General features: G+C 63.4%; 39 protein-coding genes. 21 read left to right on the forward strand and 18 right to left on the reverse strand.

Annotation, left to right across the window (positions count from 1 at the left end; all coding sequences use genetic code 11):
* Positions 1-933: glutamine synthetase family protein (locus tag EN990_RS22740; RefSeq protein WP_206526353.1), on the reverse strand; the 933-nt coding region annotated here is incomplete at its 3' end.
* An 11-nt stretch (positions 934-944) separates the two neighbouring features.
* Positions 945-2,324, reverse strand: coding sequence for an aspartate aminotransferase family protein (locus tag EN990_RS22745; protein ID WP_127369174.1), 1,380 nt, complete (start codon positions 2,322-2,324; stop codon positions 945-947).
* Between the two features lie 155 nt (positions 2,325-2,479).
* Here EN990_RS22745 and EN990_RS22750 point away from each other — a divergent pair, with 155 nt between their 5' ends.
* The gene (locus EN990_RS22750) at positions 2,480-2,932 is read left to right on the forward strand and encodes a hypothetical protein (RefSeq protein WP_127369175.1); all 453 of its coding nucleotides are present in this window, start codon (positions 2,480-2,482) and stop codon (positions 2,930-2,932) included.
* Between the two features lie 6 nt (positions 2,933-2,938).
* Here the strand turns inward: EN990_RS22750 and EN990_RS22755 are convergent, their stop codons facing one another.
* Together EN990_RS22755 and EN990_RS22760 are read right to left on the reverse strand one after the other, a co-directional pair.
* Entirely contained in the window at positions 2,939-3,913 is a 975-nt protein-coding gene (locus tag EN990_RS22755) for a WD40 repeat domain-containing protein (RefSeq protein WP_127369176.1), read from the reverse strand.
* A gap of 253 nt (positions 3,914-4,166) precedes the next feature.
* Positions 4,167-5,222 (reverse strand): GTP-binding protein, encoded by a 1,056-nt coding sequence (locus EN990_RS22760; RefSeq protein ID WP_127369177.1) that lies wholly within the window; start codon positions 5,220-5,222, stop codon positions 4,167-4,169.
* Between the two features lie 199 nt (positions 5,223-5,421).
* Between EN990_RS22760 and EN990_RS22765 the strand changes: the two genes are divergently transcribed.
* Positions 5,422-6,168: an intradiol ring-cleavage dioxygenase gene (locus EN990_RS22765; protein ID WP_127369178.1), complete on the forward strand. Its 747-nt coding sequence runs from the start codon at positions 5,422-5,424 to the stop codon at positions 6,166-6,168.
* A 211-nt stretch (positions 6,169-6,379) separates the two neighbouring features.
* The gene (locus tag EN990_RS22770; protein WP_127369179.1) at positions 6,380-6,850 is read left to right on the forward strand and encodes a MarR family winged helix-turn-helix transcriptional regulator; all 471 of its coding nucleotides are present in this window, start codon (positions 6,380-6,382) and stop codon (positions 6,848-6,850) included.
* A 24-nt stretch (positions 6,851-6,874) separates the two neighbouring features.
* On the opposite strand, the gene EN990_RS22775 is transcribed toward EN990_RS22770, so the two are convergent.
* Complete coding sequence (locus EN990_RS22775; RefSeq protein WP_127365919.1) at positions 6,875-7,744, reverse strand: AraC family transcriptional regulator; 870 nt, start codon at positions 7,742-7,744, stop codon at positions 6,875-6,877.
* 49 nt (positions 7,745-7,793) lie between these two features.
* Between EN990_RS22775 and EN990_RS22780 the strand changes: the two genes are divergently transcribed.
* The 5 genes from EN990_RS22780 (at position 7,794) to EN990_RS22800 (ending at position 11,851) form a co-directional block, all read left to right on the forward strand.
* Positions 7,794-8,201 carry a DUF2000 family protein gene (locus tag EN990_RS22780; RefSeq protein ID WP_024501919.1) on the forward strand — a complete coding sequence of 136 codons (408 nt, stop codon included), beginning with the start codon at positions 7,794-7,796 and terminating at the stop codon, positions 8,199-8,201.
* A 198-nt stretch (positions 8,202-8,399) separates the two neighbouring features.
* The gene (locus EN990_RS22785; RefSeq protein WP_063173523.1) at positions 8,400-9,284 is read left to right on the forward strand and encodes a DMT family transporter; all 885 of its coding nucleotides are present in this window, start codon (positions 8,400-8,402) and stop codon (positions 9,282-9,284) included.
* 77 nt (positions 9,285-9,361) lie between these two features.
* Positions 9,362-10,384, forward strand: coding sequence for a LacI family DNA-binding transcriptional regulator (locus tag EN990_RS22790; RefSeq protein WP_127259551.1), 1,023 nt, complete (start codon positions 9,362-9,364; stop codon positions 10,382-10,384).
* Positions 10,381-11,364, forward strand: a complete 984-nt coding sequence (locus tag EN990_RS22795) for a 2-hydroxyacid dehydrogenase (RefSeq protein WP_127369338.1) — start codon at positions 10,381-10,383, stop codon at positions 11,362-11,364. Before EN990_RS22790 ends, EN990_RS22795 begins: the two co-directional genes overlap by 4 nt.
* 82 nt (positions 11,365-11,446) lie before the next feature.
* Positions 11,447-11,851, forward strand: a complete 405-nt coding sequence (locus tag EN990_RS22800; protein ID WP_164766146.1) for a hypothetical protein — start codon at positions 11,447-11,449, stop codon at positions 11,849-11,851.
* On the opposite strand, the gene EN990_RS22805 is transcribed toward EN990_RS22800, so the two are convergent.
* Positions 11,852-12,625 carry a gamma-glutamyl-gamma-aminobutyrate hydrolase family protein gene (locus tag EN990_RS22805; RefSeq protein WP_027164201.1) on the reverse strand — a complete coding sequence of 258 codons (774 nt, stop codon included), beginning with the start codon at positions 12,623-12,625 and terminating at the stop codon, positions 11,852-11,854.
* A gap of 263 nt (positions 12,626-12,888) precedes the next feature.
* Here EN990_RS22805 and EN990_RS22810 point away from each other — a divergent pair, with 263 nt between their 5' ends.
* Positions 12,889-13,998, forward strand: coding sequence for a TRAP transporter substrate-binding protein (locus EN990_RS22810; protein ID WP_013528215.1), 1,110 nt, complete (start codon positions 12,889-12,891; stop codon positions 13,996-13,998).
* Between the two features lie 85 nt (positions 13,999-14,083).
* Here the strand turns inward: EN990_RS22810 and EN990_RS22815 are convergent, their stop codons facing one another.
* The 4 genes from EN990_RS22815 to EN990_RS22830 form a co-directional block, all read right to left on the reverse strand.
* The gene (locus EN990_RS22815) at positions 14,084-15,112 is read right to left on the reverse strand and encodes a zinc-dependent alcohol dehydrogenase family protein (protein ID WP_164753632.1); all 1,029 of its coding nucleotides are present in this window, start codon (positions 15,110-15,112) and stop codon (positions 14,084-14,086) included.
* Between the two features lie 18 nt (positions 15,113-15,130).
* Entirely contained in the window at positions 15,131-16,915 is a 1,785-nt protein-coding gene (locus tag EN990_RS22820; RefSeq protein ID WP_174299056.1) for a TRAP transporter large permease subunit, read from the reverse strand.
* The gene (locus tag EN990_RS22825; RefSeq protein WP_013528212.1) at positions 16,912-17,496 is read right to left on the reverse strand and encodes a TRAP transporter small permease subunit; all 585 of its coding nucleotides are present in this window, start codon (positions 17,494-17,496) and stop codon (positions 16,912-16,914) included. Before EN990_RS22825 ends, EN990_RS22820 begins: the two co-directional genes overlap by 4 nt.
* Positions 17,497-17,684: 188 nt before the next feature.
* Positions 17,685-18,590 (reverse strand): branched-chain amino acid ABC transporter permease, encoded by a 906-nt coding sequence (locus EN990_RS22830; protein ID WP_064992905.1) that lies wholly within the window; start codon positions 18,588-18,590, stop codon positions 17,685-17,687.
* A gap of 147 nt (positions 18,591-18,737) precedes the next feature.
* On the opposite strand from EN990_RS22830, the gene EN990_RS22835 reads away from it, so the two are divergent.
* The 11 genes from EN990_RS22835 (at position 18,738) to EN990_RS22885 (ending at position 32,675) form a co-directional block, all read left to right on the forward strand.
* Complete coding sequence (locus EN990_RS22835) at positions 18,738-19,349, forward strand: CGNR zinc finger domain-containing protein (protein ID WP_127369206.1); 612 nt, start codon at positions 18,738-18,740, stop codon at positions 19,347-19,349.
* Positions 19,342-19,878 carry a hypothetical protein gene (locus EN990_RS22840; protein WP_127369205.1) on the forward strand — a complete coding sequence of 179 codons (537 nt, stop codon included), beginning with the start codon at positions 19,342-19,344 and terminating at the stop codon, positions 19,876-19,878. Before EN990_RS22835 ends, EN990_RS22840 begins: the two co-directional genes overlap by 8 nt.
* A gap of 219 nt (positions 19,879-20,097) precedes the next feature.
* The gene (locus EN990_RS22845) at positions 20,098-23,592 is read left to right on the forward strand and encodes an indolepyruvate ferredoxin oxidoreductase family protein (protein WP_127385458.1); all 3,495 of its coding nucleotides are present in this window, start codon (positions 20,098-20,100) and stop codon (positions 23,590-23,592) included.
* 144 nt (positions 23,593-23,736) lie between these two features.
* On the forward strand, positions 23,737-26,049 hold the full coding sequence (locus tag EN990_RS22850; protein WP_013528207.1) for an EAL domain-containing protein: 2,313 nt from the start codon (positions 23,737-23,739) through the stop codon (positions 26,047-26,049).
* A gap of 335 nt (positions 26,050-26,384) precedes the next feature.
* Positions 26,385-27,164 carry a hypothetical protein gene (locus tag EN990_RS22855; RefSeq protein WP_013528206.1) on the forward strand — a complete coding sequence of 260 codons (780 nt, stop codon included), beginning with the start codon at positions 26,385-26,387 and terminating at the stop codon, positions 27,162-27,164.
* 119 nt (positions 27,165-27,283) lie between these two features.
* Complete coding sequence (locus EN990_RS22860) at positions 27,284-27,433, forward strand: DUF3096 domain-containing protein (protein WP_013528205.1); 150 nt, start codon at positions 27,284-27,286, stop codon at positions 27,431-27,433.
* A gap of 206 nt (positions 27,434-27,639) precedes the next feature.
* The gene (locus EN990_RS22865) at positions 27,640-27,864 is read left to right on the forward strand and encodes an aa3-type cytochrome c oxidase subunit IV (RefSeq protein WP_013528204.1); all 225 of its coding nucleotides are present in this window, start codon (positions 27,640-27,642) and stop codon (positions 27,862-27,864) included.
* Positions 27,865-27,949: 85 nt separating this feature from the next.
* Positions 27,950-29,230 (forward strand): Re/Si-specific NAD(P)(+) transhydrogenase subunit alpha, encoded by a 1,281-nt coding sequence (locus tag EN990_RS22870; RefSeq protein ID WP_127368040.1) that lies wholly within the window; start codon positions 27,950-27,952, stop codon positions 29,228-29,230.
* Positions 29,227-29,655, forward strand: coding sequence for an NAD(P) transhydrogenase subunit alpha (locus EN990_RS22875; RefSeq protein WP_024501908.1), 429 nt, complete (start codon positions 29,227-29,229; stop codon positions 29,653-29,655). Before EN990_RS22870 ends, EN990_RS22875 begins: the two co-directional genes overlap by 4 nt.
* Positions 29,656-29,661: 6 nt before the next feature.
* Complete coding sequence (locus tag EN990_RS22880) at positions 29,662-31,059, forward strand: NAD(P)(+) transhydrogenase (Re/Si-specific) subunit beta (RefSeq protein ID WP_013528201.1); 1,398 nt, start codon at positions 29,662-29,664, stop codon at positions 31,057-31,059.
* Between the two features lie 134 nt (positions 31,060-31,193).
* On the forward strand, positions 31,194-32,675 hold the full coding sequence (locus tag EN990_RS22885; protein ID WP_127368039.1) for a hypothetical protein: 1,482 nt from the start codon (positions 31,194-31,196) through the stop codon (positions 32,673-32,675).
* Positions 32,676-32,773: 98 nt separating this feature from the next.
* On the opposite strand, the gene EN990_RS22890 is transcribed toward EN990_RS22885, so the two are convergent.
* The 4 genes from EN990_RS22890 to EN990_RS22900 form a co-directional block, all read right to left on the reverse strand.
* Positions 32,774-33,691, reverse strand: a complete 918-nt coding sequence (locus tag EN990_RS22890) for a hypothetical protein (RefSeq protein ID WP_013528199.1) — start codon at positions 33,689-33,691, stop codon at positions 32,774-32,776.
* 231 nt (positions 33,692-33,922) lie between these two features.
* A complete protein-coding gene (gene gyrB / locus EN990_RS22895; RefSeq protein WP_013528198.1) occupies positions 33,923-36,394 on the reverse strand; it encodes a DNA topoisomerase (ATP-hydrolyzing) subunit B in 2,472 nt (823 codons plus the stop codon).
* 70 nt (positions 36,395-36,464) lie between these two features.
* Complete coding sequence (locus EN990_RS36725) at positions 36,465-36,596, reverse strand: hypothetical protein (RefSeq protein ID WP_255337201.1); 132 nt, start codon at positions 36,594-36,596, stop codon at positions 36,465-36,467.
* 248 nt (positions 36,597-36,844) lie between these two features.
* Positions 36,845-37,414 carry an NADPH-dependent FMN reductase gene (locus EN990_RS22900; RefSeq protein WP_024501906.1) on the reverse strand — a complete coding sequence of 190 codons (570 nt, stop codon included), beginning with the start codon at positions 37,412-37,414 and terminating at the stop codon, positions 36,845-36,847.
* Between the two features lie 177 nt (positions 37,415-37,591).
* On the opposite strand from EN990_RS22900, the gene EN990_RS22905 reads away from it, so the two are divergent.
* Positions 37,592-38,959, forward strand: coding sequence for a cytochrome P450 (locus EN990_RS22905; RefSeq protein ID WP_013528196.1), 1,368 nt, complete (start codon positions 37,592-37,594; stop codon positions 38,957-38,959).
* Between the two features lie 29 nt (positions 38,960-38,988).
* On the opposite strand, the gene EN990_RS22910 is transcribed toward EN990_RS22905, so the two are convergent.
* The 4 genes from EN990_RS22910 to EN990_RS22925 all read right to left on the reverse strand — a co-directional run bounded on the left by EN990_RS22910 (position 38,989) and on the right by EN990_RS22925 (position 42,233).
* Complete coding sequence (locus tag EN990_RS22910) at positions 38,989-39,966, reverse strand: complex I NDUFA9 subunit family protein (RefSeq protein ID WP_024501904.1); 978 nt, start codon at positions 39,964-39,966, stop codon at positions 38,989-38,991.
* Between the two features lie 93 nt (positions 39,967-40,059).
* Positions 40,060-40,512, reverse strand: a complete 453-nt coding sequence (locus EN990_RS22915) for a DoxX family protein (protein WP_027164211.1) — start codon at positions 40,510-40,512, stop codon at positions 40,060-40,062.
* Between the two features lie 196 nt (positions 40,513-40,708).
* Positions 40,709-40,990, reverse strand: coding sequence for a hypothetical protein (locus tag EN990_RS22920; protein ID WP_013528193.1), 282 nt, complete (start codon positions 40,988-40,990; stop codon positions 40,709-40,711).
* 241 nt (positions 40,991-41,231) lie between these two features.
* Positions 41,232-42,233, reverse strand: a complete 1,002-nt coding sequence (locus EN990_RS22925; RefSeq protein WP_024501902.1) for an Ldh family oxidoreductase — start codon at positions 42,231-42,233, stop codon at positions 41,232-41,234.
* Between the last annotated feature and the right edge of the window lie 119 nt (positions 42,234-42,352).

Genomic DNA, 42,352 nt, shown 5'->3' on the forward strand with positions numbered 1-42,352 from the left:
GGTCTGGATGAGGCCGCCGAGCCCTTGCAGCAGCGGCAGCGACCAGCTCTCGCCGCCGGCTTCGGCAAAGACGTTTCGGCCGGCTCTGTCCTGCAGCGAAACATGGAAATGCATGCCCGAGCCGGCGTATTTCTCGATCGGCTTGGCCATGAAGCAGGCGGTGACGCCGTGGCGGCGCGCCTGCGCCCGCACCAGCCGCTTAAGCATGACCAGGTCGTCGGCCGCCCGCATCACATCCTTGCGGTAGTTCAGCGTCAATTCGTACTGGCCGGGCGCATATTCGGAAATGACCGTCTCGGCCGGAATGCCTTGCGCCTTGGCTGCGGCATAGATGTCGGAGAACAGCGGCTCCATGCCGTGCAGATGGTCGACGGAATAGACTTCCGTCTTGCCCGAGACGCGGCCGTCGAGCACGGCGCGCGCCGGCTGCACCTTGCCGTCGGCATCGCGCTCATTGGCCAGCAGGAAGAATTCAAGTTCGAAGGCGCCGGCCGGATAGAGGCCCTTGGCCGCCAGGATGTCGACTTGCCGAGCCAACGCCAGCCGCGGATCCGACGACATCGGCCGGCCGTCGAGCATGTACATCGCCATCAGCAGCTGGCCACGCGGCGGGCTCGTGCCGTAGAGCGGCACCAGCGTACCGGGGATCGGCCATGCCCTGAGATCGCCGTCGCCGGTCGTCCAAATCAACCCGGTCTCGTGCACATCCTCGCCGGTGATGTCGAGGCCCAGGATCGAGATCGGCATATGGCGGCCGCCCTCGAAGATGCTCTTCAGCTCATGCCGGCGCACGATCTTGCCGCGGCCGACGCCATTGGCGTCGGTCAGCACGATATCGAAGGCTTCGATCTCGGGATGGGCGTCGAGAAAGGCTTGCGCCTCGGCGGATGTCGAGCCCGAAGGTGAGGTCATTATGGCATTGGGATGGTCCATCGCCGCTTGTCTCATGCCGCAAGCTTTGCCGCAACCGCGCCGAAGGCGGTGATCAGCCGGTTAACCTGGGTCGCAGTGGTCGCCGGCGAGATCAGCATCATGTTGTGGAAGGGTGCGATCAGCACGCCGCGATTGACCAGCGCGACATGGATGGCGGCCTCCAGTTCCGGCGCATGCGCCACTTCCGCCTCGGCGCCATTGCGCAGCGGACCGGGCGCGCAGATGAACTCGACGCGGGCGCCGACACGGGAAACATGCCAGGGCAGGCGATAGCGATCGATCACGCCGGTCAACCCGGCATCGAGCCGCCGCGCCAGGTGATCCATGCGGTCATAATTTTCCGGCGTCATTACCTCTTCAAGCGCGGCGCGCATCGCTGCGAACTGCAGCGGGTTGGCCGAGAGCGTCGTGCCCATGCCGGAATAGCCCGGCTCCTTGGTCCTGTTGTAGTCCGCGTAGCGCGAGGCGACGTCGTCGCTCATGCCCCAGACACTGGCCGGCACGCCGCCGGCGATCGGCTTGCCCAGGACGAAGAAGTCCGGGTCGAGACCATATTTCCTCGTGTAGCCGCCGGGGCCGGTCGAGATCGTGTGCGTCTCGTCGATCAGAAGCAGTGTGCCGGCTTGGCGTGTCAGTTTGCGCAGGGCGTCATGGTAGCCCGGATCGGCAAGCACCATGCAGGAGTTGGTCAGCACCGGTTCGGCGATGACGCAGGCGACGTCCTTATCCCCAAGCGCGGCTTCGAGTGCTGAGATATCGTTGAACTCGATGACCTTGGCCGTACGGGTCAGGTCGCGGAATTCCCCCGCCAATCCCGGCCGGTTGACGGGCTTGCCGTCGATCAGCCGCACCATCGTCTCGTCGACCGAGCCATGGTAGCAGCCGTTGAAGACAAGGATCTTCTCCCGGCCGGTGACGGCTCGGGCGACGCGCAGCGCAAAGCGGTTGGCGTCGGTCGCCGTCGTCGCGATCTGCCAGAACGGCAGGCCGAAGCGCTGCTGCAGCAGCGGCCCGATGGCGAGCGCATCTTCCGAAGGCAGCATATAGGTCAGGCCACGTCCGGCCTGGCGGCGGATGGCGCGCGCCACCGGCGGCGGCGAATGGCCGAACATCGAGCCGGTGTCGCCAAGGCAGAAATCGTCGAGCTTGTTTCCGTCGATGTCGGTGATCGTGGCGCCCTTGGCGCTGTCGACCAGGATCGGGAACGGCGTCGGCCAGTCGTTCATCCAGTGCATCGGCACGCCGCCGAAGAAGCCGGGCAGGCCGTTGCCGACCTTCGCCTGAGATTGCGGCCGCGCCTTGCGGAAGGCTGCCCCCTCGGTCTCGCGCAGATCGGCAATGCGGTCGCGGCCGATGCCGCCGATGGACGTCTTGGACATATCGCTGTGCATGAAAACCCCTCTGGTCGATTCCTCTTAGCCAATCCGTGTCTGCATCCGCAATTGGCCGCGCATCTGTCCTGCGTTGGCTCAGCCTTTGGCGGCGGCGCTTGACCGTGCTGCCGAAGTCGGCGCCAATATGAGCGGAAATTGAGGGGGGAGGGGTAATGAGGACGGTCATCTGTGTGGCGATGCACCTGTCGTTGGCGAGCGCGGCCTTCGCGTCGGGCGGCATCTGGTGCTCCACCGACGACACGGCGGCGACATTCGAGGTCGAGGCCGGCGTCACCAGAGGCATGGGCGGGCCGACCTTCAACTTTCGCGGCAACCTCGAAATTCTGAGCCGGCCTGCCAGCGACAGCCTGCGCAAGACCGTGTTTGAGGATTCCAACCTGACGCAGTACTGGCTCGACGGCAAGGAATTGCGGCTGAACATCTATCGTGAGCACGAGGCCGCGCAAAAGATCAACTCGGTCGAACTGACGATCCTGACCAGGACCAGCGACGAAGGCGTCTACGACGGGAGCTATACGCTCTTCATCTACGACGCCGCGGCGGATACGGACCAGGACGGCAAACCGGTTGAAATCAGCGGCAAAGTGTCGTGCGGAGCGGAGTGAGCGGGGTCAGGCCGTGATGTCGATGACGCCGCAGTCGCCTGCCGCGCTGCCGAAGGCGACGCGGCGTTCTTCCTTGTCCCACATCATCGAGGTGATGGCGCCCTTGCCCGGCCGCCGCAACAGCACTTCCTTGGCGTCGGCAAAACGCACCGCCATCACCATGCCGTCATCATAGCCGACGGCGACGACATCCTGGCTCGGGTGACAGGCGACAGCCGTCACCATGGCGTTGCCGCGCGTGCCGAGTTCCAGCGGTGCCTTGCCCATCGGCCCGTCCTTGCCGGAAAACGGCCAGACGATCGCCGCCGGCGCGCCGGAACTCGCCAGCCACTTGCCCTTCACGCTCCACGACAGGCTTTTGACCTTGCCGGGATAGCCGGTCATGCGCATGTGCTTGCCGTCGGCGAGCTTCCAGCCGTGCAATGCGTTTTCTTGCATGGTGGTGACGAGGAAGGCGCCATCCGGCGAGAAGGTGATGCCGGTATGGGCGCCGGCCCATTCGAGTTCCACGGGCTTGCCCTCGGCGGCCGGGAAATGCAGCGTCGCGCCATTGTAGCGGGCGACGCCGAAGCGCATGCCCTTGGGCGAGAAGGCCAGCCCCTCCACCGAACGCGGATGGACGAATTCCCTGGTCTTGCCGTCGGCGAAGCGCACGAAGGCAGTCTTGCCTGAGGCATAGGCGATGGCGCCTTGCGACCCGGCGGCAACGCTGGTGATCCACTTCCTGGCCGCGCTTGCCAATTCCGTGGCCTCGCCGCCCGTTTTCACGGCAAACACCTTGCCGTCCTCGCCGCCGGTGATCAGCCGGTCATTGGCCGCATCATGGAAGGCGGCGAGCAGCCCGTCATTGGCCTGAACCGTCTTGTGGCCATGGTCGAGCCGATGGATGGCGCCGTCGGCCATCGCGAAATGCGGCACGTCGCCGAGAAAGACGGCGGCGATGCAATGGCCTTCGAGGTCTAGGGGGGCGACTGTGGGCATCAGGGAACCATTCCAATGAAGTTTGTTGCCATCCCCGGGAAGTCGCCAGCGCGGCCAGGTGTGGCGCCAACCTTCTCCCCTTGTGGGAGAAGGTGGATCGGCGCGCAGCGCCGAGACGGTTGAGGGGTGTTGGACGGATCGCCGTCGGTGCCCAGCTGGAGCACCCCTCATCCGACCGAGCTTCGCACGGCCACCTTCTCCCACAAGGGGAGAAGGACAGAAGGGGCAGCGCTAGCGTTATAAGGCTTGGAAATCAAGCCGCCTGGCAGGCGTCAAAACTCTTCTTCAGCCGCTCGGCGTCGAGTTCCCTGCCGATGAACACCAGCCGGCTCTCGTGCTTTTCGCCGTCTTTCCAGGCGCGCTGATGGTCGCCTTCGATGATCATGTGCACGCCCTGGATGACATAGCGCTCGTCGTCGCCCTTGAGCGCGATGATGCCTTTCAGCCGCAGGATGTTGGGGCCTTCCATCTGGGTGATCTTCTCGATCCAGGGGAAGAATTTCTTCGGATCCATCTCGCCGCCGCGCAGCGACACCGATTGCACCGTCACGTCATGAATGTCCGAAGCATGCGCGTGATGGTGGTGGTCGTGCCCGTCATGATCATGGTGGTGGTGATCGTGGCCGTCGTGGTCATGATGATCGTGATCGTCATGCGCCTCGAGGAAGTGCGGATCGTTTTCCAGTGCCCGGGACAGATCGAAAGCGCCGCGGTCGAGTACTTCGGTCAGGTCGACGCCGGCGCGGGTGGTACGATGGATCTTTGCCGCCGGATTGATGGCGCGGATCGTTGCCTCGACCTTGGCGACTTCTTCTGACGTGACGAGGTCGGTCTTGTTGAGCACGACGACGTCGGCGAAGGCGATCTGGTCCTCGGCTTCCCTGGAATCCTTGAGCCGCAACGGCAGGTGCTTGGCGTCGACCAGCGCCACCACCGCGTCAAGCCTGGTCTTGGAGCGCACATCGTCGTCCATGAAGAAGGTCTGCGCCACCGGCACCGGATCGGCGAGCCCGGTGGTCTCGACGACGATGGCGTCGAAGCGGCCGGGGCGGCGCATCAGGCCCTCGACGACACGGATCAGGTCGCCGCGCACCGTGCAGCAGACACAACCATTGTTCATCTCGTAGATTTCCTCGTCGGATTCCACGATCAGATCGTTGTCGATGCCGATTTCACCGAACTCGTTGACGATGACGGCGTAGCGCTTGCCGTGGTTTTCCGACAGGATGCGGTTGAGCAGCGTCGTCTTGCCGGCGCCGAGATAGCCGGTGAGAACGGTTACGGGGATTTGCGTCTGTGCGTCGCTCATGGCTTGCCTCGAAAGTGCTGGGCCGCGAAAGATCCGGCCCTCAAAAGGGATTGTCGGTTCCATATAGGATGTGTGCCGGGCTTTTGCACGGGGCAAACCGATGGGCCAAACCGGCTTGCTACAATACCGGATTTTGGCTGGCGAAAGCCGCTGTGATTGCCTAGCTCGGGATGCGGAAGATCAATTTGAGAGGCAAGATATGTCCGGCAAGCCATCCTCCTTCTCATTGAGCCGGCGCCAGGCGCTCGGGTTGATCGCGGTCACCGCCGGAGGTGGTGCCTTCCTGCCGGCCTCGGCAATGGCCGCTCAATCTTCGGCTGCCCAGGCTTCACCCTATGCCGGACTGGCCTTGTTCGAAAACGGCGCCGGTGTCTGCACCATTACGCCTGAAGTGACCGAGGGACCGTTCTATTTCGACCCGAAACTCGAACGTGCCGATGTCACCGAAGGCAAGAAAGGTATTGCCCTTGACGTCCGGCTGCAGGTTGTCGACGTGGACTGCCGCCCACTTGCCGGCGCCCGCGTCGATATCTGGCATTGCGACGCGCAGGGCGCCTATTCCGGCTATCCCGGACAGGGTGACGGCCGCGACGTCGACACATCGGGCCAGACCTTCCTGCGTGGTTGGCAGAAAACCGATGCAAGCGGCATCGTCTCCTTCGCCACGATCTATCCCGGCTGGTATCGCGGCCGCACCACCCACATCCATTTCAAGGTCTTCCCCGACGACAGGTCGGTGATGACCGGCCAGTTGTTCTTCCCCGACAGCCTCAGCGAGCAGATCTTCACCTCTGTCGCGCCCTACAATGACCGGCCCGGCAAGCGCGACACTTCAAACGCCGATGACGGCATCGCCAGGCGGGCAGGACCGCAATCGCAGGCTGCGCTGCGCGAGTTGGAGGATGCCTATCAGGCGCTGATGATCGTGGCGGTGAAGCCCGGCTGAGCGTTCCCTCACGCACCTTGTCAGCGGCGAAAACTCCGGTCACGAATTCGTTTGTCATCTAACTGAAATAAACATCTGGCATTAGCACGGCGGACACCACAATGCTTGCCGGCAAAGCTGTTTGAAGCGCCGGAATCTTTTTGATCGTCGATTGCCAACCGGCCGGCTGCCTCTATGCTGCCCGCACCGGTACGGCCGAAGAGGGAAGACCATGGCCAAGGCGGACAAGACTGCGACAATGAGCCGGCTGCATTCCGCGGCAAGGCTGGCAAGGACGGCGCTGGCTGCCCGGCTTCTGGCGCACGGCTTCTATGCCGGCCAGGACCAGATCATGCTGGCGCTCGACCGTGAGGACGGCCAGACGCCGGGCAATCTTGCCGGACGTCTCGGCGTGCGCCCGCCGACGATCACCAAGACCATCAACCGGCTGCAGGCCCAGGGTTTCCTGGAGAAGCGCACTTCTGAAGCCGATGCCCGCCAGGCCCACATCTTCCTCACCGATACAGGCCGCGACATCATCCACGCCATCGAGAAATCGGTGAAGAAGACCGAAAAGCAGGCGCTGAAGGGCCTCGACAAGAAGGACCAGAAGTCGCTGTTCAAACTGCTTGCCCGCATCGAGGCCAACCTCTCGAACGAGGAACTGGTGCTCATCGACGACGACGCCGAGTCGGACGACTGACCGGCGGATTGTCGCGGCAGGCGATCAAGCCGCCGCGGCAGAGCCCTGGATCAGCGACGACCAGCGTCCCGGTGTCATGCCGAACGCCTTCTTGAAGTGCCTGATGAAATGGCTCTGGTCGCTGAAGCCGGCTTCGACTGCGATCTGCGCCAACGGTTCGCCGGCGGCGATCATCCGCCGCGCACGCTGAAGCCGGCGCATCACCAGGAAGCGATGCGGACTGGTCGAGAACGCCGCGCGGAAATGCCGTGACAAGGCATAGCGGTCGAGCCCGGTTATCGCTTCCAGTTCGCCGGAGCGCACCGGCCGGGTCAGGTTTTCCGTGAGATAGTCGCGCGCCAGTGCAGCCGCCCGCCACGCCGTCCGGGTCATCGGCTTTGCCGGCTGGCCGCCATGCCGGGTCAGGCTTTGCATCAGTTGGACCAGGAAGTCGTCGACGAACAGGTCGTCGAGTTCCTGCTCCAGCGGCCCCAGCGCCGAAAGCAGCGTTGCGCAAAAGGCCGCGTCCGTCACCACGCCATCCCTCACAAAAGGCAGCGAAGCGCCGCCAAGGCAGTCGAGCATCAGCGACGGCTCCAAATAGAGCATTCGGTAGCGCAGGCCGTCCTCGGTGCCGGCGCCGCCGTCATGCAGTTCGTCGGGGTGTAGCACGATGATCTGGCCTGGAAGGCTGTGACGCGCAGCACCAAGATAGCGAAACGTCTGCACACCGTGCAGCGTTACCCCGATCGCATAGGTGTCGTGGCGATGCAGGTCGAACGCGCTGCCATGGAAGCGTGCCTCGATCCGCTCCATGCCTGCGGGATCGGGACCGGAGATAATACGGTTTTCCGCCGCATCGATGCACAAACGTCCAAGACCCTCGAAGGCCTGGCTGTCTAGATCGTGCGACATCGTCTCCGTAAGCCTCGCATTGGGGCACAAACCGAATGGCCAATGTCTCATGTTCGATACGAAATTTGCAATCGTGCTCAGGGAAGATCTGCCGGTCTGGCAGAAACTCAACGTCACGGCCTTCCTGACCAGCGGCATTGTCGCCCAGTTTCGCGACATCATCGGCGAACCCTATCGCGACCGCGCCGGCAATCTCTACAACCCGCTGTCGATCCAGCCGGTCATCGTTTTGTCCGCCGACCAGGCCACGCTGGGCACGATCCACCGGCGCACATTGGAGCGCGGCGTGACCACCTCGCTCTATGTCGAGGAGATGTTTTCGACCGGCTTTGACGCGGCCAACCGGGCCGTCTTCGCCGAATTTGCGCCTGAAGACGCCAAGGTGGTCGGGATCGCGCTTCGCGCCGACAAGAAGCTGGTCGATAAGATCACCAAGGGCGCCCGTATGCACCCGTAGCTTTCAAAGGCATCGACTAAGCCTGCCGCCGACACTTGTTGTGCCAGCCGGCTTTGGCGTGGCGACAGCCGACAATTGGCTTGCCGGGAGCCGGCAATTCCCGCAAAGGTGGGTCCAGCCCAGCTCCCACCCGGCCTGCAAGTGAGTGCTCCCCAAAGACATGTAGAAAGCGCGACGCCCCCGGTGGCGATCCTGTGCATGCTTTCCACTTACGTCTGCTTCACCTTCCTCGACACATCAAGCAAATACCTCGTCCTCGCCGGCATTTCCGTGCTGGTCGTTGCCTGGGTGCGCTTTGCCGTGCATGTCATCCTGGTCGGCACCCTGTTGCGCGGCTGGCGCCAACCCATGCGGTTTCGCCCGGTCAACCTGCCTGCGCATATCCTGCGCGGGGCTTTCCTGTTCGGATCGACCATATTCAATGTCCTGGCGCTCAAATCCCTGCAACTGGCCGAGACAACCTCGATCTATTTCTTTGGGCCGATGGTGATCACGGCGCTGGCCGGTCCGCTGCTTGGCGAGTGGGCGGGCTGGCGGCGCTGGCTGGCCATCCTGGCGGCCTTTGCCGGCGTCCTCATCATCACCCGACCGGGCGTCGGCGTGTTCGGCATCGGACATCTCTTCGCGCTCGGCTCGATGCTGTCGAACTGCTTCTACGTCATCATGACGCGCCGCATGTCGGCGACCGAGACATCGGAGAGCCTCATCCTGTTTTCGGCGCTGGCGCCGGCGCTGCTGCTGTTGCCCCTGCTGCCGTTTTCGTTTTCCCTGCCGCATGACGGCTGGCACTGGTTCGTGCTGCTGATGCTCGGCGTGTTCGGCGGCGTCGGTCACTGGCTGCTCGTCCAGGCCTACCGGCTGGCGACGACTACGGCTTTGGCGCCCTATCCCTATTCGCAGATGGTGTGGATGATCATTTCCGGATGGATCGTCTTCAAGCAGTTTCCCGACCGCTGGACGCTGGTCGGCGCCGCCATCATCGTCGCCAGCGGCCTCTACATCGTCCATCGCGAGCATAGGCTTCGGCTGCGGAGCCGCGCGGCCTCGGACGTCGAGGCCGAGGCGTTGGCAAAAAAACTTTGATTTGCCCCCGATCGGTGGCATAACGCCGCCTTTAAACAGTTTAGGTCTGGAAAGTCAGGTCCGGGGAGCACACGTCGCTGGCACAAAAAATCAAGCTTTCGACGATCGCGGATGCGCTCGGCGTGTCCACGGCCACGGTCTCGCTGGCGCTGCGCGACAGCCCTCTTGTTGCCGGGACCACCCGTGACCGCATCAAGGAACATGCCCGCGCCATCGGCTATATCTACAACCGACGCGCCGCCAGCCTGCGCACCTCGCGTTCCGGCATTGTCGGCGTCGTCGTGCACGACATCATGAACCCGTTCTTCGCCGAGATCCTGCGCTCGATCGAAAGCGAGCTCGACCGCAGCCGGCAAACCTTCATCCTGTCCAACCACTATGATCAGCTCGAAAAGCAGCGCACTTTCATCGATACGCTTTTGCAACTCGGCGCCGACGGCGTCATCATGTCGCCGGCGATCGGCACGCCGGCTTCCGACATCGTGATGGCCGAGGAGAACGGCCTGCCGGCTGTGCTGATCGCGCGCACCGTCGAGGGTGCCGACGTGCCGGTCTTTCGCGGCGACGACTCTTATGGAACAGGCCTCGCCACCAACCACCTGATCTCGCTCGGCCACAAGCGCATTGCCATGATCGGCGGCACCGACCAGACCTCGACCGGCCGTGACCGCTACCAAGGCTATGTCAACGCGATGGAGGCGGCCGGGCTGGAAGTCAGGCCGTCCTGGCGCATCGCCGGGCCGCGCACCAAGCAGGCCGGCTTCGAGGCCGCCGGACAGTTCCTGGCGCTGAAGGACAGACCGACGGCAGCCTGCTGCTGGAACGACCTCGTCGCCATCGGTCTGATGAACGGCATTGCCCGCGCCGGCCTGGTGCCGGGCGTCGACATCTCGGTCACCGGCTATGACGACCTCGAAGAGGCGGCGATCGCGACGCCGGCGCTGACCACAGTCTGGAACGGCCAGCGCGAGGTTGGCCGCCGCGCCGCCAGCGCGCTGCTCGACAAGCTCAACGGGCAGACGGTGCGACCCTCGCAGGAATTGATCAAGCCGGAACTGCATGTGCGTCAGTCGACCGGCAAGCCGGTGGAGCGTGCATGACCAAGGCCGAACAGTTGCAGACCGTCGCCATCCTGGTGCCGGGCGATTTCAACGACCACGCGGTCGACCGCATCAACCGCACGTTCAGGCGTGTCAGAATTGAACGCGCCGATCCGGCGCTCGTCACCGACGAGATGCGCAGTGATGTGCGCGGCGTCGCTTCGTTCGCCGGCATCAACGCGGCGATGATGGATGCATTGCCCAACCTCGAACTCATCGCTTCCTTCGGCGTCGGCTATGATTCGGTCGATGTCGGTCATGCGGCGGCGAAAAACATCATGGTCACCAACACGCCCGACGTGTTGACCGAGGAGGTCGCCGACACCACGATCGGGCTGTTGATCAACACCATCCGCGACCTGCCGCGCGCCGAGACCTGGCTGCGCGACGGCAGCTGGGTGCGCAAGGGCAACTATCCGCTGAGCCGGCTGACCTTGCGCGGGCGCAGTGTGGGTATTTTCGGCATGGGCCGCATCGGGCAGGCCATTGCCCGGCGTCTGGAAGCCTTTGGCTTGCCGGTCGCCTACCACAACCGGCGCCGTGTCGAAGGTCTTTCCTACCACTATCATGCGACCCTGAAAGGGCTTGCCGAAGCCGTGGATACGCTGATTTCGGTCGCGCCGGGGGGCGCCTCGACGGAGAAGGCGGTCAATGCCGAGATACTGTCGGCGCTTGGCGCCAACGGCGTCTTCGTCAACATCGGCCGTGGCAGCACGGTCGATGAGGCAGCGCTTGCGGCAGCCCTTGCCAACGGCACCATCGCCGCTGCCGGCCTCGATGTCTTTGCCGACGAACCGAACGTGCCCAAGGCGCTGCTCGACGCGCCCAACACCTCGCTGCTGCCGCATGTCGGCTCGGCCTCGGACCATACACGCCGCGCCATGGCGGATCTGTGCGTCGACAATCTGGTGTCCTGGTTCACCGAGCGCCGGCCGCTGACGCCGGTGCCCGAGACGGCGCATGTGAAGGCTAGAAACTGATCGGTGGCTGCCACATTTATTAACGTCAGCTTAACCCTTTGGAATCATTGTTCAACCTGTCCGTGTACGTGGATGAAGAATGATGAAAGCACTTTCCGCATTGATCGCTGCCGCAGCGCTGTTTGGTGGCATTCAGCTGTTTCATGGCGGCAGCCGGGAAAGCGTAGCCAACGAGGCCGCCCCGTCCAACAGCTACAGGCTGGTCGCCAATGGCGATGAGGCGGTCTGTGCAGTCAGCCGCGGAGCCGAAATTTCGGACGGTTTGTCGTTGCTCACCGTTGCTCCCAAATGCCGTCGGCTCTTGCCGGGCATAGAACAGGCGAAGTTCTGGCGCGAGCAAAACGATGGCACCGTTGCCTTCAGCGCCAATGGCACCGATCCAATCGTCACCTTCGTGGCTGCCGATGGCGACGGCTACGAATCCTATGCCCCGGCGCTGCCGCTGCTGTCGCTGGCGGCCACCCGTGATAAAAAATCCGGCGAGTGATTATTCCGCTGCGGCCCGCGCGCCCGCCTTCGCTGCGGCGTGCAGCCGAACCGCATCGCCGAAGGCACGGAATATTTTCACCGAATTGCTGTCCGACTTGACCCAGTATTCCGGGTGCCATTGCACGCCGACGGCGAAGGCGCGGGCGTCCCGCACCGAAACCGCCTCGACCGTGCCGTCGGTGGCGACGGCCTCGACCTGCAGCTTCGAGCCGAGCCGGTCGATCGCCTGGCGGTGCAACGAATTGACCTTGATGTCGCCGGCACCGAACACACCGGCCAGGCAACTGTCAGGTTTGATCGAAATGGTCTGGTGGATGGCGAAGCGTTCGTCCTGCTTCTCGCTCACCGGCGCGCGGTGATCGAGCGAACCCTCGCGCTCCTGGATCTCGGTGCCGAGCGTGCCGCCCAACGCCACGTTCAGTTCCTGGATGCCGCGGCAGATGGCGAGCAGTGGCACGCCGCGTTCGATCGCCCGGCGGATCAGCGGCAGCGTCGTGGCGTCGCGCGCCGGATCATAGGGGCCATTGGCTTCACTGGCGTCGCCGCCATAAAGCGAGGGATGCACATTGGATTTCGAGCCGGTGACCATGACGCCGTCGACCGACGACAGGAGTTCGTCGAAATCGAGCCGGTCGCCGAACGATGGCACCAGCACCGGGAACACGCCGGCGCCGGCGATCGCCGCTTCCAGATATTGTTGTGGGGCGGCATGCCAGGTGTAGTTGTCGAACTGACGGACGTCGGTCGATATGGCGACGAGCGGCTGATGCATTTTGGCTCTATGTTCCATCGGGGCAAGGGATACCTGCCTTCAAAATAGGCGATCCCACGTTATTTTTCCATGCCAAGTTTCGGCGTGTCGCATGGGCCACGAAACGGCCTGTTAGACTATAGTTGCAGTGCAGCCGGGCTTCGCCGTCAAATCGGGCCGGCCTGCTGGACTCGACTTCTTGCCTGTGTATTGTCTCGAACGAACCGACACGGAAACCGAGGATTTTCTGACGTCGGCCTGTTGATCCAAAAGGGAGGAACTTCATGGATCGTCGTTCATTCATTCGCAAGGCCGGTGTCACCGGCGTCGGTGCCGCGGCGGCGGCGGCCACGCTGGCGGCGCCTGCAATCGCCCAGTCCAATCCCAAGGTGACATGGCGGCTGGCGTCGTCCTTCCCGAAGTCGCTCGACACCATCTATGGCGGCGCCGAGGTGTTCTCGAAGATGCTGTCGGAAGCCACCGACGGCAATTTCCAGATCCAGGTTTTTGCTGCCGGTGAGCTGGTACCTGGCCTGCAGGCCGCCGACGCCACCACAGCCGGCACGGTCGAGGCCTGCCATACGGTGGCATATTATTACTGGGGCAAGGACCCGACATGGGCGCTCGGTGCGGCGGTTCCCTTTTCGCTCAACGCACGCGGCATGAATGCCTGGCATTACCATGGCGGCGGCATCGACCTGTTCAACGAGTTTCTCGCCACGCAGGGTCTTTTCGGCCTGCCGGGCGGCAACACCGGCGTGCAGATGGGTGGCTGGTTCCGAAAGGAAATCAACACGGTGGCCGACCTTTCCGGCCTCAAGATGCGAATCGGCGGTTTTGCCGGCAAGGTGGTGCAGAAACTCGGCGTCGTGCCGCAGCAGATCGCCGGCGGCGACATCTATCCGGCGTTGGAAAAAGGCACCATCGACGCGGCCGAATGGGTGGGCCCCTATGACGACGAGAAGCTCGGCTTCTACAAGGTGGCGCCCTATTATTACTATCCCGGCTGGTGGGAGGGCGGCCCGACCGTCCACCTGATGTTCAACAAGGCGAAGTACGAAGAGCTTTCGCCGACGTACAAGTCGCTGCTGCACACTGCCGCGCAGGCGGCCGACGCCAACATGCTGCAGAAATACGATTATCTGAACCCTGCGGCGGTGAAGCGGCTGGTGGCCGGCGGCGCGAAACTGCGCCCGTTCAGCCAGGAGATCATGGCCGCCTGCTTCGAAAAGGCCAACGAGGTCTATACCGAAATGGAAGCCTCCAACGCCCCGTTCAAGAAGATCTGGGAATCGATCAAGGGCTTCCGCAAGGAGCATTATCTCTGGGCACAGGTGGCCGAATACAATTACGACACCTTCATGATGGTCCAGCAGCGCAACGGCAAGCTGTAGCCGGCCGGACTTCTGCTCAAAAGCTCTCTGGGCGGACCCCGCTCAGGGAGCTTTTCTGTATATGCCGGGAGGCGAAGCCGGCGGTTCAGCCGCGGCGCGGCACCACCAGAACCTTGACCTCGCCGGGCGCCGGCGGATTGGCGATCACCGCTGGCGCTTCTTCAAGCGACACCGGCCTGGAGATCAGCCTGTCGATCTCGACCGCACCGGAAGCGATGAGTTCGGCGGCGCGGCGATGGGTGTAGGGATTGAGGAAGGAACCGAGCACCTTCAGTTCCCGGAACAACAGGTCGAACGGCTCGAATTCCGCTTTCATGCCTTGCGGCGTCACGCCGACAGTGACGACCGTGCCGCCGGCTCGGGCCAGCCGCATGGACTGCTCGACGGTCTCTCGCACGCCGGCGCATTCGAAGACGACGTCGACGCCACCTGGCGCCAGACCGGCCGGTCCGGCGATCGCATCGATGACATCGGTGGCTGTCGGATCGATCGTCGCTGTCGCGCCGAGGTCCTCGGCGAGGGCGCGCCGCGAAGCCTGCCTGGTCGACAGAATGATGGTCGTGGCTCCCGCCAGTCTTGCCAGCTGCACGGTGAGCAGGCCGATCACGCCGCCGCCAAGCACGACCACCGAGCTGCCCGGTTTGATACCGGCAAGGTCGACGCCGTGCAGGCAACAGCCGAGCGGCTCGCAGAAGGCACCGTGCAGGGGGTTCAGGCCTGCAGGCAGCACGAAAGCCTGTTTCTGCGGCAAGGCAAGATAGTCGGCAAAGCCGCCGTCGCGATGAATGCCGATCGCGCACAGATTGGTGCAGAGATTGACTTGTCCCGCGTGACAGTGCGCGCAGCGCCCGCAGGCTATGTTGGGGTCGCCGGTAACACGATCGCCGATGGCAAAACCCGAGACCGATGTTCCGATCGCCTCGACGATGCCGGAAAACTCATGGCCGGGCGTCACCGGTGGCGTGCAAGGAAATTCACCGTGAAACAGATGCCGGTCCGTGCCGCAGACGCCGCAGGCTTCGATGCGCACCAGTAGCTCATCCGCACCGATGTCAGGCATGTCGACGTCGCGCAGCGTGATGTCGCCCACTGCTTCCAGCCGCACCGCTTTCATGGTCTTGACCATGCCGGTTCAGTTGAAGCTTGGCGGTTGCGACAGGTCGGGCTGTGGCGCTGCCGGCTTTGCCGGTGTCGGATCGCCGAAACTGGGCGGTTGCGAAAGGTCAGGAGCGGCCGGCGCCGTGGCGCCACCAGCGGGCGCCGCTCCATCCGCCGGCGGCGTGCCCAGCGGCGACAGGCCGGGCACCTCCGGTACCTTGTAGTCGATGGTGCCCGGATCGACGGTCGTTCCCTTGTAGTGCATCACCATTTGCGGGAAGGCGATGGTCAGCCCGATCATGATCACCTGGATGCAGACAAAGGGCACCGCGCCCCAATAGATCTGGCCGGTCGTCACCGGCGCGATTTGTTTGCCGGTGAGACGATCGAGATAGGGCACGCGCGCGGCCACCGAACGCAGATAGAACAGCGCGAAGCCGAAGGGCGGGTGCATGAAGCTGGTCTGCATGTTGACGCCCAGGAGCACGCCGAACCAGATCAGGTCGATACCGAGCTTGTCGGCGGCGGGCGCCAGCAGCGGTACGATGATGAACGCCAGTTCGAAGAAATCGAGGAAGAAGGCGAGGAAGAAGACGAGCATGTTGACGCCGATCAGGAAGCCGACCTCGCCGCCCGGCAGCGACGTCAAAAGGTGCTCGACCCAGATGTGGCCGTTGACGCCGTAGAAGGTCAGCGAGAACACCCGTGCGCCGATCAGGATGAACAGCACGAAGGACGACAGCCTTGTCGTCGAGGCCAGTGCCTGCTTAACGACGTCAAGCGACAAGCGCCCCTTGGCCGCCGCCATGAACAAGGCGCCGACCGAGCCCATGGCGCCGCCTTCGGTCGGCGTGGCGATGCCCAGGAAGATGGTGCCCAGCACCAGGAAGATCAGCGCCAGTGGCGGGATCAGCACGATGATCACCTGCTGCGCGAGCCTGGACATCATGTTGAAGTTCAGGCGCTTGTCGGCAATGGCGACGATGTAGATGAACAGCACCCCGGCAGTCGCGCCAAGAATGTCGGCATTGTCGCCATGCGCCGGCGCCAGATAACGATATGCCGCGTAGGAAACCGCCGATGTGACCAGCAAAGCCACCAGCAGCGACATCACGCCATGGCCAAGTGTACGGGCCTCGAGCGGCAGCGCCGGCATCGAGTTCGGCCGGATGATCGACATGATCAGGATATAGGACATATAGAGGCCGGTGAGCACGAGGCCCGGGATCAACGCGCCCGCGTACATATCGCCGACCGAGCGGCCGAGCTGGTCGGCAAGCACGATCAGCACCAGCGACGGCGGGATGATCTGGGCAAGCGTGCCGGAGGCGGCAATGACACCGGATGCGAGCCGGCGGTCATAGCCATAGCGCAGCATGATCGGCAGCGAGATCAGGCCCATGGCGATGACGGAAGCCGCCACCACGCCGGTGGTCGCCGCCAAAAGCGCGCCGACGAAGATCACCGCATAGGCGAGGCCGCCGCGGATTGGCCCGAACAGTTGGCCGATCGTGTCGAGCAGGTCTTCGGCCATGCCCGATCGCTCGAGCACGATGCCCATGAAGGTGAAGAACGGGATGGCCAGCAGCGTGTCGTTCGACATCACCCGGCTGCCGTAGAAATTATCCGGCAATGCGTGCAGGAGCGGCCAGGCGAGGTTGATCGATCCTCCGGAATAGGGAGACAGCAGCACACCGATGAAGAAGAACATCAAGCCGTTGGCGGCCAAGGAAAAAGCGACGGGGTAGCCGATCAGCAGGAAGATGATCAGCGAAGCGAACATGATCGGCGCCATGTTCTGCGCGATGAACTCCATCACGAACGCACCTCGTCGGCCAGCGCCTTGGCTTCGAGTTCGGCCTGCTCATGCACCGATATGAAGGGATTGGGGTCGTCCATGTCTCCGCGCATGATGGCGATCTTCTTGATGATCTCGGAGATGCCCTGCAGCGCCAGCAGGAAAAACCCGACGAGCAGGATGGCCTTGGCGGGCCAGATGATCAGGCCGCCGGAATTGTTGGACATCTCGCCGCTGCGAAACGACAGCGACACATAAGGAACGAAATAGATCACCATCAGCGTCACGAACGGCATCAGAAAAAAGACATGCCCGAAAAGGTCGATCCAGTGCTGCACGCGGCGTGGAAACAGGCCGTAGACGACGTCGATGCGGATATGTTCGTTCTGCTTCAGCGTATAGGCGGCGGCCAGCATGAAGGCGGCGCCGAACAGATACCATTGCAGCTCGAGCCAAGCGTTCGACGATATGTCGAACACCTTGCGGATAATGGCGTTGGCGGCGCTCACCAGGATCGCCAGCAGGATCAGCCACGATATCCATTTGCCGATGAACTCGTTGGCGCGATCAATAGTCCTGGATAGAGCGAGAAGCCCTGCCATGCATTCCTCCCTTGTACCGGAGGCGTGCCGGCTTCCCCCTTTTTGTCCGTCACGCCACGTGGTCCAACGGTATGCCGCGCGTGGACTGACGGGTCAACAAGGATAGAGGCAGCGAATATCATCGCATGGCAGACAGTGCCCAATACCGGCGATCTGCCCTCGCGTCATGCAACCAAAGTCTGACGTTTTCAGGCGATTTTGCCGGTGTCGCGGCCGGCGCCGATCAGGATCAGCGTCGTGACCAGGAACAGGTACATCCACGCGTCGCGCCACTCGACCGGGAAATAGCCGGCCCACAGCGATTCGGCCATGCCGAAGACGGCCGCGCCGAGCGCCGCGCGCGGTGGCGAGAGATAGCCGCCGACCGCCGTCACGAACAGGATCTTCAGTCCGTAGACGAGGCCCGACCCGAAGCTGACATTGCCGTAATAGAGCCCGGCCATGACGCCGGCCAGCGCGGCGCAGAAGCCGCCGAACAGCACCGCGTGCCGGAACACCGCGCGTACGTCGACGCCGCACATCGCGGCAGCCTTGGGGTCGTCGGAGACGGCGCGCCAGCACCGTCCGAAGCTCGACCGGGCAAAAGCCCAGCTTGCCAGCGCGATTGCCGCCACCACCACGGCGCAGTCGATAAGCTGGATGAGCGTCAGCGTTGCCTTGAAGGTCGCGCCCTGCGCGAAAACGATGGGCTCCGCCAGCATCGGCGGCAGCCACAGATCATGCGTGTCGGCGGCGATGCGGCTCGCTTCGGACAGCAGCAGCAGGATGCCGAGAGTCGTCACCACGATTGCATTGGGCGTGCGGTCGGCCAACGGTTCGAAGACACTGCGCGACAGCACGTGGCTGATCAGCGCGGCATAGAGGAACGCAGCGACGACGCCGAGCGCCACCGCCGCCAGCAGCGTCAGCCACAGCACCTGATAGCCGAAGGCCGCGGTCAGGATCATGGTCTGGCCGCAAAAGGCGAACAACGCGCCATAGGCGAGATTGGTGCGGTGCAGGATGCCGTTGGTCAGCACATAGCCAAAGGCGAGCAACGCATACAGCGCGCCCGAATGCAGCCCGTTCAGCACCTGCTGGAAGAAATAGAGCATGCAAAACCTCGAAGCATGCCGCCCAAAAGTGCGAAGCGGTCCTGGCCAACAGCATGCTCAAAAGGCTGCGGAGACCACCGCATCCGGAGTGAGGTTGCATCGCTGAATCTAACTTGTCAAATACGATTTATCGGTTAGATTTTGGCCATGACGGTATCATGGACCCCGCACCGCTTCACCGGCGGCCTGCTTGCGCTCGACACGGCGAACACCGTCGTGCTGCGCGGCGATCCGGGGCGGACGTTCGACCGCTTCGAAGATCCGGCCGAGATTGCCCGCTTCGCCGACGCGGCGAGCCGCTTTCGCGCCGCCGAGCTTGGCGAAAGGCCGCTGGCGGTATCCTCAGCGGTGGCGATCGCACCCGTCGTGCTGTCGATCCGCGAGGCGACGGACCGGCTGTTTCGTGGAGCGGTGTCGAAGGGCGCGGTCGCCACCGCTGATCTGCCCGGATTCCTGAGCGCCTGCGCCGAGGGTCTGGCCGGCAGCCGGACCGAGATCGGTGTGCCGGGAAGGCCGTTCGGTGATCCCCTGACGCCGATCGCCTTCGAGGCGGCGCTGGCGGTTTCGGCGCTATCGCTTCTGCGCGACGATACCGTCGCAAGGCTCAGGATCTGTCCCAACTGCACCTGGCTGTTCGTCGACAGAAGCCGCAATTCCAGCCGCCTGTGGTGCGACATGGCGGTGTGCGGCAACCGTCAGAAGGCAAGCCGTCACTATCGCCGCCGTCGCATGGCGGAAAATGAGGTCAAGAATGCGTAGCGGCCTTTCCCGTTCGATCCTTGTTGGCGCGGCGCTCATCGTGGCCGTTGCGCTCGGCGCCTGCCGCGACACCGGCGACGCCGAAGGCAAGCTGTTCGAGGTTTCCGGCAAGATATTCGTTTTCAACTACCGCCTCGCCAGGGCGACTTATGTGGTGGCCCTGCGGCCGCTGAAGCCGATGGGAGAGGGCCAGGTGGCGGTCGCCAGCTTCCAGGATCCCGCCGGCGGCGCACCTCTGGTGGTCGAGCAGAAGGTCTGGCCGAAGCTCGACAAGGTGACGCTGGAGAGCCCGGCACTGACCTGCGTCGTCAAGAACAAGCCCTATGCGATTGCCATCAGCATCAAGGGCGCCGACGGCGCGGTCCTGCAGAAGATCGACACCACGCTGATGTCGACGGAAGACCAGTCGATCCTGCCCGACCGGCCGCTGGTCATCGACCAGCTCTACACCGCCAATCCCGATCTCGTCGGCCATCCCGACGGCAAGCTGCCGGGCGAGCCGAAGCCAGATTGCTCGAAAGGCGGCTGACGCGTCGCGGCCGCCCGCGCCGCAGCTGTAATGTTCATGCGCCGGGCAATGTCCGCGGATCGGTTTCATACTCGATTCAGGATGGCCGCGGACTGTTCGTTGCGCGTTGCCTGGCATCTGCGATTTTGTTTGACCTGCCTTGCAAGGGGAGAAAGGATGCGTCATCCGACCCCGACGTTGGCTGCCTGCCCCGCGTGGCCTCCGCAGAGGAAATGCCTGATGACGCTGCACGACGTCGCGCTCGACGACAAGTTCGATCTCGCAAAGGAGCGCATCTTCCTGTCCGGCGCGCAGGCGGTCATTCGCATGCTCTTGATGCAGCGCGAGCGCGACCGTCGCGCCGGCTTGAACACGGCCGGCTTCGTCTCCGGCTATCGCGGTTCGCCGCTCGGCGGCCTCGACATGCAGCTGTGGAAGGCGAAGAAACAGCTCGCCCAGGCTGACATCGTCTTCCAGCCGGGTCTCAACGAGGAGCTTGCCGCCACCGCCTGCTGGGGGGCGCAGCAGACGGAGCTGCTGGGCGAGGGCACTCATGACGGCGTCTTTTCGGTCTGGTACGGCAAGGGACCGGGCGTCGACCGCTCAGGCGATGTGTTCCGCCACGCCAACCTCGCCGGATCGTCGAAGCATGGCGGCGTGCTTGCGCTGATGGGCGACGACCATATGGCCGAATCCTCGACCAACGCGCACGCCACCGAATTCCTGTTCGTCGACACGATGGTGCCGATCCTCAACCCGGCCGGTGTCCAGGAGATCATCGACTACGGGCTCTACGGTTTCGCCATGTCGCGCTTTGCCGGCACGTGGGCGGCGATCAAATGCGTCAAGGACAACATCGAATCGACCGCCTCGGTCGATGCCGCGCTCGAGCGGCTGAACATCGTCGTGCCGGAGTTCGACATGCCGCCTGGCGGTCTCAACATCCGCCACGAGATCGACATGCTCGGCCAAGAAGAGCGGCTGCATGAACACAAGCGCGCCGCGGCCTCCGCCTTCATCCTTGCCAATGGGCTGAACCGCATCGTCTATTCGGGGGGCCGCAACCCGAAGATCGGCATCATCACGCTCGGCAAGAGCTATCTCGACGTTCGCCAGGCGCTGGAGGATATCGGCATCGACGAAGCGGCCGCCAACCGCATCGGGGTGCGGCTGTTCAAGGTCGGCTGCCCCTGGCCGCTCGACCTGCATCACATCGCCGGTTTCGCCAGCGGCCTCGACACCATCGTCGTCGTCGAGGAGAAGCGCTCGCTGATTGAGGTACAGTTGCGCGAAAGCCTTTATGGCACTGCCACCCAACCGGTCATTATCGGCAAGAAGGACGAGCGCGGCGACTGGCTGTTTCCGGCCAAAGGCGCGCTCGATCCCAACGAGATCGCCATCGCGCTTGGCGAGAGGATCGTCAGGACCATCGGCCCGTCCGAAGAGATTTCGGCGCGGGTGGCAAAACTGCGCCAGTTCCAGGCAATGCTCACCGAGGCCACCGACATCGGCTCGCGCACGCCGTTCTTCTGTTCCGGTTGCCCGCACAATTCGTCCACCAAGGTGCCGGACGGCTCGATCGCCGCGGCCGGCATCGGCTGCCACTTCATGGCGCTGTGGATGGACCGCAACACAGTCGGCTTCACGGCCATGGGCGGCGAGGGCGCGCAATGGGTAGGCCAGGCGCCGTTCTCCAAGCGCGAGCACATCTTCCAGAATCTTGGCGACGGCACCTACAACCATTCCGGTACGCTGGCGATCCGCTTCGCGCTGTCGAGCGATGCCAACATCACCTACAAGATCCTCTACAACGACGCGGTCGCCATGACCGGCGGCCAGCCGCACGAAGGCGGCCTGACCGTCGATATGATTGCCAGGCAGGTGCGGGCCGAGGGTGTCGACCGCATTGCCATCGTCACGGATGAGCCGGACAAATATGCTGGCAAAGCCGAATTCCCGGCCGGCGCCACTATCCATCACCGCGACGACCTCGATCTCGTCCAGCGCGAGCTGCGCGACGTCAAGGGCGTTTCGGTCTTGCTCTACGACCAGACCTGCGCCGCCGAAAAACGCCGCCGCCGCAAGCGCGGCACATTCCCCGATCCCGACAAGCGCGTCTTCATCAACGAACTGGTCTGCGAAGGCTGCGGCGATTGCGGCGTACAGTCGAACTGCGTCTCGATCCAGCCGGTCGAGACCGAATTCGGCCGCAAGCGCAAGATCGACCAGTCGAGCTGCAACAAGGATTTCTCCTGCGTCAACGGCTTCTGCCCGTCCTTCGTCACTGTGCACGGCGCCAAGATCCGCAAGGCCGAGGGCCTGGCCGGCAAGGCCGATCCGCTGGAAGGCGTGCCCGTTCCGGCGCAATTCCCGCTTGGCGAGCAGGGCTGGGCGGCGATCATCGACGGCGTCGGCGGCACCGGCGTCGTCACCGTCGGTGCGGTGCTAGGCATGGCGGCGCATCTTGAGGGCAAGGGCTGCGGCATGATCGACATGGCCGGCCTCGCCCAGAAGGGTGGCTCGGTGTTCACCCATGTCCGCATCGCTCGTACCCCGGACGACATCCATGCAATCCGCGTTTCGGCGGGGAAGGCCGATCTCGTGCTTGGCTGCGATCTCGTCGTGTCGGGCGCCAAGAAGGTGCTGACCGCGGTGCGCGAGGGCCACACCATCTTCGTCGCCAACACCGCCGAGATCATGCCCGGCGAATTCGCCCGCTCGGCCGATTTTTCGTTGCCGATAGAGCGGCTGAAAAAGGCGATCCGCGCGGCTGCGGGCGACGACAAGGCACATTTCTTCGATGCCACCCGCACTGCCACGGCACTTTTCGGCAATTCGCTCGGCGCCAACATGTTCATGCTTGGCTTTGCCTTCCAGCACAGCGGCCTGCCGCTGTCCGCCGAGGCGGTCGAGAAGGCGATCGAGCTCAATGGCGAAGCCGTGGCGATGAACATCGCCGCCTTCCGCTGGGGCCGTCGCGCTGCCCATCAGCCGGATTTCGTGCGCGGGCTGGTTGCCCAGCCGGGTCCGACCGCGGCTGGAAAGGCAGGCCAGGCCACGGACACCGCCGAGACGCTGGACGACATCATTGCCCGCCGCGTCGCCTTCCTGACCGCCTATCAGAACGCCGCCTATGGCAGGCGTTATGCCGGAAAACTGGCCGCGTTGCGCGCCGCCGAAGCGAAGGCCGTACCTGGTTCGACCGCGGTGTCGCAGGCTGCCGCCAGGAACCTGTTCAAGCTGATGGCGATCAAGGACGAATACGAGGTGGCGCGTCTTTACACGGACGGCTCTTTCGCCGCCGAACTGGGCAAGCAGTTCCAGAGCTACGAAAGGCTCGAATTCCACCTCGCTCCGCCGATCATGGGCCGTCGCGGCAATGACGGAAGCCCGCGGAAATCGAGCTTCGGCCCGTGGATGATGAAGGGTTTTCGCGTGCTGGCGGCGATGAAGGGCCTGCGCGGCACTGCCTTCGACCTGTTCGGCTACACCGCCGAACGGCGCATGGAGCGGCAGCTGCTGGCGCGGTACGAGGCGGATCTGGAGCTCATCGCCGGATCGTTGGCCCCAGCCAGGGTCGATGCGGCGGTTGCGCTGGCCTCGGTGCCTGCCCTCATCCGCGGCTATGGCCACGTCCGTCAAGCCAGCGCGCAAAAGGCCGCCGGCGAGCGCCAAAGGCTGCTCGAACGCCTGTCGAGTACGCCGGCGCGGCCCGAACTTCAGGCCGCCGAATGATCGATACGCCTTGTTTACCTGAACGACAGTTTCCTTGCTTTCCGCTGCGTCACCCGGCTTGACGGCAGGAGCGCGAGGGTCTCTCTAAATCTTTCTTAAGGCGGATGTGGCACTGCTTGGCTCCCCAGGGTTGGGATTCAGGCGTTGAATCTGCGAAAAAAGAACGAGATCCCGGTCGACGTCTATATTCCGTTCGTGGAAACCCTGTTTCGCGACGGGCTGACACTTTCGATCGGCATTCTCGCGCAGACTTTCCTGATCGGCCTGGTCTGGTGGAAGAGCGGCGATCCGCGGTATTTGCTGGTCGCGATCTCGATGGTTCTCGTCGGTGTGTTCCGCATGAGAAACTTTCGAAAATACAACAGCATGCCGTCGCCGACGACCTGGGAAGAGGCGCACAAGCGTGAGAATGACTACATTCTCTATGGCTCCCTGCATGGCTTGACGCTTGGCGCTTTCTGCCTGCTCGGCATCTATTTCGCGCGCGATGGTTTCGCCGAAATCGCCTCCGTTTGCCTGACGCTCGCGACGGCGACCTCCATCGCCGGCCGCAACTACGGCTCGCCGCGCATGGTCACCATCCTGACCATTGCCTTGACCTGGCCGATCTCGCTTGGCTTCCTGCTGCGCGGCGACATCTACCATGTCCTCCTCGGGCTCCTGTCGGCGCCGTTCCTGTTCGCCATCCGGAAATTCGCCAACACCGTACGCGATGTGCTTTTTGCGGCCGTCTCGGAAGAGAAGAAGGCCAACCGCATTGCCCAGCGCTTCAACCGGGCGCTCAACACCATGTCGCACGGCCTTGTCATGCTCGGTCCGGACGGCCGCGTCGCGGTGGCCAATGCCGAGGCCGCGCATCTGATGTCGCTCAAGTCGCCCGACGCGCTGCTCGGACGGTCGATCCACGGTCTGTTGATGCGCGGTGTCGCCGGCGGCATGCTGGCGCCCAAGGATTGCCGCTACATCGAGGCGCAGCTGACGCGTGCGCTGCGTGAGGGTCGCGACCGCAAGGTGCTGGTTTCCCTCGCCAACGGCCAGCATTACGAGTTCTCGGCTCGCGAAGGCAGCCAGGAACTGGGCGTCATCACCTTCGAGGACGTCACCGCCCGTGTCGAGGCGGAAGACAAGATCCGCTTCATGGCACGCTACGACAATCTCACCGGCCTGCCCAACCGGGCCTATTTCCATGAATTGGTGGGCGAGGCCATGGCGTCCGGCGATCGCGACCGTCTCTGCGGCCTTGCGGTGCTCGATCTCGACGATTTCAAGAGCGTCAACGACACGCTTGGCCATCCGATCGGCGACGGCTTGATCTATGCCGTTGCCGAGCGGCTTGGCGCCATTGCCAAGCAAGATATCACGGTCAGCCGTTTCGGTGGCGACGAGTTCATGATCTTCTTCGACCGCGTCGAGGATGAGAGCCATCTGACCAGCCAGCTCGACGAGATTTTCGCCGGCCTGCAAGGGGAAGTCGACGTCGCCGGTCACGGGCTGCGCATTCAGGCCAGCGGCGGCGCGGTGCTGTCACGGGTCAAGGATACCGATGTCGACGCCATGATCGTGAAGGCGGACCTGGCGCTCTACAAGGCCAAGGAACTCGGCAAGAACAGCTGGCGATTGTTCGAAGCTTCGATGGATGCCGCCTTCCGCAACCGTCAGCTGATGAAGGCGGATCTGCGCACCGCGGTAGAGGGCAAGAGCCTGCGGGTGGTCTATCAGCCGATCGTGGCGATGAGCACAATGCGTATCGCCAGTTGCGAGGCGCTGTGCCGGTGGGATCATCCAGATCTCGGGCCAATCTCGCCCAGCATCTTCATTCCGCTGGCCGAGGAAATGGGCATCATTTCCGAGATCAGCACCTTCGTGCTGCAGGCAGCCTGCGCCGAATGCGCCAAATGGCCCGACCAGACCAGCGTCTCGGTCAATCTCTCGGCCAAGGATTTCCGCAGCCGCGATGTCATCCAGAAGGTTCGCGATGCGTTGGCCGGCTCCGGCCTCGCCGCCAGTAGGCTCGAGATCGAGGTCACCGAAACGGCGCTGCTCGATGACAAGTCGCTGACGCGCCAGTATATTGAGGAGCTGAAGCAGCTTGGCGTGCGCATCGCGCTCGACGATTTCGGCACCGGCTATTCGAGCCTGAGCTACCTGCACAAGCTGCCGCTCGACAAGATCAAGATCGACCGCTCTTTCCTGATGGACGTCACCCAGAATCCCCGTTCGCTCGAGCTGCTCAAGGGTATCGTCAACCTGTCGCGGCCGCTGGGGCTTTCGGTGACCGTCGAAGGGGTCGAGACCTTCGAGCAGCTCAAGATCCTGGCGCTGCAGGTCAAGCCTGATCTTGTCCAGGGGTTCCTGTTCGGTTCGGCGCTCAGCGCTTCCGGCATCGAGACGATGTCGAACACGGTATGGCCCTTCGCCAAGGATATCAGGACCGCCAAAAAGGCGGTACGCCGCTGATTTGCGGCGCCTGGCGCATGGTGCCCGGGCACTGAGAGCCCATCCCTGTTTCCATCAGGATTGAACAGGCGCCCAGGCTTTAGGCATTCACTGCATTCGAGGTTTCTTTGCACATCGCGGGCCATGCCAGAATTTCAGCCGCTTCCCGTCATGTTCGAGACACGCTCTTTCCCCGTCGCGACGCAGAAAACGAAGAAAACCACCAATTTTAGTTTTATTTTAGCAATCGTTAACCTTAACGACTGGTAAACGGGCTGCTTCCTGTTTTCATCTTTTACATCCCAAGACCCTGTCGTAGTGTCGGATCGCGGCGGCAATGTACGGGGATTGAGTTGATGATTGTGCAGTTGAGTTCGCTTCGTCCGGTGACGGGCGAGGACGGGAAGGACGCCGCCGACACCATGTCCAGCTTCGCCCGCAACGTTTCGGCGATGCTTGAGCGGACAGAGTACCGCCGCTGCGACAAGGGCGAAGATCTCGAGGACATCTACCGCCTGCGCTACAAGTCATATCGCTCGAACGATATGGTGCCCGACAACGAAAACCATACCATTCACGATGAGCTCGACGAGGCACCGAATGTGTACCGCTTCGGGGTCTATATCGACCAGGAACTCGTCAGCACGCTGCGTATCCATCACGTCACCTTGGCCACGCCGATGTCGCCTTCCACCAAGGCCTTTGGCGACATCGTCATGCCGATGCTTCGTGACGGGCTGAGCTTCATCTGTCCCAGCCGGTTTGCGTCCGATCCCGAATGGTCGCGCGTCTACCCGCAGATTCCCTACCTGACGCTGCGGCTGGCCGGCATGGCGTGCTTCCATTTCAACGCGCCCTACTGCCTGTCGACCATTCGCGAGGATCACGCCGGCTTCTACAAGCGTATCTACTACTCGGAGAAGATCAGCGAGTCGCGCGCCTATCCGGGCGTTTTCAACAAGGTCGTGCTCTACCGCGCCGACGTCAACGCAATCCGCGAGCGGTCCTTCTCACGGTTCCCGTTCTTCCGCTCGACGCCAATGGAGCAGCGCATGCTGTTCGATACGCCGCATGTCGGGGAACTCGCGCCGCTGACCATCCTGCCGACGGCAAAATACTATCACGAAGCCGCCTGATACGGCAGGGATCCACACGATTTTGCAGGGCCGACAGGAGCCTTTTGGCGACTTCGGCGTTCTGGGTGAGGCCACGAGCAGCGCTCCGGGTCGATCTGAGGTTTTTGAGGGAACCCGCCATGACCATTTCCACACTTGCGCTAACCCCGCTCATCTCGCTGATCGCCGGCGTGCTGATCCTGGTCATGCCAAGGCTGTTGAACTACATCGTCGCGCTCTATCTGATCGTCGTCGGGTTGCTCGGGCTATTTCCGCATCTAGCAGGCTGAGGCGCCGGCTTAGGCCACGCAAGCGTCCGCCCTTCGGAGTTCCGCATCAAGCATCAGAATCCAGCGATCGGACTCCGTCGCGGCGTCGACTGCTGGCTTCAATCTTTCTTTGAGGCAGTTGTCGGTTGTTGTGCGGCAATAGCGCCATTGCTCTCGGCGCGGCTTTTCGCTATGTGCCTGAAAGATGTCTTCGAAGGGGTATTCCTATGGCTGATCACTCGCCGACTGGTCCTGTCGAACTGGGCGCGAAGATGGACTATGCCGAGCATGACCGCACCTATGCGGGCTTCCTCGCGCTGGCCAAGTACGGCTCGCTGTTTTGTGGCGCCCTGCTCCTGGCGATGGCCTTCGGCTTCTTCGCGGGCGGCTTCTTCTCGGCGACCATTCTGTTCGTGCTGATTCTGGCTGTCGGCGCCTTTATCCTCCGATAGATTTTTCCGACATCTTGTCCACGGCGCCGCCGCGAGGCCGGCCGGCGTCTTGCGGGAAATAGCTTCCGGCCGAAAGGATCATGCGGTGGGACAGACGGTTTTCATCCCTCGTGAGCTCGATGCCAACGAGCCGCGCGTCGCGGCTTCGCCCGATACGGTGAAACGGCTGGCGGCGTTGGGCTTCGACGTCGTCGTCGAGGCCGGTGCCGGTCTGAAATCGCGCATCATCGATGCCGACTATGCGAGCGCCGGCGCTGCTATCGGCAAGGCTTCCGATGTCGCCAAGGCCGATGTGGTGCTGAAGGTGCGCCGGCCTGGTGATGCCGAGCTGAAGAGCTACAAGCCCGGCGCGGCTGTGATCGCCATCATGGACCCCTACGGCAACGATGCCGCCGTGGCAGCTCTTGCCAAGGCCGGCGTCACCGCTTTCTCGATGGAATTCATGCCCCGGATCACCCGCGCGCAGTCGATGGACGTCTTGTCCTCGCAGGCCAATTTGGCCGGCTATCAGGCGGTGATCGACGGGGCTTCGGAATATGACCGCGCCTTGCCGATGATGATGACGGCGGCCGGCACGGTGCCGGCGGCGAAGGTCTTCATCATGGGCGTTGGCGTCGCCGGCCTGCAGGCGATCGCCACCGCGCGCCGGCTTGGTGCGGTTGTCACCGCCACCGACGTTCGCCCCGCCGCCAAGGAACAGGTCGCCTCGCTCGGCGCCAAGTTCCTCGCGGTCGAGGACGAGGAATTCAAGGCGGCCGAAACGGCCGGCGGCTACGCCAAGGAAATGTCGAAGGAATATCAGGCCAAGCAGGCGGCACTCACATCAGAGCACATCGCCAAGCAGGATATCGTCATCACCACGGCGCTCATTCCCGGCCGGCCGGCGCCCAAGCTGGTCTCGTCGGCGATGGTCGCTTCGATGAAGCCGGGCTCGGTGATCGTCGACCTCGCGGTCGAGCGCGGCGGCAATGTCGAGGGCGCCGAAGCCGGCAAGGTGGTCACCACCGCCAACAACGTCAAGATTGTCGGCCATCTCAATGTGCCTGGCCGCATCGCGGCGTCGGCCTCGCTGCTTTATGCCAGGAACCTGTTCGCCTTTCTCGAGACGCTGGTCGACAAGACGACCAAGACGCTTGCCATCAATCGCGACGACGATCTGGTCAAGGCAACGATGCTGACCGATGGCGGCAAGGTGGTTCATCCGGCTTTCGTGAAAGCCGACCAGCAGCCGGCAAAGGGCCAATATGTCGAGCCGGCCGCGATCCCGGCCAAGACCATGGTCGCCGATGCTTCGCCCAAGAAAGCCGCGTCCAAGAAGGCGGCCGCACCCAAGTCGCCCTCGTCGAAGCCGAAAGGGATCGCGTGATGGACCAGACCCTGCAGAAAGCCCTCGACCAGCTCGACCAGGCCTCCGCCGCCGTCCGGCTGGCGGTGCACAATCTGGCGACCGCGCCCGGCGGCACTGACGCAGCCGGTGATGCCGCGCATGCGCTCTCCGGCGGCGCCATCGATCCCTTCGTCTTCCGCTTCGCCATCTTCGTCCTGGCGATCTTCGTCGGCTACTACGTCGTCTGGTCGGTGACCCCCGCACTGCATACGCCGCTGATGGCCGTCACCAATGCCATCTCCTCGGTCATCGTCGTCGGCGCGCTGCTTGCCGTCGGCATCGCCGCCTCCGGCATTGCCGCGGGCTTCGGCTTCGTCGCGCTGATGCTGGTTTCGGTCAACATCTTCGGCGGCTTCCTCGTCACCCAGCGCATGCTGGCCATGTACAAGAAGAAGGACAAGTAGAGCGCCATGAACGCCAACTTCGCGTCCTTCCTCTACCTCGTCTCCGGTGTCCTGTTCATCATGGCGCTGCGCGGCCTGTCGCATCCGACCACCAGCCGCCAGGGCAATCTCTACGGCATGATCGGCATGGGTATTGCCATCGCCACCACACTGGCTCTGGCGACCCCGTCCGCCGGCCGCTTCGGCCTGATCGTGCTCGGCCTTGCCATTGGCGGCGGCGTCGGCGCCGTTACCGCGCGCCGCATCGCCATGACCTCGATGCCGCAGCTGGTCGCTGCCTTCCACTCGCTGGTCGGCCTCGCCGCCGTCATGGTGGCGGCTGCCGCGATCTATGCCCCGGAAAGCTTCGGCATCGGCACGGATGGCGACATTCATGCCCAGGCCCTGATCGAGATGAGCCTTGGCGTCGCCATCGGCGCCATCACCTTCACCGGCTCGGTCATCGCTTTCCTCAAGCTCGATGGCCGCATGTCCGGCAAGCCGATCATGATCGGCGCACGCCACTTCATCAACGCCGCACTTGCTATCGCGCTCGTCGTGCTGATCGTGTTGCTGGTCACCACCGAGTCCAAGCTGGTCTTCTGGCTGATCGTTGCCGCCTCGCTGGTGCTCGGTATCCTGCTGATCATCCCGATCGGCGGCGCCGACATGCCGGTCGTCGTCTCGATGCTGAATTCCTATTCCGGCTGGGCGGCGGCGGCGCTGGGCTTCACGCTCGGCAATCTGGCGCTGATCATCACCGGCGCGCTGGTCGGCTCATCCGGCGCGATCCTGTCCTACATCATGTGCAAGGGCATGAACCGAAGCTTCATCTCGGTCATTCTCGGCGGCTTCGGTGGGGAGACGGCAGCGGCCGCCGATGACGGCATCGAACGCACGGTCAAGCAGGGTTCTGCCGACGATGCCGCCTACCTCATGATGAACGCCCAGAAAGTCATCATCGTGCCGGGCTATGGCATGGCGGTTGCCCAGGCGCAGCATGCACTGCGCGAAATGGCCGACAAGCTCAAGGCCAATGGCGTCGACGTGAAGTACGCCATCCACCCGGTCGCCGGCCGCATGCCCGGCCACATGAACGTGCTGCTCGCCGAAGCCAATGTGCCCTACGACGAGGTGTTCGAGCTTGAGGACATCAACTCGGAGTTCGCGCAAGCCGACGTTGCCTATGTCATCGGCGCCAACGACGTCACCAACCCGTCCGCGCGCGACGACAAGTCCTCACCTATCTACGGCATGCCGATCCTCGATGTCGACAAGGCGCGCACCTGCCTGTTCGTCAAGCGCTCGCTCGGTTCCGGCTATGCCGGTATCGACAACACGCTGTTCTACAAGGACGGCACCATGATGCTGCTCGGCGACGCCAAGAAGATGACCGAAGAGATCGTCAAAGCCATGGATCACTGATCCGGGATAAGCGCCGGGACACGCCAAGAATCGCCCGGCTTCGCGCCGGGCTTTTTCTTGGCTCGACGGCGATTTCGGCGCTACGATGACGAATTCCCGCCTCGACGGCGGGATTGTCGTCGACGGAGACGTTGGTGCCTGACCCGATCGCATCGCCGCCCGCCGGGAAAGCGCCGCGCAAGCCTGGCCAGGCGGTGGTGATCGTGCATGGCATGGGTGAACAGCGGCCGATGGATACGCTGCGAGGCTTTGTCCAGGCTGTCTGGAGCCATGACCCCAACCGCGCGCCGTTTTATGCCCATGTCGCCGATCCGGCCGACCCCGCCGGCGCGAAGATCAACCAGAGCTGGATCACTCCCGACAGCCGGACCAATTCGTACGAACTTCGCCGCATCACCACGCCCTACGATGTCGATGGCCGCCGCACCGACTTCTACGAGCTTTACTGGGCCGACATCACGCAGGGCACGACGCGAGGCCGGCTTGCCGCCTGGGTGACAAATCTGCTGTGGCGCAAGCCCGCCGACATACCGCCGGACGCCCGAAAGCTCTATCTGGTCACCCTGGTTGCCGTCATCATCGCCCTGGTCGCGACGCTCGCGCTTGCGACGTCGGTTTGGCAGCAGCAGATTTCGTGGACCGTCGGCGTCCTCGTCACCATCCTGGCCTCGTTCGTCATCTGGTCGGTGGACCGTTTTGGCCTTCCCTATTTCGGCGATGTCGCGGCCTATGTGCGCGCTGAAGCGGCCACGGTAGAGAAGCGGGCGCTGATCCGCGACCGCGGCCTGAAGCTGCTGAAGCGTCTGATGATGGACGATACCTACGATCGCATCGTGCTGGTCTCGCACAGCCTCGGCTCGATGATCGCCTATGACCTGTTGCAGATCTTATGGTCCGATTTCAGGCCCCGAAAACTGGAGGCCATCCGCGACAAGGCGAAACTGAAAGCTATCCACGCCATCGACAAGGCGACGCTTGTTGCCGACGGCTCGGCATGGCCCGGCAGCCTTGACGATCTTGCCGGGTTCCGGCGCGATCAGTGGGAGCTCTATCGCCAACTGCGCACCAGGGACGACAGCCATCGGCCTTGGAAGATCAGCGATTTCGTCACGCTTGGTAGCCCGCTGACCCACAGCGAATTTCTGGTGACGCACAATCTCGCCGAATTCAGGCGCGGCATCGCCGAGCGCCTGTTCTCGGCATGTCCGCCGATTGCCGAGGGAGCGGCGGCCGGTGGCACCGTGCTTTATCAGGAAGGGCGCAACCGTTCTTCCGGCAAGCCGCAGCGGGCGGTGCATCATGGCGCGGTGTTTGCTGCGACGCGCTGGACCAATATCTTCGACCGCGGCAATGGTTGGCTGACGGGCGATCCGATCTCAGGGCCGATGGCGGAGAATTTCGGCCCGGGCATAGAAAACATCCAGGTCGAGCTGCGCGGTTCCCTCGGCCGTGTCTTCACCCACACGCTGTACTGGTCGTTGGCGGCGACCGGTAGCGAGGTTGCCGCCGGCGATCAGCCGCGCTCGCATCTCGCCGTGCTGCGCGACGCTGTCGACCTCGGTCGCAAACTGGAGCCGAGCCAAGCCGAAGTGCCGGCGATTCCTCCCCGAAAATAAGAACGGATTTCAGCGAACGGGGTCGTGGCAGCGCCGCTCGACAACTTCAAAGCAAAGCCGCTCCGGGCGGCCCGGAGTGGCTTTGTTGCAAGTGCAGTTCAACGGTTGGTGATAAAAACCGCTTCCTCATCGTCGCGCTGCCTGCCGCCAAGGGCCGCGGCAGCACTGGCGATAAAGGCGCCGATGGCCAGCGAGAGCGCACCAAGCAAGGCAAACGTCGCGCTGGCCTTCCTGGCTGTGTCGGCGGCCTGCTGCGCCTTGACCTTGGCGTCCTGGGCCTTGGCGAGGACGGCATCCACCCGGGTCCTGGCGTCTGCTTCCGAAAGCCCCGTGCGAACGGCGACCAACTGCGACAGATAGGTTTTGTCGTCTGCGGAAACCTCGCCTGCCGCGGCGCCGGCGATCAGGATGCGCGAAGCCTGCCCAACCGCGGCCGCATCGCTGTCCGGATTGGCGGCCGCGAGCTTGCCCGGATCGGCCGGACGGAACAGTGAATCCACCAGGTAGGATGTCGCATTGTCGGCCGACGCGCTGCCGGCATTGGCCGAAGCCCCCGCCGATGCGCCCATGGCCGCACCAGACGCGATGGTGGACACCGCCTGCACGCCCGAGCCTATGGCAGCGGAAAGCGCGGAGCCAAGCACGCCGACGACGAGCAGTGTGGCCAACGCCCAGGCAAGAAAGCCATGGGCGGTATCACGGAAATACACCTCGTCCGTGTGGATGCCGACCCATTTGGTGCGCAGGCGTCCGGCAAGGTAGCCGCCGACACCCGAGGACAGCCATTGCACGATGATCAGCCAGACGGCGGTGGATGCCGCGAAAGTGGTGACAGATGCGCCGGATCCCGACCAGGGCGACACCATGCTCAATCCAAGCCCGGAGCCCAGCAGCATGAGGATGAAGGTCAGCGTCGAGGCCGCGAAGGCACCGGCGATGATCGGTCCCCAACTGACGGCGGTGGAGGAGGATTCTGTTGAAGTGGAAACGTCGACAGCCGATAGGGTGGACTGCATAAGTGCCCCCTATCGTACGAACAGCATGATCAGAATGATGATCGGGATCGGTATGCCGAGCAACCAGAGCAAAATGCCGCGTCCCATGGAAGCCTCCTGTTAGAAATTGTGATCGATATTGTCACAATGTCTCGCAGGGACTTCCGTTCCGGCGCGTTGCAAATTGATTTTGTTGCCGCCGGTGGAACAATTGGCGCGCCGCAGCGCGCCAATTCAGATTTAACGTCCAGATCAGATATCCAGATTGGCGACCGACAGCGCGTTGTCCTGGATGAACTCGCGCCTGGGCTCGACCTCGTCGCCCATCAGCCGCGAAAACAGCGAATCCGCATCGGTCGCGTCATTGACCTTGACCTGCAGCAGCGAGCGCACGTTCGGATCGAGCGTGGTTTCCCACAGCTGTTCGGCGTTCATCTCGCCGAGACCCTTGTAGCGCTGCATCGTCAGGCCCTTGCGGCCTGTCGCAAAGACCGCATTGAGCATCGCCAGCGGCCCCGAGATGGTTTCGGAGACATCCTTGCGGCGCAGCACCGGCGGCGACCCGTAGACCTCGCTGAGGCGCTGTGCGTAACGGTCGAGCTGGCGTGCGTCGGCCGAATTGATCAGCGCCAGGTCGAGATGCGCATATTCCTTGACGCTGCGCACCGTGCGCTCGAACACATAGCCGCCAACGCCTTCATTCGAGGTCGACATGCGGCCGGTCCAGCCGCGCTCGGTGTCCTCGGCGATGATGTCGAGGCGTTTTGCAATCCGCTCCGCCATGTCGTTGGCGCGGCCGAGATCGGCGAACACGTCCGGGTTGAGCCCACCGGCGATCGCCGCCTGCTCGACGACGCCTCTGTTGTAGCGCGTGTGCAGGCCGTTGATCAGCTGGCGCACCGCCAGCGCGTCATCGATGGCGCCACGCAGGTCCTGCCCGATGCGAACCTCGCCCGAGCCGAGCGTAAGCGATGCTTCCTCCAGTCCCGAGCCGATCAGGAACTCCTCGAACGCGCTCTCGTCCTTGATGTATTGCGAGCTCTTGCCGCGCGTCACCTTATAGAGCGGCGGCTGGGCGATGTAGAGATGGCCGCGCTCGATCAGCTCAGGCATCTGCCGGAAGAAGAAGGTGAGAAGCAAGGTTCTGATATGGGCGCCGTCGACGTCGGCGTCGGTCATCAGGATGATCTTGTGGTAGCGCAGCTTGTCGGCGTTGAACTCGTCCTTGCCGATCGAGGTGCCGAGCGCCGTGATCAACGTGCCGATCATGTCGGAGCCGAGCATGCGGTCGAAGCGCGCCCGCTCGACATTGAGGATCTTGCCGCGCAACGGCAGGATCGCCTGGTTCTGGCGCGAACGCCCACCCTTGGCGGAGCCGCCGGCGGAATCACCCTCGACGATGAAGATTTCGGATTTCGCCGGGTCGCGTTCCTGGCAGTCGGCCAGTTTGCCGGGCAGGGAGGTGACGCCGAGCGAACTCTTGCGGGTGATATCGCGCGCCTTGCGCGCCGCTTCGCGCGCCGCCGCCGCCTGGATCACCTTGTCGACGACCACCTTGCCTTCGCTCGGGTGTTCTTCCAGCCAGGTGCCGAGCGCTTCGTTGACCAGGCCTTCGACGACAGGACGGACTTCCGACGAGACCAGCTTGTCCTTGGTCTGCGAGGAGAATTTCGGGTCGGGAACCTTGACCGACAGCACCGCCGTCAGACCTTCGCGGCAATCGTCGCCGATCAGCGAGACCTTTTCCTTCTTGGTCAGCCCAGAGGATTCGCCATAGCCGGTGATCTGACGCGTCAGCGCGCCGCGGAAGCCGGCCAGATGCGTGCCGCCATCGCGCTGCGGGATGTTGTTGGTGAAGGCCAGCACGTTCTCGTGGTAGCTGTCGTTCCACCACATCGCCACTTCGACGGTGATCCCGTCGCGCTCCGCCCGGATGGCGATCGGCTTGTCGATCAGCGGTTTCTTGACGCGATCGAGATATTTGACGAATTCTTCGAGGCCTCCATCGTAGTGCAGTTCATGGCGCACGACATCGGCGTGACGGGCATCGGTCAAAATGATGCGCACGCCGGAATTGAGGAAGGCAAGCTCGCGCAGCCGGTGTTCCAGCGTGCCGAAGTCGAACTCGACCATGGTGAAGGTCTCGGCCGACGGGAAGAAGGTGATCTGGCTGCCGCTGCGGCCCTCATAGGTGCCCGGCTGCTTGTCCTGCTCATAGGTGCCGGTCGCCTTCAGAGGTGCGTCGGCATTGCCATGCGTGAAACTCATCTCGAAGATCTGGCCGTTGCGGCGGATCTTCAGCTTTAGCCACGCCGACAGCGCGTTGACCACCGAGACGCCGACGCCATGCAGGCCGCCCGAGACCTTGTAGGAATTCTGGTCGAACTTGCCGCCGGCATGCAGCTGCGTCATGATCACTTCGGCCGCCGAAATGCCTTCTCCGGTGTGGATATCGGTCGGAATTCCGCGGCCATTGTCGATCACAGTGACCGAACCATCGGGGTTGAGCGTCACGGTGACGAGGTCGGCGTGACCGGCCAGCGCCTCGTCGATGGCGTTGTCGACCACTTCATAGACCATGTGATGCAGGCCCGAGCCGTCGTCTGTATCACCGATATACATTCCGGGGCGTTTGCGGACAGCGTCCAACCCCTTCAAAACCTTGATGGAATCGGCGCCGTATTCGGCTTCAGCGCCGTTGTTGTTGTCGATCTGATCGCTCATGAAAACCTGTTGTCTGGATGCCGCCTGCACAGCGCGAAAAATCCGCGCCGAATCGCGCCTCTGATATCGACTAGATATAGGCGCAAAAGGCGGTTTTTCCAAGGTTTGCAGGCATTTCACTGGGAATGGCCGGCTGCCAATGGCGGGCCTCCGCCGGCCCCCATTTCACTTCGGCCAGCGGTCCTTGAGAAACCTTGATCATGAACTTGTATCTCGGCGCCAGCCGCCTGCTGCGGTCGCGCCCCGGCGTCATGTCGGGCGGGCGGCCGGATCAGGCGGTGGTCGTCGTTGGCGATGACCAGGGCCAGGCGCCACCACTGCGGTGGCGGTGGTGAGCATAGGCAGCAAGGCAAACAGCAAGCGCAAATCGAACTGCCCCCCAGCTCGTTCCTGTGCACGACCACCTCTCTATGGCAGCAAACCGGGGGTTTTTGCGGAAGACCAGCGTTTTCAGCCTGCCCGCATCGGCTTCAAAGCCTCGCTCCAGCGCAGCAGCTCGTCGAGCATGGTTTTGGCTCCGCCCTGCACCTGTTCGCTGGCGTTGAAAGCGCCATTTTCGTCGAGCAGTTTCTGGTACATCGGCAGCGCGACGCCTTCCGGGATCGGCATGACACCTACCGAGGTCAGCAGCGGCTTCAGCGCTTGCGCCGCGCGCAGGCCGCCGGAGACGCCGCCATAGCTGAAAATGGCGGCTGCCTTGTACTTCCATTCGCGCGAGAGATAGTCGATCGCGTTGACGATCGCCGGCGCCACGAAATAATTGTATTCCGGCGCCACGAAGACGAAGGCATCGGCGGCATCGATCGCCTTGGACCAGGCTTTGGTATGATCGTTCTGGTAGTTGCCAAGCCTTGGATGGTGCGGTTCGTCCAGCACCGGAAGCTTGAACGCATCGATGTCGGTCAGTACAGGCTCGAATTTCCCGTGCTCGCGCGCGAACCTCTCCAGCCACTCGGCAAAAATCGGTCCGGCGCGACCTGGCCGCGTGCTGCCGATGATGATGTTCAACTGGTGCTTCAAGCTGGGCTCCTGCGGTGGCGGTATCCATTGGTGACTGCCACCTAGGGCATGCCGCTCGGGGCAACAAGAAGGCACCTCGCGGTAACCGGTCACATTCCGGAGAGTAGGGCCTTGCCGTTCGGTCACATGGACGCCTGCTTTGCGGCCCACTACATTGGGTCATCAGCGGAGCACAGCATGGACATCCAGCCCGCCCCCTTCATTCCCCCGGCGCCGAAGCCGCGCACGACGCCGCCCTCGACGTTGGAGATGATCCGCATCGTCTACCGCAACCCGCTCGAATTGTGGGGTGAGCATACCTACAACGAGCCGTGGATCTCGGCGAACGGCGTTGGCGGACATCTGATCGTCGCCAATGATCCCGCCCTGATCCGGCATGTGCTGGTCGACAACGCCAGGAACTACAAGATGGCGACGGTGCGCCAGAAGATCCTGCGGCCGATCCTGCGCGACGGCCTGCTCACCGCCGAGGGCGAGGTCTGGAAGCGGTCGCGCAAGGCGATGGCGCCGGTGTTCACGCCGCGCCACATCTTCGGCTTCGCCCAGCCGATGCTGAGGCGCACGCAGGACTTCGTCACCCGTTACGAAGACGGCGGCACGTCTGACATCGCCCATGACATGACGCTGCTCACTTATGACATTCTGGCCGAGACGCTGTTTTCCGGCGAGATATCAGGCGAGCCCGGCAGTTTCGCCAACGAGATCGACCGCCTGTTCGAGACCATGGGTCGCGTCGATCCGCTCGACCTGTTGCGTGCGCCCGACTGGCTGCCGAGGCTGACCCGCATCCGTGGCCGCAAGACCATGGCCTATTTCCGCAAGATCGTCACCGACACGGTCAAGATGCGCGAAGCGAAATTCAAGCGCGATCCCGATGCCGTGCCGCAGGATTTCCTGACACTGCTGCTCAAGGCCGAGGGACCCGACGGACTGACGCGGGCCGAGGTCGAGGACAATATCATCACCTTCATCGGCGCCGGCCATGAGACGACGGCGCGTGCGCTCGGCTGGACGCTCTATTGCCTGGCTGAATCACCGTGGGAGCGCAACCGGGTCGAGCAGGAGATCGACCAGGTGCTGGCGCGCGAGCCCGATCCGACGAAATGGCTCGATGCCATGCCGTTCACGCGCGCGGCTTTCGACGAAGCGCTCAGGCTCTATCCGCCGGCGCCGTCGATCAACCGCGAGCCGATCGAACCGGAAATGTGGAAGGATCTTCATATCCCCAAGCACGCCGCGGTGCTGGTGATGCCTTGGGTCGTGCATCGCCACAGGAAACTGTGGGACCGGCCGGATGCCTTCCTGCCGGAGCGCTTCCACCCGGGAAATCGCGAAAAGATCGACCGCTTCCAGTATCTGCCGTTTGGCGCCGGCCCACGCGTCTGCATCGGCGCCAGCTTCGCCATGCAGGAGGCGATCATCGCGCTGGCGATCATGCTGTCGCGCTTCCGCTTCGACACCACCGCCGAAACGAAACCCTGGCCGGTACAGAAACTGACCACGCAGCCGCAAGGCGGTCTACCGATGCAGGTCACGCCGCGTTAGACATGACACCTTCAGGCAGTTGCGCCGAATTAGGCCGCGGGCTTGCGTTGCTGGAACTGGCCGGCGGCGCGGTAGCGCCAGAGATAGCTGGGCAGGATCGTCGCGATCGACTGCGGCTGGATGCCTAGCCCCGCAAGCGTCCTGTTGGTCTGGTTGGCGGCGTCCGAAACGATGTTGTGCTCGCGCAGCTGCATCACCTGGTCCTTGGTCAGCAGCGGGTTGGGCAGGAGACCGAGGATCGAGGCCTGGATGTTGGCCACCCACCACGGAACCGGCACCAGCAGCCGCTTGCGCTCGATCACGTCGAGCAGCTCTTCCATACACTGCTTGAAGGTGAGCACCTTCGGTCCGCCGAGTTCATAGATCTGGCCGCCATCCACCTTGCCGTCGACCGAGCGCGCCACCGCTTCGGCCACGTCGCCGACATAGACCGGCTGAAACTTGGTCTGGCCGCCGCCGATCAGCGGCAGCACCGGCGAATAGCGCGCCATGTTGGCGAAGCGGTTGAAGAAGCCGTCTTCGGGTCCGAAATTGATCGACGGCCGGAAGATCACGGCGTCCTTGATCGTCTCCAGCACAGCCTTTTCGCCAAGCGCCTTGGTGCGCGCGTAGTCTGATTCGGAGTCCAGATCGGCGCCAAGCGCAGAAATGTGGGTCAGGCCGGCGCCGACCGAGCGCGCGGCCTCGGCCACTGCGCGGGCGCCGAACTCGTGCACGGCGGAGAATTTCTGCCGGCCGCTCTCATGCAGGATGGCGACCAGATTGACGACATGGTCGGCGCCTTGCACGGCGCGGTCTACCGACCAGCGCACGCGCACATTGGCCTGGACCGGCTGGATCTGGCCGACATTGCCGAGCGGCTGCAAATGGCCGGCGAGATCGGGCCGCCGGCAGGCGACCCTGATGCGATAACCGCGCTTGGCCAACGCGCGCACGACATGGCGGCCGACAAAGCCTGACCCGCCAAAGACGACGACGAGCTTTGGGGTCTGCAGGATTTCGGTCATGGCTGGCTCCGGCGCTCGCAGGCTTGGCTGAAGCCGTTTCATAATCCGTTTCGTGCCAAAGGCAAAGGGCGACGCGTCGTCGCTATCAGCCTGTCAGAACGCTTTGCCGATACGGGCGTCGACCGAATGGCGGTTGCCGCCGCGAATGACGAAGAAGAGCAGGATCGCTGCCCACAGCAGCGACTTTTCCGCACCCGAATAGCCTTGGCCCATGGTGACCCAGTGGAACCAGACCGTGACCAATAGCACGAACAGGCCGGCAAAGGCGGCCGGCCGCGTCAAAAACCCGATGGCGATGAAGATGCCGCCAAAGAATTCAGTGCAGGCCAGAAGCAACGACCACAACGCGCCCGGATAGAAGCCGAGACCCTCGACCATCTCGGCAGCGCCGAAAGGATTGGTGATCTTCTGCGAACCGTGGATGGCGAGAAACCCGCCGGCGACGACGCGAAGAACGGTTTCGGCACCATCGTGCAGGGCCGCGTAAAACCTGCCAAGGACCGGGATGACAAGGGCGTTGCGGGGATTGTCCGTGCTTGCCGACATTGTAGCTCCTCTGTTTTGCTCAATCAGCGCAAACGGCCGATCAGGTTGGTCGAAGTCAAATAAACAAAAGTTGACCAAAACGAGAATGTTTTACCATCGTGCGATCAAAACGCAGAAAACCCCGCCGAAGCGGGGTTTTCCGGGTGACATCCATGCGAAGCCAGGGGCCGACGGCGCGGCCTGACCTGAGACGGTATCAGGAGGGCGTGAAGCAAGTACGCCCACCCCAGCCCTGAACATCCGACATGGTGCCACCAACCTTCTTGCAGGCGGCGACGAAATCAGCGCTGCAATTGGCGAATTTTGCATGGCCGTTCTTGCAGTAGTGGTCTTCGGTGGCCCCGCCGCTCGGGGCAGCGATGACACCCGGGCTGGACGGCTTGACCGGTGCGGCCTTCAGGGTGGCTGCCTGTGTGGCGCCCATGAACGAGCCGAGCAGAAGGACGGCGGTCAGCATGGTGATCTTGGTGTTGGTCATGGCAATTTCCTTTGATTTGGGTTGAGTTTTCCGAGGCGCGAAGGACCGGCCTTCGCGTGATGCAGGCTTTCGATTTCGGTTTGCTGCTTCCCTCGGTGTGGATCGGGCAAGCTCGCCTTGCCCTGGACAAAGCTGGGTCGCAGCAAGGCGCGAAAAGGTTCAGCGGCGCGCAAAGAAAATCGCACTGCGCCGCGCCTGCGGCGGGCGAATTCCAGATAACTAATTGATATTTAATAGATATTCAGGAAGAATAGCGTGCAGCGAATTCGGAAATGCGCTGCACCACGGCCTTCGATGCGGTGATGCCGCGCGCTTGCGCCTTCTCGGCGGCCTCTGCGCGGGCACGACCGGGCACATGCACGCCGAAGCGCCGCCGCAGCCGGTCAAGCTGGTCCTTCATTCGTTGCTCGAAATCTGGATCGAGCAGCTTGGGTTCGATAGCAAGCACGAACAGTCCCGTGCCGGGGCTGTCCGGCCCGCCGCTGAACCATGGCGCGTCGAGCGACCAGTTGGCGCCCGACAGGCCCGCCGCCAGCACCTCGACCATCAGCGCGATGTTGGCGCCGCGCTGACCGCCGAAGGCGAGCATTGCGCCCTTCATGGCGGCGGCGGGATCGGTGGTCGGGTTGCCGCTGGCGTCCAGCGCCCAGCCTTCCGGGATTGTCTTGCCGTCCTCGGCCGCTTTGCGGATGTTGACGAAAGCGGTGGCGCTCGACGACTGGTCGATGACCAGCGGCGCCCCGTCGGCGGCAGGCGCGGCAAACGACATCGGGTTGGTGCAGTAGACCGGCTTGACCGAGCCCGAGCCGGCAAGCACGGCCGGGCCGTTGGTGGCTGCGAACGACACCAGTCCTTGTGCTGCCAGCCTTCCGGTGAAATAGCCGAGCGCGCCGCATGTATAGGCGTTCTTCTGCGAGAAGATGGCGACACCGAACAGCTTTGCCGCCTTGGCGAGGTCGTCGATGGTGCGGTCGAAGCCGGTATGCGCCAGCCCGCCGCGTGCATCGGAGAGATAGACTGCCAGCGCCGGCCGGGTGATCACCGGGTCGGCATTGCCGTCGATGCGTCCGGCTTCCAGCGCCTCGAGATAGTCGATGAAATGCGACAGACCGACCGAGGAAAGCCCTTCGGCCTCGGCTGATATGATCGAAGCAGTGAGCGATTGCGCCGCTTCCTCATTGGCGCCGGCGCCAAGTGCCGCCATCCGGCACAGTCCTTTTGCCTGGTCGAGACTGAGTTGCATCATGGCCGTCCTAGGGGAGTAGGGGAATAGGGGAGTACGGGAGTACGGGACAGTGGGCAGTGAATAGCGAATGGGGATGGAAATGTGAATGTGGATAGTGGCCCGATACTCCCCTACTC

It is taken from the genome of Mesorhizobium sp. M7A.F.Ca.US.005.03.1.1 (assembly GCF_003997975.1).
GTDB classification, from domain to species: Bacteria; Pseudomonadota; Alphaproteobacteria; order Rhizobiales; family Rhizobiaceae; genus Mesorhizobium; species Mesorhizobium ciceri.

Excerpts from the sequence above, each read along its gene's own strand:
- EN990_RS22905 (WP_013528196.1), top strand. The coding sequence starts at position 37,592 with ATGGACATCCAGCCCGCCCCCTTCATTCCCCCGGCGCCGAAGCCGCGC.
- EN990_RS22840 (WP_127369205.1), top strand. The coding sequence starts at position 19,342 with ATGCGTAGCGGCCTTTCCCGTTCGATCCTTGTTGGCGCGGCGCTCATC.
- EN990_RS22830 (WP_064992905.1), bottom strand. The coding sequence starts at position 18,590 with ATGCTCTATTTCTTCCAGCAGGTGCTGAACGGGCTGCATTCGGGCGCG.
- EN990_RS22805 (WP_027164201.1), bottom strand. The coding sequence starts at position 12,625 with ATGCATCAGCCGCTCGTCGCCATATCGACCGACGTCCGTCAGTTCGAC.
- EN990_RS22815 (WP_164753632.1), bottom strand. The coding sequence starts at position 15,112 with ATGAAAGCGGTGCGGCTGGAAGCAGTGGGCGACATCACGCTGCGCGAC.
- EN990_RS22855 (WP_013528206.1), top strand. The coding sequence starts at position 26,385 with ATGATTGTGCAGTTGAGTTCGCTTCGTCCGGTGACGGGCGAGGACGGG.
- gyrB (WP_013528198.1), bottom strand. The coding sequence starts at position 36,394 with ATGAGCGATCAGATCGACAACAACAACGGCGCTGAAGCCGAATACGGC.
- EN990_RS22845 (WP_127385458.1), top strand. The coding sequence starts at position 20,098 with ATGACGCTGCACGACGTCGCGCTCGACGACAAGTTCGATCTCGCAAAG.
- EN990_RS22920 (WP_013528193.1), bottom strand. The coding sequence starts at position 40,990 with ATGACCAACACCAAGATCACCATGCTGACCGCCGTCCTTCTGCTCGGC.
- EN990_RS22800 (WP_164766146.1), top strand. The coding sequence starts at position 11,447 with ATGAAAGCACTTTCCGCATTGATCGCTGCCGCAGCGCTGTTTGGTGGC.
- EN990_RS22835 (WP_127369206.1), top strand. The coding sequence starts at position 18,738 with ATGACGGTATCATGGACCCCGCACCGCTTCACCGGCGGCCTGCTTGCG.
- EN990_RS22825 (WP_013528212.1), bottom strand. The coding sequence starts at position 17,496 with ATGGCAGGGCTTCTCGCTCTATCCAGGACTATTGATCGCGCCAACGAG.
- EN990_RS22865 (WP_013528204.1), top strand. The coding sequence starts at position 27,640 with ATGGCTGATCACTCGCCGACTGGTCCTGTCGAACTGGGCGCGAAGATG.
- EN990_RS22785 (WP_063173523.1), top strand. The coding sequence starts at position 8,400 with ATGCTTTCCACTTACGTCTGCTTCACCTTCCTCGACACATCAAGCAAA.
- EN990_RS22745 (WP_127369174.1), bottom strand. The coding sequence starts at position 2,324 with ATGCACAGCGATATGTCCAAGACGTCCATCGGCGGCATCGGCCGCGAC.
- EN990_RS22925 (WP_024501902.1), bottom strand. The coding sequence starts at position 42,233 with ATGCAACTCAGTCTCGACCAGGCAAAAGGACTGTGCCGGATGGCGGCA.
- EN990_RS22860 (WP_013528205.1), top strand. The coding sequence starts at position 27,284 with ATGACCATTTCCACACTTGCGCTAACCCCGCTCATCTCGCTGATCGCC.
- EN990_RS22775 (WP_127365919.1), bottom strand. The coding sequence starts at position 7,744 with ATGTCGCACGATCTAGACAGCCAGGCCTTCGAGGGTCTTGGACGTTTG.
- EN990_RS22880 (WP_013528201.1), top strand. The coding sequence starts at position 29,662 with ATGAACGCCAACTTCGCGTCCTTCCTCTACCTCGTCTCCGGTGTCCTG.
- EN990_RS22810 (WP_013528215.1), top strand. The coding sequence starts at position 12,889 with ATGGATCGTCGTTCATTCATTCGCAAGGCCGGTGTCACCGGCGTCGGT.
- EN990_RS22765 (WP_127369178.1), top strand. The coding sequence starts at position 5,422 with ATGTCCGGCAAGCCATCCTCCTTCTCATTGAGCCGGCGCCAGGCGCTC.
- EN990_RS22770 (WP_127369179.1), top strand. The coding sequence starts at position 6,380 with ATGGCCAAGGCGGACAAGACTGCGACAATGAGCCGGCTGCATTCCGCG.
- EN990_RS22890 (WP_013528199.1), bottom strand. The coding sequence starts at position 33,691 with ATGCAGTCCACCCTATCGGCTGTCGACGTTTCCACTTCAACAGAATCC.
- EN990_RS22750 (WP_127369175.1), top strand. The coding sequence starts at position 2,480 with ATGAGGACGGTCATCTGTGTGGCGATGCACCTGTCGTTGGCGAGCGCG.
- EN990_RS22795 (WP_127369338.1), top strand. The coding sequence starts at position 10,381 with ATGACCAAGGCCGAACAGTTGCAGACCGTCGCCATCCTGGTGCCGGGC.
- EN990_RS22910 (WP_024501904.1), bottom strand. The coding sequence starts at position 39,966 with ATGACCGAAATCCTGCAGACCCCAAAGCTCGTCGTCGTCTTTGGCGGG.
- EN990_RS22755 (WP_127369176.1), bottom strand. The coding sequence starts at position 3,913 with ATGCCCACAGTCGCCCCCCTAGACCTCGAAGGCCATTGCATCGCCGCC.
- EN990_RS36725 (WP_255337201.1), bottom strand. The coding sequence starts at position 36,596 with ATGATCAAGGTTTCTCAAGGACCGCTGGCCGAAGTGAAATGGGGGCCG.
- EN990_RS22760 (WP_127369177.1), bottom strand. The coding sequence starts at position 5,222 with ATGAGCGACGCACAGACGCAAATCCCCGTAACCGTTCTCACCGGCTAT.
- EN990_RS22915 (WP_027164211.1), bottom strand. The coding sequence starts at position 40,512 with ATGTCGGCAAGCACGGACAATCCCCGCAACGCCCTTGTCATCCCGGTC.
- EN990_RS22780 (WP_024501919.1), top strand. The coding sequence starts at position 7,794 with ATGTTCGATACGAAATTTGCAATCGTGCTCAGGGAAGATCTGCCGGTC.